At 63.8% G+C, this 47,636-nt stretch carries 50 protein-coding genes (1 of these 50 running past the window's edge); 11 read left to right on the top strand and 39 right to left on the bottom strand.

The genetic code is table 11. The features are described from left to right. Positions 1 to 414: 414 nt before the first annotated feature. Complete coding sequence (gene pnp / locus AB2N08_RS12175) at positions 415 to 2,517, bottom strand: polyribonucleotide nucleotidyltransferase (RefSeq protein ID WP_367610903.1); 2,103 nt, start codon at positions 2,515 to 2,517, stop codon at positions 415 to 417. Between the two features lie 178 nt (positions 2,518 to 2,695). Further along, entirely contained in the window at positions 2,696 to 2,965 is a 270-nt protein-coding gene (gene rpsO / locus AB2N08_RS12170) for a 30S ribosomal protein S15 (protein ID WP_183555352.1), read from the bottom strand. 153 nt (positions 2,966 to 3,118) lie between these two features. On the opposite strand from rpsO, the gene bamE reads away from it, so the two are divergent. Next, positions 3,119 to 3,613 (top strand): outer membrane protein assembly factor BamE domain-containing protein, encoded by a 495-nt coding sequence (gene bamE, locus AB2N08_RS12165; protein WP_367610902.1) that lies wholly within the window; start codon positions 3,119 to 3,121, stop codon positions 3,611 to 3,613. A gap of 4 nt (positions 3,614 to 3,617) precedes the next feature. Here the strand turns inward: bamE and AB2N08_RS12160 are convergent, their stop codons facing one another. The 10 genes from AB2N08_RS12160 to AB2N08_RS12115 all read right to left on the bottom strand — a co-directional run bounded on the left by AB2N08_RS12160 (position 3,618) and on the right by AB2N08_RS12115 (position 13,947). Continuing rightward, positions 3,618 to 4,508 (bottom strand): alpha/beta hydrolase, encoded by an 891-nt coding sequence (locus AB2N08_RS12160; protein ID WP_367610901.1) that lies wholly within the window; start codon positions 4,506 to 4,508, stop codon positions 3,618 to 3,620. A gap of 17 nt (positions 4,509 to 4,525) precedes the next feature. Next, on the bottom strand, positions 4,526 to 5,392 hold the full coding sequence (gene pssA / locus AB2N08_RS12155; RefSeq protein ID WP_367610900.1) for a CDP-diacylglycerol--serine O-phosphatidyltransferase: 867 nt from the start codon (positions 5,390 to 5,392) through the stop codon (positions 4,526 to 4,528). 140 nt (positions 5,393 to 5,532) lie between these two features. Then, entirely contained in the window at positions 5,533 to 6,300 is a 768-nt protein-coding gene (locus AB2N08_RS12150; RefSeq protein WP_367610899.1) for an SIMPL domain-containing protein, read from the bottom strand. Positions 6,301 to 6,609: 309 nt separating this feature from the next. Continuing rightward, complete coding sequence (ilvC, locus tag AB2N08_RS12145; protein ID WP_367610898.1) at positions 6,610 to 7,626, bottom strand: ketol-acid reductoisomerase; 1,017 nt, start codon at positions 7,624 to 7,626, stop codon at positions 6,610 to 6,612. Positions 7,627 to 7,706: 80 nt separating this feature from the next. Beyond that, positions 7,707 to 8,198 (bottom strand): acetolactate synthase small subunit, encoded by a 492-nt coding sequence (ilvN, locus tag AB2N08_RS12140; RefSeq protein WP_183555358.1) that lies wholly within the window; start codon positions 8,196 to 8,198, stop codon positions 7,707 to 7,709. Continuing rightward, entirely contained in the window at positions 8,198 to 9,925 is a 1,728-nt protein-coding gene (locus AB2N08_RS12135) for an acetolactate synthase 3 catalytic subunit (protein WP_367610897.1), read from the bottom strand. The genes ilvN and AB2N08_RS12135 overlap by 1 nt, the downstream gene beginning before the upstream one ends. A 419-nt stretch (positions 9,926 to 10,344) precedes the next feature. Continuing rightward, positions 10,345 to 11,217: an ABC transporter permease gene (locus tag AB2N08_RS12130; RefSeq protein WP_367610896.1), complete on the bottom strand. Its 873-nt coding sequence runs from the start codon at positions 11,215 to 11,217 to the stop codon at positions 10,345 to 10,347. Further along, on the bottom strand, positions 11,214 to 12,047 hold the full coding sequence (locus AB2N08_RS12125) for an ABC transporter ATP-binding protein (RefSeq protein WP_367610895.1): 834 nt from the start codon (positions 12,045 to 12,047) through the stop codon (positions 11,214 to 11,216). The genes AB2N08_RS12130 and AB2N08_RS12125 overlap by 4 nt, the downstream gene beginning before the upstream one ends. A gap of 1 nt (position 12,048) precedes the next feature. Next, positions 12,049 to 13,053 (bottom strand): ABC transporter substrate-binding protein, encoded by a 1,005-nt coding sequence (locus tag AB2N08_RS12120; protein ID WP_367610894.1) that lies wholly within the window; start codon positions 13,051 to 13,053, stop codon positions 12,049 to 12,051. Positions 13,054 to 13,071: 18 nt separating this feature from the next. After that, entirely contained in the window at positions 13,072 to 13,947 is an 876-nt protein-coding gene (locus AB2N08_RS12115) for a TauD/TfdA dioxygenase family protein (protein ID WP_367610893.1), read from the bottom strand. A 221-nt stretch (positions 13,948 to 14,168) separates the two neighbouring features. Here AB2N08_RS12115 and AB2N08_RS12110 point away from each other — a divergent pair, with 221 nt between their 5' ends. Genes AB2N08_RS12110 through AB2N08_RS12095 form a run of 4 tightly spaced genes read left to right on the top strand, consistent with a single transcriptional unit; the run spans position 14,169 to position 16,438 of the window. Next, positions 14,169 to 14,741: an RNA polymerase sigma factor gene (locus tag AB2N08_RS12110; protein WP_367610892.1), complete on the top strand. Its 573-nt coding sequence runs from the start codon at positions 14,169 to 14,171 to the stop codon at positions 14,739 to 14,741. Beyond that, positions 14,738 to 15,127: a DUF3619 family protein gene (locus tag AB2N08_RS12105; protein ID WP_367610891.1), complete on the top strand. Its 390-nt coding sequence runs from the start codon at positions 14,738 to 14,740 to the stop codon at positions 15,125 to 15,127. The genes AB2N08_RS12110 and AB2N08_RS12105 overlap by 4 nt, the downstream gene beginning before the upstream one ends. Next, entirely contained in the window at positions 15,124 to 15,897 is a 774-nt protein-coding gene (locus AB2N08_RS12100) for a DUF3106 domain-containing protein (protein ID WP_367610890.1), read from the top strand. The genes AB2N08_RS12105 and AB2N08_RS12100 overlap by 4 nt, the downstream gene beginning before the upstream one ends. Beyond that, positions 15,884 to 16,438 carry an RDD family protein gene (locus AB2N08_RS12095; protein WP_367610889.1) on the top strand — a complete coding sequence of 185 codons (555 nt, stop codon included), beginning with the start codon at positions 15,884 to 15,886 and terminating at the stop codon, positions 16,436 to 16,438. The genes AB2N08_RS12100 and AB2N08_RS12095 overlap by 14 nt, the downstream gene beginning before the upstream one ends. Positions 16,439 to 16,445: 7 nt before the next feature. Here the strand turns inward: AB2N08_RS12095 and AB2N08_RS12090 are convergent, their stop codons facing one another. After that, positions 16,446 to 16,742, bottom strand: a complete 297-nt coding sequence (locus tag AB2N08_RS12090; protein ID WP_367610888.1) for a hypothetical protein — start codon at positions 16,740 to 16,742, stop codon at positions 16,446 to 16,448. A gap of 184 nt (positions 16,743 to 16,926) precedes the next feature. On the opposite strand from AB2N08_RS12090, the gene AB2N08_RS12085 reads away from it, so the two are divergent. After that, positions 16,927 to 17,928 (top strand): SDR family oxidoreductase, encoded by a 1,002-nt coding sequence (locus tag AB2N08_RS12085; protein ID WP_367610887.1) that lies wholly within the window; start codon positions 16,927 to 16,929, stop codon positions 17,926 to 17,928. On the opposite strand, the gene AB2N08_RS12080 is transcribed toward AB2N08_RS12085, so the two are convergent. The 14 genes from AB2N08_RS12080 to AB2N08_RS12015 all read right to left on the bottom strand — a co-directional run bounded on the left by AB2N08_RS12080 (position 17,925) and on the right by AB2N08_RS12015 (position 30,662). Next, entirely contained in the window at positions 17,925 to 19,523 is a 1,599-nt protein-coding gene (locus AB2N08_RS12080; RefSeq protein ID WP_367610886.1) for a choice-of-anchor I family protein, read from the bottom strand. The two genes, AB2N08_RS12085 and AB2N08_RS12080, sit on opposite strands and share 4 nt — an antisense overlap. Before the next feature lie 126 nt (positions 19,524 to 19,649). After that, positions 19,650 to 20,339, bottom strand: a complete 690-nt coding sequence (locus AB2N08_RS12075) for an RNA pseudouridine synthase (RefSeq protein ID WP_367610885.1) — start codon at positions 20,337 to 20,339, stop codon at positions 19,650 to 19,652. Further along, positions 20,336 to 21,370 (bottom strand): low-specificity L-threonine aldolase, encoded by a 1,035-nt coding sequence (gene ltaE, locus AB2N08_RS12070; RefSeq protein ID WP_367610884.1) that lies wholly within the window; start codon positions 21,368 to 21,370, stop codon positions 20,336 to 20,338. Before ltaE ends, AB2N08_RS12075 begins: the two co-directional genes overlap by 4 nt. A gap of 7 nt (positions 21,371 to 21,377) precedes the next feature. Next, the gene (locus tag AB2N08_RS12065) at positions 21,378 to 22,262 is read right to left on the bottom strand and encodes a class I SAM-dependent methyltransferase (RefSeq protein ID WP_367610883.1); all 885 of its coding nucleotides are present in this window, start codon (positions 22,260 to 22,262) and stop codon (positions 21,378 to 21,380) included. A 4-nt stretch (positions 22,263 to 22,266) separates the two neighbouring features. Further along, positions 22,267 to 22,608: an ISC system 2Fe-2S type ferredoxin gene (gene fdx / locus AB2N08_RS12060; RefSeq protein ID WP_367610882.1), complete on the bottom strand. Its 342-nt coding sequence runs from the start codon at positions 22,606 to 22,608 to the stop codon at positions 22,267 to 22,269. 240 nt (positions 22,609 to 22,848) lie between these two features. Next, positions 22,849 to 24,738, bottom strand: a complete 1,890-nt coding sequence (gene hscA, locus AB2N08_RS12055; protein WP_367610881.1) for a Fe-S protein assembly chaperone HscA — start codon at positions 24,736 to 24,738, stop codon at positions 22,849 to 22,851. A gap of 116 nt (positions 24,739 to 24,854) precedes the next feature. Then, entirely contained in the window at positions 24,855 to 25,370 is a 516-nt protein-coding gene (gene hscB, locus AB2N08_RS12050; RefSeq protein ID WP_367610880.1) for a Fe-S protein assembly co-chaperone HscB, read from the bottom strand. A 20-nt stretch (positions 25,371 to 25,390) separates the two neighbouring features. Continuing rightward, positions 25,391 to 25,714 carry an iron-sulfur cluster assembly protein IscA gene (gene iscA, locus AB2N08_RS12045; RefSeq protein ID WP_367610879.1) on the bottom strand — a complete coding sequence of 108 codons (324 nt, stop codon included), beginning with the start codon at positions 25,712 to 25,714 and terminating at the stop codon, positions 25,391 to 25,393. 35 nt (positions 25,715 to 25,749) lie between these two features. Then, positions 25,750 to 26,151: a Fe-S cluster assembly scaffold IscU gene (gene iscU, locus AB2N08_RS12040; RefSeq protein WP_367610878.1), complete on the bottom strand. Its 402-nt coding sequence runs from the start codon at positions 26,149 to 26,151 to the stop codon at positions 25,750 to 25,752. A 46-nt stretch (positions 26,152 to 26,197) separates the two neighbouring features. After that, positions 26,198 to 27,454, bottom strand: coding sequence for an IscS subfamily cysteine desulfurase (locus tag AB2N08_RS12035; protein WP_367610877.1), 1,257 nt, complete (start codon positions 27,452 to 27,454; stop codon positions 26,198 to 26,200). A 19-nt stretch (positions 27,455 to 27,473) separates the two neighbouring features. Next, complete coding sequence (gene iscR, locus AB2N08_RS12030; RefSeq protein ID WP_367610876.1) at positions 27,474 to 27,950, bottom strand: Fe-S cluster assembly transcriptional regulator IscR; 477 nt, start codon at positions 27,948 to 27,950, stop codon at positions 27,474 to 27,476. Between the two features lie 208 nt (positions 27,951 to 28,158). Beyond that, on the bottom strand, positions 28,159 to 28,929 hold the full coding sequence (locus AB2N08_RS12025) for a uracil-DNA glycosylase (protein ID WP_367610875.1): 771 nt from the start codon (positions 28,927 to 28,929) through the stop codon (positions 28,159 to 28,161). Positions 28,930 to 28,995: 66 nt separating this feature from the next. Beyond that, on the bottom strand, positions 28,996 to 29,640 hold the full coding sequence (gene maiA / locus AB2N08_RS12020) for a maleylacetoacetate isomerase (RefSeq protein WP_367610874.1): 645 nt from the start codon (positions 29,638 to 29,640) through the stop codon (positions 28,996 to 28,998). Beyond that, positions 29,637 to 30,662 (bottom strand): fumarylacetoacetate hydrolase family protein, encoded by a 1,026-nt coding sequence (locus AB2N08_RS12015; RefSeq protein ID WP_367610873.1) that lies wholly within the window; start codon positions 30,660 to 30,662, stop codon positions 29,637 to 29,639. Before AB2N08_RS12015 ends, maiA begins: the two co-directional genes overlap by 4 nt. Positions 30,663 to 30,758: 96 nt before the next feature. Here AB2N08_RS12015 and AB2N08_RS12010 point away from each other — a divergent pair, with 96 nt between their 5' ends. Continuing rightward, entirely contained in the window at positions 30,759 to 31,664 is a 906-nt protein-coding gene (locus AB2N08_RS12010) for a LysR family transcriptional regulator (RefSeq protein WP_367610872.1), read from the top strand. A gap of 56 nt (positions 31,665 to 31,720) precedes the next feature. Further along, complete coding sequence (locus AB2N08_RS12005; protein ID WP_367610871.1) at positions 31,721 to 32,311, top strand: gamma-glutamylcyclotransferase; 591 nt, start codon at positions 31,721 to 31,723, stop codon at positions 32,309 to 32,311. Here AB2N08_RS12005 and AB2N08_RS12000 read toward each other — a convergent pair whose 3' ends face one another. The 11 genes from AB2N08_RS12000 to AB2N08_RS11950 all read right to left on the bottom strand — a co-directional run bounded on the left by AB2N08_RS12000 (position 32,312) and on the right by AB2N08_RS11950 (position 43,904). Next, the gene (locus tag AB2N08_RS12000; RefSeq protein WP_367610870.1) at positions 32,312 to 33,607 is read right to left on the bottom strand and encodes an MFS transporter; all 1,296 of its coding nucleotides are present in this window, start codon (positions 33,605 to 33,607) and stop codon (positions 32,312 to 32,314) included. It abuts the gene before it with no gap. A gap of 198 nt (positions 33,608 to 33,805) precedes the next feature. Beyond that, positions 33,806 to 34,378, bottom strand: coding sequence for a hypothetical protein (locus AB2N08_RS11995; RefSeq protein ID WP_367610869.1), 573 nt, complete (start codon positions 34,376 to 34,378; stop codon positions 33,806 to 33,808). Beyond that, entirely contained in the window at positions 34,359 to 34,742 is a 384-nt protein-coding gene (locus AB2N08_RS11990) for a hypothetical protein (protein ID WP_367610868.1), read from the bottom strand. The genes AB2N08_RS11995 and AB2N08_RS11990 overlap by 20 nt, the downstream gene beginning before the upstream one ends. A gap of 9 nt (positions 34,743 to 34,751) precedes the next feature. Next, on the bottom strand, positions 34,752 to 35,222 hold the full coding sequence (locus AB2N08_RS11985; protein WP_367610914.1) for an Hcp family type VI secretion system effector: 471 nt from the start codon (positions 35,220 to 35,222) through the stop codon (positions 34,752 to 34,754). A 467-nt stretch (positions 35,223 to 35,689) separates the two neighbouring features. Further along, on the bottom strand, positions 35,690 to 36,289 hold the full coding sequence (locus AB2N08_RS11980; RefSeq protein ID WP_367610867.1) for a hypothetical protein: 600 nt from the start codon (positions 36,287 to 36,289) through the stop codon (positions 35,690 to 35,692). 135 nt (positions 36,290 to 36,424) lie between these two features. Then, the gene (locus AB2N08_RS11975) at positions 36,425 to 37,822 is read right to left on the bottom strand and encodes a S41 family peptidase (RefSeq protein ID WP_367610866.1); all 1,398 of its coding nucleotides are present in this window, start codon (positions 37,820 to 37,822) and stop codon (positions 36,425 to 36,427) included. Positions 37,823 to 37,929: 107 nt separating this feature from the next. Then, entirely contained in the window at positions 37,930 to 39,111 is a 1,182-nt protein-coding gene (locus tag AB2N08_RS11970) for a PA0069 family radical SAM protein (protein ID WP_367610865.1), read from the bottom strand. A 57-nt stretch (positions 39,112 to 39,168) separates the two neighbouring features. Further along, a complete protein-coding gene (locus AB2N08_RS11965; RefSeq protein WP_367610864.1) occupies positions 39,169 to 39,786 on the bottom strand; it encodes a tRNA-uridine aminocarboxypropyltransferase in 618 nt (205 codons plus the stop codon). After that, on the bottom strand, positions 39,768 to 41,150 hold the full coding sequence (locus AB2N08_RS11960; protein WP_367610863.1) for an efflux transporter outer membrane subunit: 1,383 nt from the start codon (positions 41,148 to 41,150) through the stop codon (positions 39,768 to 39,770). Before AB2N08_RS11960 ends, AB2N08_RS11965 begins: the two co-directional genes overlap by 19 nt. Beyond that, positions 41,147 to 42,226 (bottom strand): HlyD family secretion protein, encoded by a 1,080-nt coding sequence (locus AB2N08_RS11955; protein WP_367610862.1) that lies wholly within the window; start codon positions 42,224 to 42,226, stop codon positions 41,147 to 41,149. Before AB2N08_RS11955 ends, AB2N08_RS11960 begins: the two co-directional genes overlap by 4 nt. 1 nt (position 42,227) lies before the next feature. Continuing rightward, positions 42,228 to 43,904 carry an MFS transporter gene (locus AB2N08_RS11950; protein ID WP_367610861.1) on the bottom strand — a complete coding sequence of 559 codons (1,677 nt, stop codon included), beginning with the start codon at positions 43,902 to 43,904 and terminating at the stop codon, positions 42,228 to 42,230. A gap of 198 nt (positions 43,905 to 44,102) precedes the next feature. Between AB2N08_RS11950 and AB2N08_RS11945 the strand changes: the two genes are divergently transcribed. Then, the gene (locus AB2N08_RS11945) at positions 44,103 to 45,374 is read left to right on the top strand and encodes a dienelactone hydrolase family protein (protein ID WP_367610860.1); all 1,272 of its coding nucleotides are present in this window, start codon (positions 44,103 to 44,105) and stop codon (positions 45,372 to 45,374) included. Between the two features lie 137 nt (positions 45,375 to 45,511). Beyond that, entirely contained in the window at positions 45,512 to 46,705 is a 1,194-nt protein-coding gene (locus tag AB2N08_RS11940; protein ID WP_367610859.1) for an esterase/lipase family protein, read from the top strand. Between the two features lie 2 nt (positions 46,706 to 46,707). Here AB2N08_RS11940 and AB2N08_RS11935 read toward each other — a convergent pair whose 3' ends face one another. Then, positions 46,708 to 47,259: a DUF2325 domain-containing protein gene (locus tag AB2N08_RS11935; RefSeq protein WP_367610858.1), complete on the bottom strand. Its 552-nt coding sequence runs from the start codon at positions 47,257 to 47,259 to the stop codon at positions 46,708 to 46,710. A gap of 158 nt (positions 47,260 to 47,417) precedes the next feature. Between AB2N08_RS11935 and AB2N08_RS11930 the strand changes: the two genes are divergently transcribed. Then, positions 47,418 to 47,636, top strand: partial view of an ATP-binding protein gene (locus tag AB2N08_RS11930; protein WP_367610857.1) — the 5' end (the start) only. 2,040 nt of this gene lie beyond the right edge of the window; 219 of the gene's 2,259 nt are visible here — the first part of the coding sequence; its start codon is at positions 47,418 to 47,420; its stop codon lies beyond the right edge, outside the window.

Genomic DNA, 47,636 nt, shown 5'->3' with positions numbered 1-47,636 from the left:
CTGGCGAAGACGTCGAGCTCATTTAGCCACAGTTAAAGCGTAGGGAAAAGACTGATAGCTGATCGCTTGTGTATGTCCGCTTTGGGTCGAAAGCGGACGCTAACGGAGCCTATCTAGCCTGCCTAGCTGTGACAAACCTCATTCGCGCATGCGGCATAAGCAAGACCATTCACCGCGATGTTGTGGCGAACATTATCTGGAAGAACGGTATGGCATGAGGAAATCTTGTGGCGAACCTATTATCCGTTCACACCGCCGGCCCGTGTACGCACTGCAGCTCGGTTTACGCATCGGCGCCATCCGCATACTGTGAGCTCTTCCGCCACCCACCGGCATAAAAAAACCGCCAGGCTCACGCACTGGCGGTTTTTTCAACTTGAAGCGGCGAACCGCTTCAATTGATGGCACGAGCTATTACACCGCCGCGCCTTCAACCGGATCAGCCGCCTTCATCGACAGCTTCAGACGACCGCGCTCGTCGGTCTCCAGAACCTTGACGCGCACTTGCTGGCCTTCTTTCAGGTAGTCGGCAACAGCGTTCACACGCTCGTTGGCGATCTGCGAGATGTGCAGCAGGCCATCCTTGCCTGGCATGACTTGCACGATCGCGCCGAAGTCCAGCAGCTTGAGCACGGTGCCGTCGTAGGTCTTGCCCACTTCGACCGATGCGGTCAGCTCTTCGATGCGGCGCTTGGCTTCCTGGCCGGCGGCAGCGTCGACCGACGCGATCGTGACCACGCCTTCGTCGCTGATGTCGATCTGGGTGCCGGTCTCTTCGGTCAGCGCGCGGATGACGGCGCCGCCCTTGCCGATCACGTCACGGATTTTTTCCGGATTGATGCGGATGGTGATCAGGCGCGGTGCGAAGTCCGACAGCTCGGTCTTCACGGTTGGCATGGCCTTCTGCATTTCGCCCAGGATGTGGTGACGGCCTTCTTTGGCTTGCGCCAGTGCCACCTGCATGATTTCCTTGGTGATGCCCTGGATCTTGATGTCCATCTGCAGCGCGGTGATGCCTGCTGCCGTACCGGCCACCTTGAAGTCCATGTCGCCCAGGTGATCTTCGTCGCCCAGGATGTCCGACAGCACGGCGAACTTGCCGCCTTCCTTGATCAGGCCCATGGCGATACCGGCCACGTGCGATTTCATTGGCACGCCGGCGTCCATCAGTGCCAGGCAGCCGCCGCAGACCGAAGCCATCGACGACGAGCCGTTCGACTCGGTGATTTCCGAGACCAGGCGCACCGAGTAGCTGAAGTCTTCGGCGTCAGGCAGCGCAGCGATCAGCGCGCGCTTGGCCAGGCGGCCGTGGCCGACTTCGCGGCGCTTCGGCGTACCGACGCGGCCGGTTTCGCCGGTGGCGAACGGAGGCATGTTGTAGTGCATCATGAACGAGTCGGTGTACTCGCCCATCAGCGCGTCGATCTTCTGGCTGTCGCGGGCGGTGCCCAGGGTGGCAACGACCAGCGCCTGCGTTTCACCGCGGGTGAACAGGGCCGAACCGTGGGTGCGTGGCAGGACGCTCGAACGGATCGAGATCGGACGCACGGTGCGGGTGTCGCGGCCGTCGATGCGTGGCTCGCCTTCCAGGATCTGCGAACGCACGACCTTGGCTTCCATGTCGAACAGGATGTTGCCAACGTCGCCTGCATCGGCAGTCACGCCAGCCGCGCTCAGGTCAGCCATCACTTCCGACGACAGCGATTTCAGCTTTTGCTGACGCGCCGATTTTTCGCGGGTCTGGTATGCATCGCGCACTTTCGCGCCGGCCAGTTCGCCGATACGGGCGATCAGTTCTTCGTTCTTTGGCGCCGGCGCCCATTCGACTTCCGGCTTGCCGCCTTCGGCGACCAGGTCGTGGATCGCGTCGATCACGACTTTCATCTGGTCATGACCGAACACGACGGCGCCCAGCATGATTTCTTCGGACAGTTGCTTGGCTTCCGATTCGACCATCAGGACGGCGGTTTCGGTACCGGCCACGACCAGGTCCATCTGCGAGGTCTTCAGCTCGGTGGTGGTCGGGTTCAGGATGTACTGGCCGTTGGCGTAGCCGACACGCGCGGCGCCGATCGGGCCACTGAACGGGATGCCGGCGATGCACAGGGCGGCCGAGGCGCCGATCATCGCAGGGATGTCCGGATCGATTTCAGGGTTGACCGACAGCACGTGGATGATGACCTGGACTTCGTTCAGGTAGCCTTCCGGGAACAGCGGACGGATTGGACGGTCGATCAGACGCGAGGTGAGCGTTTCTTTTTCGGAAGGACGGCCTTCGCGCTTGAAGAAACCGCCCGGGATTTTACCCGCAGCATACGTTTTCTCGAGGTAGTCGACGGTCAGCGGGAAGAAGTCCTGGCCCGGCTTGGCATCCTTGCGTGCGACCACAGTTGCCAGCACGACGGTATCTTCGACCGACACCACGACGGCGCCGCTTGCCTGGCGAGCGATTTCGCCCGTCTCCAGGGTGACAGTGTGTTGACCGTACTGGAAGGTTTTCGTAACTTTGTTAAACATGGGGTATCCCTTTCATTTTGCCGACAGATTTTCAGGTGCTGTCGTTCACCTCTCACCACGGGCCGCTCACGAGCAGAGCGGCCTTGCTGCAATAAATAACCGGCTTAAAAACGAAAAATGCCCGCGACAGTGAACTGGCGCAGGCATCTTGTGACTTAAACCGTCTGGCGCAAACGAATTACTTACGCAGGCCCAGTTTAGCGATCAGGTCGCGGTAACGGTTCAGATCCTTGTTCTTCAGGTACGACAGCAGGCTCTTGCGACGGTTGACCATCATGATCAGACCACGACGCGAGTGGTGATCTTTCTGGTGGGCCTTGAAGTGGCCGTTCAGGTCGTTGATGCGTGCGGTCAGCAGTGCAACTTGCACTTCTGGCGAACCGGTGTCTTTTTCGCCGCGTGCGTTGTCCGCGATAATCGCGGCTTTGTTCAGAGTTTCTACGGTCATGATGTTACCTTTCACATGCGGTGCAAGAGTCGGAACCCAACGCACCGTGATTTATCAAATGACTATCCGGATTCGGACAGACCGGCAAGTATAGGGCAAAACGCCCGATCGAACCAGTGTTTGCCGACTCTGCACAGCGTAAAGGCGAAAATAATGAACCAGATGATGAAAATAACAACGCTCACGGCCGCCCTGCTGCTGGCAGCCTGCGCCACGCGCCCGGCGCCGCTGCCCGGCGACGCAGCTGATGTCGTGCAAGCCAAGCTGGGCACGCCCACTGCCGTGTACACCGACGGCGCCACGCGCACGCTGGAATACGCTACCGGTCCGATGGGCCAGTACACGTGGATGGCGCACCTGGGGCAGGACGGTCGCCTGACCTCGTACGAGCAGGTGCTCACCGGCGAAAAGTTCGCCACGCTCAAGGTTGACCAGGCCACCAAGGACCAGGTGCTGCGCACGATCGGCAGGCCCGCCGAGCAGTCACGCGTGGCGATGCAGAATTATGAGGTGTGGTCGTACCGCTACAAGGAGGCCGGCGTGTGGAACTCGATGATGCACGTTCACTTCGACGGCCAGGGCATCGTGCGCCAGATGATGAACGGGCCGGATCCCATGTATGAACCAAGGGAACGCAGCCCGTTCTGAACCGTCAGCGCACGGGCGGCAGGTTGCGCCCGCCGTCGCTGCGCACGAAGTCTTCGACTGCGTCGAGCGTCGGCGCCAGGCGCTTGAGTGACGTCGACAGCGTCGCCAGTAACGTGACGTGGTTCACGCCGGTATAGCTCACCTCGCGCACTGGCACGCTGGTCACGCGCAGGCGCTCGGCCAGTGCGCCGGTATTGCGCACCGGATCGACGGTCGAATCGTTGCGCGCCACGATCAGCAATGCCGGCGGTGCATTCTCGGTCACATGGTTGATCGGCTGCGAATCGCGGGGCGTGTCCGGATACAGGAACACTGGGCGCGTGGTGGGGTTTTCAACGGGCAAAAAGTTGTACGGCCCGGCCATGCCGATCCAGCCGCGCAGAATGCTGGGGCCTGTGCCCTGCGCGCGCAGCCAGCGTGGGTCGAGCGCCAGCATCGCCGCGTTGTAGGCGCCGGCGCTGTGGCCCATCGCATAGATGCGCTTCGGGTCACCCCCGTACGCCGCGATGCGGCGCGAGGTCCAGGCCAGCGCCTGCGCGCTGTCTTCCAGAAAATCGGGATAGCGCACTTGCGGATACAGGCGGTAGTCGGGAATGACCACCACGAAACCGCGCGCCGCCAGCGCGCGGCCGACGAACGCATAATCGCCCCGTTCGCCGCTGACCCAGTTGCCGCCGTAATAGAACACGATGACGGGCGCTTTGTCGCCGCCCTTCTCCGGACGGTAGATATCGAGCACGTGGCGCGGATTGGCGCCGTAGGCGGCTGACTTGACGGTGCGCGTGTCGCCGCTGGGCGAGACGGCATTGACCAGCGACAGCGGCGAGCAGGCGCTCAACGCGCCGGCCAGCAGCAGGACAAAGGCGACGGATGCCGCGAGGTAAGGTGCTCTCATGTGCGGGCGGCCGGCGATCAGCGATGCAGGTCGTCGTCGGCGTCGTCGAGCGGGATGATGCTGACCCGCTTGCCTTTCGCACGCTGCCACACATACACGGCGTAACCCGACAGGCCGTAGATCACGAAGATCGGCCACAGCACCTTGGGCGGATCGATCGCCAGCAGCGCCAGCACCAGCGCAATCATGAACACCGCGATGAACGGCACCGACTTGCGGAAGTTGATGTCTTTAAAACTGTAGAACGGCACGTTCGACACCATCGTCAGGCCGGCGAACACGGTAATGCACCATGCGACCCAGTCGACCTTGCGCGCACTGACGCTGATGTCCGGATCGATCATCATCATGATGAAGCCGATTACGAGCGCCGCTGCGGCCGGGCTGGGCAAGCCCTGGAAGAAGCGCTTGTCGACGACTTCGATATTGGTGTTGAAGCGCGCCAGGCGCAGTGCGGCGCAGGCACAATAGATAAAGGCCGCGACCCAGCCCATCTTGCCCATGCCGCGCAGCGACCATTCATAGATCACGAGCGCCGGCGCGGCGCCGAACGAGACCATGTCGGCCAGGCTGTCGTACTGGGCGCCGAATTCGGATTGGGTATTGGTCAGGCGGGCGATGCGCCCGTCCAGGCCGTCGAGGATCATCGCGATGAACACGGCCCAGCAGGCCTGGTCGAAGCGCTGGTTCATCGCCATGACGATGGCGTAGAAGCCGCAGAACAGCGCGGCGGTGGTGAAGGCGTTCGGCAACAGGTAAATGCCGCGGCCCCGCTCACCGGCGGCGCGCGCTTGCGCACGGCGCCCGAAACGCTTTTTCAGGCGGGAGAATCGTGGGCCTTTGGGTGGGGCCCCTGGTGTTCTTCTTCGTGGAAAAGTTGGCATAAGCAATCGTATTCAAGTAAGCCGCCGAGCGACTGTTCCCAGCCATTATAGAGGCGGGACCCGTGTTAGCGAAACACTACGCTAACCCGGCTGGCAATTGCATGGCGCTTACTTGAACACAACAGTGGCCGAGCGGGGTATTACTTGAACTTGACCTTGCCCACCAGGCGCATCTGCAGTGTGGTTTCGCCTGGCTCGAAGCTTGGTTCCGCCATGCCATCGCCCGCGTCTGCTTTCATCATGGCGCGGCTACCCATGACTTCGACGCGCTGCGCTTGGGCGTAATTGCCCGAGCCTTCGAAGTCGACCGTATCGAGTACGGCGTCGCCCGGCTGGCGGCCCATGGCCTTGGCGATCGAGACGATGCGCTCGTTCAGGTTTTGATAAGTGGCGGCGATGCGCTGGTCGTCGAGGCGCTTTTCGGTGGCCGGGGTCAGGCCGAAGTTGATGTTATTGATCTGCAGGACCTTCTGCGCAGCGGCGGCGGTCTTCGGCAGCGCGGCAAGGTTCGTGGTCTTGACTTCGAGGTACTGGCCTACGCGCCAGGCGATCGGCACCGGCTTGACCGGGGCAGCAACGCGGCCCACTGGCTGTGGCGGCACTTCAGGGTACACCGGGTAGGTGTAGTAACCCTGGGTTTTCAGTTCGGCCTTTGGATCGGCGCGACGCACGATCTCGGTGCCCTCTTTCATCTTGCGATTGACGCGGTCGGCGGCGGCGTTCTTGTCCTTGTCGTGCTCTTCGACGGCGAAGGTGATCGTCGCTTCGTCGTTGGCGTGCTTGACTTCGCCGAAGGCCGGGACCACGACCATGGTGCCGGTGGTGGCTGCGGATGGGGCGGTCTGCGCATTGGCAGCGCTGAAGGCCAGCACGAGGGCGGCGGCGACGAGGGATTTTGCAAATGCCATTTGTTGTTCTCCTGTAAGTTGCGACGAATGTCTGACTTACTTATACGATACCGCGCATGGGGAAAACAGCGTGATTTTGTAATGGACAGTTGCAAATGAGTAGCTTTTGAAACGTGTTGGCAATCGTCGAGCAGCGCGCAGGGCGCAGGGCGCAGCGACCGCATTGGCCCGCGCCAGACGCACGTCGTCCCCGCGAAGGCGGGGACCCAAGTTTGCTTGAGCGGCCACTTAGATTGAAGTAAGTGGCACGCTCCGAAACTTGGGTCCCCGCCTGCGCGGGGACGACGGTTTTGAGGCTAACTTGAAAGCTTAGTTCTTCGACTGATCCACCAGCTTGTTCTTCGCGATCCAAGGCATCATCGCGCGCAGTTTCGCGCCGACTTCTTCGATCGGGTGCTCGGCGGTCAGACGACGGCGCGAGATCAGGGTCGGTGCGCCGGCCTTGTTTTCCAGGATGAAGCTCTTGGCGTATTCGCCGGTCTGGATGTCTTTCAGGCACTGGCGCATCGCGTTCTTGGTGTCTTCGGTCACGACGCGCGGGCCGGTGACGTATTCGCCGTATTCCGCGTTGTTCGAGATCGAGTAGTTCATGTTGGCGATGCCGCCTTCATAGATCAGGTCGACGATCAGCTTCAGTTCGTGCAGGCACTCGAAGTACGCCATCTCTGGCGCGTAACCGGCTTCGGTCAGCGTTTCGAAACCAGCCTTGATCAGCTCGACCGCACCACCGCACAGCACGGCCTGCTCGCCGAACAGGTCGGTCTCGGTCTCTTCGCGGAAGTTCGTTTCGATGATGCCGGCACGGCCGCCACCATTGGCCATGGCGTACGACAGCGCGATGTCGCGTGCGGCGCCCGATTTGTCCTGGTACACGGCGATCAGGTGAGGCACGCCGCCACCCTGCGTGTAGGTGCCGCGCACGGTATGGCCTGGCGCTTTCGGGGCGACCATGATCACGTCGAGGTCGGCGCGTGGCACGACCTGGCCGTAGTGGACATTGAAGCCGTGGGCGAAGGCCAGCACGGCGCCCTGCTTGGCGTTCGGCTCGATGTTCTGCTTGTAGACTTCGGCGATGTTTTCGTCCGGCAGCAGGATCATGATGACGTCGGCGTTCTTCACTGCCTCATCGACTTCAGCGACTTTCAGGCCGGCCTGCTCGACCTTGCCCCACGAGGCGCCGCCGCGGCGCAGGCCGACGGTGACATTGATGCCCGACTCGCTCAGGTTCTGTGCGTGTGCGTGGCCTTGCGAACCGTAGCCGATGATGGCGACGTTCTTGCCCTTGATGAGGGAGAGGTCGCAGTCTTTGTCGTAGAAAACTTTCATGTTGAGTCCTGTAATTAAATTAGTGTCGATAGTGGTATTCGGGCGTACGCGTCGGCGGGAGACCCGCCAACCCGACGTTTTTATACTTTTAGAATGCGTTCGCCGCGGCCGATGCCCGAGCCGCCGGTGCGCACGGTCTCGAGGATCGAGGCGCGGTCGATGGCGTCGATGAATGCATCGAGTTTCGATTTGGCGCCGGTCAGCTCGATCGTGTAGGTCTTTTCGGTAACGTCGATGACGCGGCCACGGAAGATATCGGCGGTGCGCTTCATTTCTTCGCGCTCCTTGCCGACCGCGCGCACCTTGATCAGCATGAGCTCGCGCTCGATATGCTGGCCTTCGGTCAGGTCGACCACCTTCACTACCTCGATCAGGCGGTTCAGGTGCTTCGTGATCTGCTCGATGATGTCATCGGAGCCCGACGTGACGATCGTCATGCGCGACAAGGTGGCGTCTTCGGTCGGCGCCACGGTCAGCGTTTCGATGTTGTAGCCGCGCGCCGAGAACAGGCCGACCACGCGCGAGAGCGCGCCGGCTTCGTTCTCCAGCAGGACAGAAATAATATGGCGCATTACAGGTCCTCCGAGCCGAGCAGCATTTCGTTCAGGCCACGGCCCGCCTTGACCATCGGCCACACGTTTTCGCTCTGGTCGGTGATGAAGTTCATGAACACCAGGCGGTCTTTCATCGCGAACGCTTCGCGCAGCGCGCCGTCGACGTCGCCCGGTTTTTCGATCTTCATGCCGACGTGGCCATAGGCCTCGGCCAGCTTTTCAAAGTCGGGCAGCGAATCCATGTACGACTCGGAATAGCGCGAACCGTAATCGATCTGCTGCCACTGGCGCACCATGCCCAGGAAGCGGTTGTTCAGCAGGATGATCTTCGGCGTCAGGTGGTACTGCTTGCAGGTGGCAAGCTCCTGGATGCACATCTGGATCGAGCCTTCGCCGGTGACGCAGGCAACGGTGGCATCCGGATTGGCCATCTGCACGCCCATCGCGAACGGCAGGCCGACGCCCATCGTGCCCAGGCCGCCAGAATTGATCCAGCGGCGCGGCTTGTCGAACGGGTAGTACTGCGCGGCCCACATCTGGTGCTGGCCGACGTCGGACGTGATGAACGCGTCGCCGTCGGTAACCTTGTGCAGCTGCTGGATGACCGACTGCGGCTTGATCAGTGTATCGGACGTCGGATACTTGAGGCAGTCGCGGCCACGCCATTCGGCGATCTGCTTCCACCAGCCTTGCAGCGCCGGGGCATTGGCATGGCCATTGCCGGCGTCGAGCTGCGCGAGCAGTTCGACCAGCACATCCTTGACGTTGCCGACGATCGGGATATCGACTTTTACCCGCTTGGAAATCGACGACGGGTCGATGTCGATATGGATGATCTTGCGCGGATGCGAGGCAAAGTGCTTCGGATTGCCGATCACGCGGTCGTCGAAGCGGGCGCCGATGGCGATCAGCACGTCGCAATGCTGCATCGCCATGTTCGCTTCATAGGTGCCGTGCATGCCCGGCATGCCGACGAAGTGCGGATCGGACGAGCGCGATGCGCCCAGGCCCATCAGCGTATTCGTGATCGGGAAACCGGTTTTCTCGACCATGCGGTTGAGCTCGTTCGAGGCATTGGCCAGGATCACGCCGCCGCCCGCATAGATCATCGGCCGCTCGGCGTTCTGCAGCAGCGCGACCGCCTTGCGGATCTGGCCGGCATGGCCCTTGTCGACCGGACGGTACGAGCGCATCTCGACTTCGCGCGGGTACTCGAACAGGCATTTGTTGACCGTGATGTCCTTCGGGATGTCGACCAGCACGGGACCGGGCCGGCCGGTGCGGGCGATGAAGAAGGCTTTCTTGATGGTCGAGGCCAGATCGCGCACGTCCTTGACCAGGAAGTTGTGCTTGACCACCGGGCGGGTGATGCCCACGGTATCGCATTCCTGGAAGGCATCCTGGCCGATCGCGTGGCTCGGGACCTGGCCCGAAATCACGACCATCGGAATCGAGTCCATATAGGCGGTCGACAAGCCGGTGACGGCATTGGTAACACCCGGACCGGACGTGACGAGGGCGACGCCCACCGTGTTCGAGCTGCGCGAATACGCGTCGGCAGCGTGTACGGCGGCCTGTTCGTGGCGCACCAGAACGTGCTGGAATTTATCTTGCTGGAAGATCGCGTCGTAGATATAGAGGACTGCGCCGCCCGGATAACCGAAGACGTGCTTGACGCCCTCTTCCGCGAGACAACGCACCACTATTTCAGCGCCCGTGATGGGGACTGTTGGATCGAAACTCATACATTCCTTTCAAAACCCATTGGGTTGATTGATCGGATGCTCGTTCCTGGCGATATGCGTGCTGCGCGTACAACCCTCAGGCTTGACTTCTTTCTGCGTGCACGTCGATGGTTCGGGTCGCCGTAGGGACCGTACGCATTGACGCTGGGCGCAACTCGTTAGGCTTGAGTGTTTGTAGCGGTCTTACGCATCTCTCGCGCTTGTGGCACGGGTCGGAGCAAACTGCCTACAAATGAAAGCGTGCCATGGCGGACGGGGCGTTGTGGGCGACTCCCGCATGACGTTGATGCTTTGAGGGTGCAAAGCGTGTGGAACACATTAACGCGCCGCACCATTTTGGTCAAGATGCAAAGGTGTAAATCTGCATATGTCCAATTTTGGTGCGGCCGATGTGGCGTCAATGCAGCGCATTGATGGCGTCAGCGCTGCATGCCCCAGCGCCGCACAGTGACACGCTCCAGTGTCTGGAACGCGAACCGCTCGATCGCCAGCCCAATCAGAATCACGGTCGCCAGCCCCGCGAACACTTTATCGGTGAACAGCTCGTTGCGGTTCTGGAAGATGTACCAGCCCAGGCCGCCCTGCCCCGACGTGCTGCCAAAGACCAGCTCGGCCGCGATCAGCGTGCGCCAGGCAAACGCCCAGCCGATCTTGAGGCCCGACAGGATCGAGGGCAGCGCCGCCGGGATCAATATTTGCAGCACCATGCGCAAGCCACCGAGGCCATAGTTGCGCCCGGCCATGCGCAACGTCTCGGGCACGGCGCGGAACCCCGCGCTCGCATTCAGCGTCAGCGGCCACACCACGGAATGGACCAGCACCATCAGCAGGCTGCCTTTGCCAAGCCCGAACCACAGCAGCGCCAGCGGCAACAGCGCAATCGCCGGCAGCGGGTTGAACATCGACGTCAGGGTATCGATCAGTTCGCGCCCGAAGCGATTCGACACGGCCAGCCAGGTGAGCAGGAACGAGACTGCCACGCCCAATAGAAAACCCTGCACGAGGATCGCCAGCGACACCGTCACATAACCGATCAGCTCGCCCGAGGCGACGCCATCGACAAACGCGCGCGCCGTCTGCAGCGCGCCCGGTAGCAGCAGGTCGTTGTCGAACCAGCGCGCCAGTAATTCCCACACGATGGCCAGTGCCAGCAGGATCGCGGGCTTTCTCAGCCAGCCGAGGCGCTCGATCGACCATGCGCCCGGTGCAGCAGCGACGAAGGCCGGCGACCGCAACGCACCTTGCGGCACGACGTATTCGGGCCGGATCGGTGGGTCACGGAACGCACTCATGGTTGCACCAGCGCCGGTTGATGCGCGTGGTCGGGCGCGGCGGCCTCGCCACCGAACAGCAGCCCATGAATGCGCTGCGTGGCTGCCTGGAATTCGTGACTGCCGGCGCTCGACAAGCTGAACTGGTGACTATTGAGTTCGGCGCGCACGCGGCCCGGGTGCGGCGACAGTAGCAGGATGCGGTTGCCGACCACCAGCGCCTCTTCGATCGAGTGGGTCACGAACAGCATCGTGAAGCCGATCTCGTCCCACAGCGATTGCAGTTCTTCCTGCATGCTGCGCCGGGTCAGCGCGTCGAGCGCCGCGAACGGCTCGTCCATCAACAGCACGGCCGGCTGCATCGCCAGCGCGCGGGCAATTGCCACCCGCGCCTTCATGCCGCCCGACAGCGTGTGCGGATAAGCATCGGCAAAACGCGCCAGGCCGACCTTGCCGAGCCAGTGGCGGGCACGCACCTCGGCATCGACACGCGAGACGCCGCCGGCCAGCAGCGGAAACAGCACGTTCTGCTTCACCGTCTTCCACGGTGGCAGCTGGTCGAATTCCTGAAACACGACGATGCGGTCCAGCCCCGGCCCCGTGATCGGCTTGCCGCTCAAGGCCAGACTGCCCGCGCGCGGCGCGAGAAACCCGCCGATGGCCTTGAGCAGCGTCGACTTGCCGCAGCCCGATGGTCCCAGCAGCACGAAGCGGTCGCCCCGGTACACATCGAAGCTGACGTCCTCAGTGGCGCGCACGACGCCGCGCTCGCTCGCATACTCGAGTGTGACATGCTCGGCGCGCAGCAGCGGTTCGGGCGGCACCAGGTTGAACGGGACGATGGGACTCATATCAGCTTCCGTTGGCAATGGCCGGGTGCTCGAAGAAGTAATCCTTCCAACTGGCCGGCTTGTTCTTGATCGCGCCGACCTGGTGCAAGAACTGCGCGAGGCCCAGCGTGTTCTGCGGCGCCACGCGGAATTGCGTCTTCGGATCCTTGATCACCTTGAGCAGCAGCGCCCGGTCGACGTTGCCCTTGTTCACGCGAAGGTAAGCATCCGCCGCGCCTTCCGGATTGGCCGCGATATAGGCGGCCGCTTCGGCCAGCGCATCGATGAAGGCCCGATACGTCTTGGGATTCTCTTTCACATATTTTTCAGTGGCATACAGCACCGTGGCCGACGACGGCCCGCCCAGCACCTGGTACGAATCAAGCACGACGTGCGCATTCGGATTACCGGCCAGCTCGAGCTCCTGGAACAGCGGCCCGCCGAAGTGCCCGTTCAGCTCGGTCTTGCCGGCGATGAGGGCCGCCGCTGCATCGGGATGCGGCACGGTCTGCGTGAGCGGATCGAGCTTTTTGAATTGCGCCACGCCCCACTGCCTGGCCGCCGCCATCTGCAGGATGCGCGCCTGTACCGACACCGTCACGGCCGGCAACGCGATGCGGTCCTTCGCACTGAAATCCGCAATGGTCTTGACCGCCGGGTTGGTGCTGACGAGGTAATACGGGAAGCTGCCCAGCGAGGCAATGCCGCGCACATTCTGACGGCCCCTGGTGCGATCCCAGATCGTCATCAGGGGGCCGACGCCGGCGCCTGCCACGTCGATGGAACCGGACAGCAGCGCATCGTTGATGACGGCGCCGCCGGACAGCTTGACCCAGTCCACGTCGACATCGACCCCGTGTTTCTTGCCATGCTTTTCAATGAGCTTCTGGTCTTGCGCCACATTGAGCAGCAAATACACGACGCCGAACTGCCCGGCGACACGGAGTTTGCCCTCGGCCTGGGCCAGCGAGGGCAGCGCCAGCGACAGCGCCGCGGCAAGAGCAACGAACTTCTTATCGAGCTTCATGGGTGTCCTGGTGTTGGGTCAGAAAGGCACGTCGCCTTCGATCGTGGTGCGATACAGCTTGCGGCGCAGGTGATCCGGGCAACCCGCCGCCAGATGCATCAGCGAGCGGTTGTCCCAGAACACCATGTCGTGCGGCTGCCATTGGTGCCGGTAGACATGCTCGGCGCGGGTACTGTGATCGAACAGCAGATCGAGCAGTTCGCGGCTGCGTTCTTCTGTCACACCCAGGATGCGGGTGGTGAAATGCTCGCTGACGAACAGCGCGCGGCGCCCGGTCTCGGGATGCGTGCGCACGACCGGATGGCTGACCGGCTTGACCTCGTCGATCTGCGCCTGGGTGAGTTGCGGCCGGTACGGGTTGCGCTGGCGCAGTTCTTCATAGCGCGCCAGATACCAGTGCTCGGCCTGCAGGCCCTCGACCTCGCGCTTGAGGTCGTCAGGCAAGGCGTCCCACGCGGTGTGCTGGTTGGCAAACAGCGTGTCGCCGCCTTCCGCCGGCAATTCTTGCGCATGCAGCATCGAACCCAGGCTCGGCGTCTCTTTATAAGACAGATCGGAATGCCAGAAGTGGCCGGCGTCGCCCAGGCCGATCGGCTTGCCGTCTTGCTGGATATTGGAAATGATCAGCACCTCGGGTTGCTCGGGCAATTGAAAATTGCGCAGCACGTGGATCTGCAAGTCGCCGAAGCGGCGGCTGAACTCGACCTGCTGGGCCGGCGTAATGCGCTGGTCGCGAAACACGAGCACGTGATGATCGAGGTGCGCGCGGTGCAGGCGCGCGACATCCTCAAGAGACAACGGCAGCGCCAGGTCGAGGCCCACCACTTCGGCGCCCAGTGGCGCGCCCGCAAAGGGGTGGATGGCAAATGCCTGGCGGGGAGAATCGAGTGGCATGGCGGTGTCGTGGCTGGATGATCGTGTCAATACGATATCCACGCACGCCTGAGCCAACAACGAATGATTTCAGCTATCGTCATGCGATTTTCGCAGGCCATGCGTCGGGCATGACGGGATTGGCGACTGTGCGATTCCGATGCAGGCCGGGTGGTTTTTTGCTAGGATGCGACAGTTTTCCCTAAAGCACGACCAACTCGCGCGCCTCCCCCCCAACCTGCATGGCCACAGATAAAGAACTCAACGACTTTCTCCAGAATGTCGAACGGCGCGCGTTCAAGCAGGCGGTCTATGCGGTCCGCAAGGACGAATCGGCGCTGGATATCGTGCAGGACGCGATGATCAAGCTCGCCGAAAAATACGGCGACAAGCCGGCGGCCGAGCTGCCGATGCTGTTCCAGCGCATCCTGCAGACGACGATCCTCGACTACTTCCGCCGCGAAAAGGTCCGCAATACCTGGGTCAGTCTGTTCTCGGGCTTCGGCCGGGGTGAGGGAAACGACGACGATGACTTTGATATACTTGCCACACTCGAGGCCGAGCAAGGTTCAGCGGCCGCAGAGTCGAGTGCGGATCAGGTCGAGCGCGCTCAAACCTTGCGCTTGATCGATGACGAAGTACAAAAACTCCCGACGCGTCAACGGGAAGCCTTCCTCATGCGTTACTGGCAGGATATGGACGTGGCCGAAACGGCGGCAGCAATGGGGTGCTCTGAAGGCAGCGTCAAGACGCATTGCTCCCGCGCCACCCACGCCCTCGCGGCAGCGCTCCAGGCCAAGGGAATCAGACTATGAACATCGACGACATCAATCTGGCGTACAAGATACGCCACGCGCTGGACGAACAGCTCGACCACTTGCCGGCTTCGACCGTTGACCGGCTGGCCGCCGCACGCGCCGCCGCCATGGCGCGCAAGAAGCCTGACGCCGCAAGGTTCGGCTTCGGCTGGCGCGCACTGGGTGCCTTCCTCTCGGGTCCGGCAGTGTCGCGCCTGGCCATTGCCGTGCCTCTCCTGGCGCTAGTCATCGGCATGGGCGGCGTATACCAGCACGAACAACAGCAGCAACTGGCCGCACTGGCCGATATCGACGCCGCCGTGCTGGCCGACGAACTGCCGCTGACCGCCTACCTCGACCCGGGTTTCAACGCCTATCTGGAGTCGCAGCAGCGCCAGCAATGAGCAAGAAGAACGTCTCGACATCGCGCTTCCCCGTGCTGGGGACGGTCATCGGCGTATTGGCCGCCGCTGCGATCGCCTGGGTGATCGTCGATCGCTTCGAGACGCCGGCCATCCTGCCCGCCGCGACCGAGACCATCGCCAGCGTGCGTCCGCTGCAAAAGGCGCTCGACAAACCGCTGTGGCGCGACCTGAGCAACGTGCAACAGGTGGCACTCGCGCCGCTCGAGCCCGAGTGGGACCGCATGGAAGGCCCGCGCAAGCGGCGCTGGATCGAGGTCTCGGCCCGCTTCGCCTCGATGGAGCCGGCCGAACAGCAGCGCGTGCACGAGCGCATGCGCCAGTGGATGAAACTGACGCCGCAGCAGCGTACACTGGCGCGCGAAAACTTCAACAAGACCAACAAGCTGGCGCAGGGCGACAAGGCGGCCAACTGGGAAAACTACAAGCAACTCTCGCCAGACCAGAAGCGCAAGCTGGCCAACAAGCCATCGAACACGCATAAAAACGCGCCGGTCGCATTGCCGGAAGCGCCGCAGCTGGTCGTGCCCATGCCGTGCCCGCCAAATACCACGCGCCGTGGCGCCGAATGCGTGCAGATCGGCGTGCCCGATGCGTCGGCGATTGCGGTCATGCCGGCGCCGGTTGCTCCGGCCCCCTCTGCCGTTACGCCGGCGGTTGCGCCAGTATCCCCAGCGCCCGCAAACGGCGGCGCGATCGCCACGCCAAGCGGCCAACCAAGCGCAGCCCAGGCCGCGAATGCGGGCAACTGAGCCATCGGTTGTACCGCCCGAGGCCGCGCTGCCGGTTCTCGGCACGCCGACGATCAAACGGCGGCTGGCCGTGATGGTCTATGAATTCTTCCTGCTGTTCGCGGTCGAGATGCTCGCCGTGCTCATTTATATTCTTGCCACCGGCAACCGCCAGGATGCGATCTTCCAGCATGGGCTGAAGGTGTATCTGTTCATGGTTACCGGCCTGTATTTCACCTGGTGCTGGCGCGATAGCGGGCAGACGCTGGCCATGAAGACGTGGCGTATCAAGGTGGTGCAGCCTGGCCATGCGCGCTTGCCGTGGCGGACGGCGATCGTGCGGTATCTGCTGGCGTGGGGCTGGTTTGCGCCGGCGTTGGTGGTGTGCGCCGTGTTCGGGTTGCATGCCAGGGGCGAGATCGCCATCGCGCTGGCGGTTGGCATCGTTCTCTGGGCACTGACAGCGTTCTTCGACAAAGAGCGCCAGTTCTTGCATGACCGACTGGCCGGTACGCGCCTCATCGCGCTACCCCGGCTCAAGCGCGTAGCAGCCAGGCGCTAGCACCTCGTTACGGCTTCCAGTCAGCGGAGATATTCTTGTCCGGCCACTGACTGTCGACCATCGGCGCGAACGCGCACAGGTCGCGACCCACAGAGGCCCCGGATTGCACGCCCCGGCAGCCCCACATCATGGTGCCGAGATGCTTGAATTGATCCCATGCATACGAGTAATCGACCGGCGCGGGCGGCTGGGACGCCTTTTCGGCGGCTGCGGGCGCGGCCTGGGTCGGCGCAGGCTTGTCCTGACCATGGGCGATCGTGAGGAACTGGATTGCAATGAGCAGTGCAAGCGGGGCTGATTTCACGTCGTCTTCAATGGGGATAGTCGCACCGAGTCTATCATTCGGCAGCGATCCCCGGGGCGCATACCGGTCGACTTCAAGCGAACCCCATAATCTTGTCACGCGGAATACGAAATACGCCGCCCCTTGAATACCCCAATAATTGATCAATCGACGGCCTCGTCAATCAATCAGAAAAGGGTACCTCATGAAGCAAGCACATCTTCGCGTCGTCATCATGGGCGGTTCCAGCGGCATCGGCGCCGCCACCGCTGTCGCCTTTGCCCGCCAGGGCGCGCACCTCGTGCTCGGCGCGCGCGGCAAGGAAGGCCTGGACGATATCGCCTGGCGCTGCCGTCAGGCCGGTGGCCGTGCCGATGTGCGGGTGGTCGACGCCACCGATGCCGACGCGGTCGCCGCGTTCGCGCAAGACGCACGCGACCTGCTCGGCCAGATCGACCTGTGGTTCAGCAACGTGGGCAGTGGCGTGGTGGGCAAGTTCGCCGATGTGCCGATCGCCGACCACCGCAAGGTGATCGAGACGAACCTGATCACGCACATGAACGACGCGCACGCCGTCATCCCGATCTTCATCGAACAGGATTACGGCATCTGGGTCAACATGATTTCGTCCGGCGGCTTCGTGGCCACGCCGTTCGCGGCGGCCTACGGCGCCAGCAAATATGGCCTGCGCGGCTTCAGCGAGGCGCTGCGCGCCGAACTTGGCAAGAAGCGCGACATCCACGTGTGCGACATCTACCCATCGTTCGTCGACACGCCGGGGTTCGGCCACGCGGCCAATTACACCGGCGCGAAGCTGTCGTATCCGCCTGGCGTGCTGCCCCCCGAGAAAGTGGCCGACGCCGTCGTCGCCCTGGTGCGCAAGCCGCGCCCGGTCACCGTGCTGGGTGCACCGAACGTGACCCGCAAGGTCGCGCAACTGGCGCCGGACCTGATCGCGGCCGGCATGAACCGCTTCATGGAGACGTGGGCCAGGCGCGCCGACCCTGCCGAGGATACGGTTGGGGCGCTGTACGAGCCGCAGCATGGCGCCAGTGGTGTGCACAGCGGCCAGGTGCGCCGCCCTGCCCGGCCCCGCCGTCCAGTCCACGCTGACGTCCAGTCGGATGACCGGACGCTCGCCGTGGGCGCGGTGCTGATTGCCGCCGCCGTTGGCCTGAGCCTGCTGGGCAAGCGCTCCGACGATTAATACGTCAGATTGACCTGCATGACGGCAGTCGTGCCGCTGACCTCGTTCCCGACGATCAGCAACGGCTTGCCGTTCGGCGATTTATTGGCCGGGATGAAGGTCAAGCCTTCTGGTCCCAGGTCGCCCTTGGCCCCATCGCGCGTGTTCAGGTAGGTCACGAACGACGCCGATGCCGGCCTGGTGATGTCGTAGACCATCACGCCGCCGATGCGCTCAAGGCCGACGAAGGCATATTGCTTGTCGCCGAACTTGCCGACCACGACGCCTTCCGGCTCCGGGCCTTTCGATGCGCTGCGGTCTTCCAGATCGTTGTTGTCGTTGCTGGCATTGAAGCGCGCGTTCGGCAGCGCGCTCGTGCGGCGTTCGAATTCGTCGCCCGAGTCGTACACGCGCTTGATGTCCGTGTCCCAGATCGAGAACGAACGGCCGCCGAACGTGTATAGCTCTGTGCACTGGCCGGCAGCGTTCTTGCCGGTCACGCCGCCGTTTGGCGTCGTCGTCACGCGCAGGCGGCCCAGGTTCGAATCGAACGTGGCGCTGCCGGCGTTCGGGAACACGCTTGGATCCAGGCCGGCCGTGCAATGGGCGCGGATGCGCGTCTCTTCATTGAAGCCCGGCCAGTCGGCGCGGGCGTCGCCCTCGTTGGCCGTCAACAGGTAATGCTTGCCGTCGACCGTGTAGCTGGCAATGGCGTCCGGCAGGTACATGCCCTTCACCGGCTGCGGGCCGATCTTCACGGCCGGCGAGCCACTATTCGTGTTGGTGCCGCCATCTTCGTCCGACGCGTCCATGCCGAAGCCGGCGAGATTGTGGTCCTTGAAGCCGAGCGGCTTGACCGACGTGACCCTGGCGGTGGCCACGTCGACAATGGCGATTGCATTGTTCTCTTGCAGCGTGACATACGCCGTCTTGCCGTCTTCGCTGACGGTGATGTATTCGGGCTCGAAGTCCTGCGCAGCAGTGGCGTTCGGCCCGAAGATGCGGATGCCTTGTGCGCGCAGCGCCGCTTCCTGGCCGTTAAAGCTGCGGAAATCTGCCGTTGCCACGGCTGGCGCACCGCCACGGTTGACGGTGATGATGCTGACCACGCCTTCCGGATCGCTCGTGCCGGCCACGCCGTAGCCGCTTGGCTCGCCTTCGTTTGCCACCAGCACCTTGGCGCCGTCCGGCGTAAACGTCAGCATGTCGGGCAGCGCGCCGACCTTGACGCTGTTGACGAACTTGAGGTCGGCCGCGTTGTAGAACGCCACGGTGCCGGGATCGGTCTTGACTGCGGCCTCGATCGCCAGCGCCACCAGGCCATCGTGTACGGCCACGCTGTTGACGGCCTTGCCGATGCTTGCCACGCTGATGGTGCCCAGCAGTTTCGGTGCGCTCGGCGTGGCCAGGTCGAGCACGTCGACGGTGCCGTTGGCGCCGTTGACGACGAACAGGCGCTTGCTGGCCGCGTCAAAGGCCGTGATCTCGGCCGCGCCGGCCGCGCCACCGTTGTAGCCGCCGATCTTTTCCAGCGCCAGCGTGGTTGGCGTCAGCTCGTCGTCGTCATCGCCGCCGCAGGCTGCAAGCGTGCAGGCCAGCGCGATCGTGGCAATCATCGGGAGGTAGTTCGAAGGTGGGGCGGCGCGGCGGAACATGGTTGTCGATTTTCCAGGTGTGAAAAAAAGACAGCATAAGACGAGGAGATGACAAGAGCATGACCTGACATCGCCACGCCCGCGACGTCAAAAACGTTCGACCTCACGCAGGAAACGCCAACCGCCGACCGGTAACGGCCCCATTGAAACGCGGCCGATGCGCAGGCGCCGCAGCGCGGTCACTGTCAAGCCGACGTCTCCGCACAGGCGCTCGATCTGGCCGCGCTGGATATTCTTGCCGGCGATGCGCAAGCGCTTCTCGCTTTGCCAACTGGCCTTGAACATGCGACCGAGCTTGTCGAGGCCATTGGCCGCGATCTGGCCGTCGACCTCGACGACATATTCCGCCTCGTTACGCGGTGCATCGTCGACCAGTTTGCGGATCACGCGGAAATCCTGGCTGAACACGATCAGGCCCGACGCTATCGTTTCCAGTGGCGTGGCCAACGTGGTCTTGAATACATGCCGGCGCAGGAACGGCTTGCCGCGGCCATGCTCCAGCTCCTGGTTATCCGCGTTGATGGTGGCCAGCGCCGCATCGACGTCCATGCCGGCCGGCTTGTGCATCAGGATCGTCACCGGATCCGGTTCGACCGGTGTCGCGCCGGGCAGCATCTCGACCGTTTGTTCGGGGGTGACGCGCGTGGCGGGATCTTCGGCCACGACGCCATCGACGCTGACCCAGCCGCCGGCGATATAACGTTCGGCATCGGCGCGCGAGCACCCTGCCACGTCGGCCACGCGCTTGGCCAGGCGGATTGCTTCTTCAGTTGTCATGCACGCCAGTCTGTAAAAAATGTGGTGAAGACGTCGACCGTGCGCTGTACGTCGCGCGCGGAGACATCGAGGTGCGTCACGAGACGCATCTTCGGGCCGACCGTGGCGCGGATCTGCGCGCGCGCCAGCGCATCGCGCAGCGGCGCGCAGGCGGCTGCCGGCATGTCGATCCAGAAGATATTCGTTTGCGGGGTGCTGACGGTGAGCGCCGGGATCAGGCCCAGGCCGCGCGCCAGTTCCGCCGCGTTGTCATGGTCTTGCGCCAGCAGCGCCACATTGTGTTCGAGCGCGTAATGCGCGGCGGCGGCGATCACGCCGGCCTGGCGCATGCCGCCGCCCAGCATCTTGCGCCAGCGTTTGCCCTGCTCGATAAAGGCCTTCGGGCCAAGCAGCACCGAGCCGACCGGCGCGCCCAGGCCTTTCGACAGGCACACCGAGACGGTGTCGAAACCCCTGACGGCGTCCGCCAGGCTGATGCCCTGTTTGACGGCGGCATTGCAGATGCGCGCGCCGTCGAGGTGCGTGGCCAGGCCCTTGTCGTGCGCCAGCGTGGTCGCTGCGGCCACGTAGTCCTGGCTCAGCACACGCCCGCCAATGGTGTTTTCCAGCGCCAGCAGACGGGTACGCGCGAAGTGCATGTCGTCGGGCTTGATGTACGCCGCGATGTCGGCCAGCAGGATCGAGCCGTCCGGCTGGTTGGCGATCGGCTGCGGCTGGATACTGCCCAGCACTGCGGCGCCACCGCCTTCGTACTTGTAGGTGTGCGCTTCCTGGCCGACCAGGTATTCGTCGCCGCGGCCGCAGTGCGTCATCAGGGCGATCAGGTTCGTTTGCGTGCCGCTCGGCGCGAACATGCCTGCCTCGTAACCGAACAGCTCCGCCGCGTAATCCTGCAGGCGATTGACGGTGGGGTCGTCGCCATACACATCGTCGCCCACGCCCGCTGCCACCATCGTGGCGCGCATCGCGGCGCTTGGCTGCGTGACAGTATCGCTGCGCAGGTCGATCCAGCCTTGCGTGTTGTCGCTCATGCTTTGATTACTCCGTGGTGGCGGCTTGCGGGGTATAGAAACGCTGCGTCATCTCGCTGAGACCCAATTCGCCGAGCACCTCTTGCAGGCGCTCGGCGGGCCGGCGGCGCGGCAGGTTCTTGTAGGTGGCGACGATCAATTCGTTCTTCATCGAGTGTTCCCAGCCCACCAGTTCCGTCACCGTCACCTGGTAGCCATGCGCCTCGAGCTGCAGGCAGCGCAGCACATTGGTGATCTGACTGCCGAATTCGCGGGTATGGATCGGGTGGCGCCAGATCTCGGTCAGCGCGCTGCGGCCGAGATCCTTGCCCTTGTTCTTGCGCAGGACAGTGGCGACTTCGGCCTGGCAGCACGGCACCAGCACCATGTGCTTCGCGTTCTTCTTGAGCGCGAAGTCGATGGCGTCGTCGGTGGCGGTGTTACAGGCATGCAGCGCGGTGACGATGTCGATCGATTCGGGCAGTGCGCTCGAGGTGGTCGACTCGGCCACCGACAGCGGCAGGAACGACATGCCCGTAAAGCCCAGACGCGCGGCCAGCTCGGTCGATTTGGCGACCAGCTCTTCGCGCGTCTCGATGCCGTAGATGTGGGAACCTTCGTCCTTTGCCTTGACGAACAGGTCGTACAGGATGAAGCCGAGGTAGGACTTGCCGGCGCCATGGTCGACCAGCGACACGCTGCCCTTGGCATCCTGCACGTCGCGCAGCAGCGGCTCGATGAAGTTGTACAGGTGGTAGACCTGCTTGAGCTTGCGGCGGCTGTCCTGGTTCAACTTGCCGTCGCGGGTCAGGATGTGCAGCTCTTTCAGCAGCTCGATCGACTGGCCCGGGCGGACTTCAGATGGCAACTCCGGGGCGGCCGGGGCTTTCTTGGCTTGGTCGGCGCGCTTCATGCGATCAATGATTCTTTTCGGCGGCGTGGTTGATCGTGTATTTCGGGATCTCGACGACCAGGTCTTCGTCGGCGATGATCGCCTGGCACGACAGGCGCGAGTTCGGCTCCAGGCCCCAAGCCTTGTCGAGCATGTCTTCTTCTTGCTCTTCTTGCTCGTTCAGCGAATTGAAGCCTTCGCGCACGATCACGTGGCAGGTGGTGCAGGCACACACGCGGTCGCAGGCGTGTTCGATGTCGATGTCGTTTTCCAGCAGGACGTCGCAGACCGATTTGCCGCGTGGCGCTTCAAGCACTGCGCCTTCTGGGCAGAGCACGGGATGGGGAAGGATGACGATTTGTGGCACTTGAGTTACCTCGGTTGATTGTTTTATGTGGTGCGATGCTGCGTATGCGATGCGTATTCTAAGCCGCGCCCGTCGAGCCGTCGTTCCCGCGGAGGCGGGAACCCAAGCTACTCAGCGCAGCCACTGCGTTCGATACAACCACAGTGCTGGCAAACTTGGGTTCCCGCCTCCGCGGGAACGACGTGGTTGGGAGCGGGCCGCACGTTACGTTGCGTTACCGCGTGGCCCGCCTTGCGCCCGTTAAATCTCGTCCAGCGACTTGCCCGACAATGCACGGCGCACGCTCTTGTCCATGCGCCGCGCTGCGAATTCTTCGGTGCCGTGCGCCAGCGCCTGGACCGCATCGTGCACCGCGTTCTGGCGCAGGCCCGGTTCGATCGCGGTATCGTTCGACATCGCCACCGCGTCGCGCACCAGTTGCAACTGCGCCGCGATCGCGGCCTGTTCTTCAGGCGACAGCAGATCGGTATCGCTGTCCAGCGCCGACTGCGTCGCCAGCAGGATGCGCTCGGCCTCGACCTGCTCTTCGCGCAGCGCGCGCATCTGCATGTCGCTCGAGGCCGACGTGTACGAATCCTGCAGCATGCGCGCGACCTGATCGTCGCCCAGCCCATACGACGGCTTGACCGTGATCGACGCTTCCACACCCGAGCGCATTTCACGCGCGGCCACCGACAGCAAGCCGTCGGCGTCCACCTGGTACGTCACGCGGATGCGCGCCGCACCGGCCGCCATCGGCGGGATGCCGCGCAGCTCGAAGCGCGCCAGCGAGCGGCAATCGGACACCAGCTCGCGCTCGCCCTGCACCACATGCACCGCCAGCGCCGTCTGGCCATCCTTGAAGGTCGTGAACTCTTGCGCACGCGCGACCGGGATCGTCGAGTTGCGCGGAATGATCTTCTCGACCAGGCCGCCCATCGTCTCGATCCCCAGCGACAGCGGGGTCACGTCCAGCAGCAGCCAGTCTTCGCCATCGGCGCGGTTGCCGGCCAGCAGATTGGCCTGGATCGCCGCGCCCAGCGCCACCACGCGGTCCGGATCGATGTTCGCGTGCGGGATGGTCTGGAAAAACTCGGAGACCGCCAGGCGCACATGCGGCATGCGCGTCGCGCCGCCGACCATCACCACGCCGTCGACGTCTTCGACGCTCGCATCGGCGTCGCGCATGGCCTTGCGGATCGCGTTCATCGTCTTGCCGACCAGGTGTTTGGTGATCTCGACGAATTCCTTCGCCGTGATCGTCACCTGCACCAGCTCGCCCGATTTCAGGATCGCCTCGATCGTCGTTTCTTCGTTCGTCGACAAGAGTTCCTTGGCCTGGCGCGCCTTGACCATCAGCGTCGCGGTGTCTTGATCCGACAATGGCGCCAGGCGTGCCTGCTCCATGATCCAGCAGAACAGGCGATGGTCGAAATCGTCGCCGCCCAGGGCCGAATCGCCACCGGTCGACAGCACTTCGAATACGCCCTTGGAGAGCTTCAGGATCGAGATGTCGAACGTGCCGCCCCCCAGATCGTAGACCGCATACACACCTTCCTTGCCCTGGTCGAGACCATAGGCAATCGCCGCGGCGGTGGGTTCGGACAGCAGGCGCAGCACGTTCAGGCCGGCCAGCTGGGCCGCATCCTTCGTCGCCTGGCGTTGGGCATCGTCGAAGTACGCCGGCACCGTGATCACGGCGCCCACCAGGTCATCCCCGAGCGAATCTTCGGCGCGCTGGCGCAGCGTGGCCAGGATCTGGGCCGAGATTTCGACGGGGCTTTTCACGCCGGCGACGGTGCTCAACTGGACCATGCCTTCGCCGTCGACGAAGTCGTATGGCAGGTTCTCGGCATGCGCGATATCTTTCAGGCCGCGGCCCATGAAGCGCTTGACCGAGACGATCGTGTTCTTCGGATCGGTGGTCTGATGCGCGCGCGCCTTGTGGCCAATGTGGGCATGGCCGTTGTCCAGGTAGCGCACGATCGACGGCAGCAGCGAGCGGCCCTCCTCGTCGCTGAGCACTTCGGGGCTGCCGCTACGGACGGTGGCGACGAGCGAATTGGTGGTGCCCAGGTCGATGCCCACGGCCAGGCGATGCTGGTGCGGGGCGGTGGACATGCCGGGTTCGGCGATTTGGAGGAGTGCCATAGTCGTGATACCAGTGTTATTTTTTTGCGCCGGGACGGAACAGGCGCTATTTTACGCGTCGAACCGATATGGCGTGGCGTGGACGACGACGCCGCCCACGATGCAGGGTGGGAAGGTTATGCTTCGATCGCTTCGAAGGCGTACTGCACTTCGTCGCCGAACTTGTCGAGGAACATCAGCGAGCGCACGCCCTGGGCCGCCGCGTCGTAATCGCCGGCGTCGAGCTGCTGGCCGACGGTGACCAGCATGCGCTTGCGTTCGGCCCGCACCTGCGCCTCGAGCGCGTCCAGTGCGGCGGCGTCCTTGCCTGCACGCGCGTCGCCGAGTTCTTCACGCCATTCCATCTGCTGCATCAAAAACGCGGTGGGCATCGCGGTATTCGATTCGGTCTGCAGGTCGACGCCGTTCAACTCGCACAGATACTGCGCGCGCTTTTGCGGATTGCGCAGGGTCTGGTAAGCGTCGTTGGCGCGCGTGGCCCATTGCATGGCGACGCGTTTTTCGCCGTCGCTGCTGCCGACAAACCGGTCCGGGTGCACGCGGCCCTGGATTTCGCGGTAAGCCGCGTCGAGAGCGTTCTGGTCGACCTCGAAACGGGCCGGCAATTGAAACAGTTCGAAGTGATTCTGCATGGGGTTGGCTCGACCGCCGCTTAGATGCGGAAGCTTTCGCCGCAGCCGCAGTTGTCCTTGACGTTCGGATTATTGAAGCGGAAGCCCTCGTTCAGGCCTTCGCGCGCGAAATCGAGCTCGGTACCGTCGATGTACGGCAGGCTTTTCGGGTCGACGAAGACCCGTACGCCATGCGACTCGAAGACGCTGTCTTCGTTCGCGCTTTCATCGACGTATTCGAGCTTGTAAGCCAGGCCGGAGCAGCCGGTGGTGCGCACACCGAAACGCAAGCCAATGCCCTTGCCCCGGCGTTCGAGGTAACGGTTGACGTGCTTTGCAGCTTTTTCGGTCAGGGTGATTGCCATCTTGTGCTTCTCCAGCTCTGTTCTATTACCAGGGATTACGCTGCTGCGACTGCCTTGTCGGCGTGCTTTGCCTTGTAGTCGGCCACGGCGGCCTTGATCGCGTCTTCTGCCAGGATCGAGCAGTGGATCTTGACCGGTGGCAGTGCCAGCTCTTCGGCGATCTGCGTGTTCTTGATGGCCAGCGCTTCGTCCAGGCTCTTGCCCTTGACCCACTCGGTGATGAGCGAGCTCGATGCGATGGCCGAACCGCAGCCGTACGTCTTGAACTTTGCGTCTTCGATCAGGCCCTGGTCGTTGACCTTGATCTGCAGCTTCATGACGTCGCCGCAGGCCGGCGCGCCGACCATGCCGGTGCCGATGTCATCGTCGCCCTTGTCGAATGCGCCGACGTTGCGTGGGTTTTCGTAGTGGTCCAGTACTTTGTCCGAATATGCCATGGTGATGCTCCAGTATGTGTAGAAACGCGCGCTCAGAATGAGCAGATCAGTGTGCTGCCCATTGGATCGAATTAATGTCGATCCCTTCCTTGAACATGTCCCACAACGGCGACAGTTCGCGCAGTTTGCCAACTTTGCTCTTGAGCAGGTTGACGGCGAAATCAATTTCTTCTTCGGTCGTGAAACGGCCAATGGAGAAGCGGATCGAGCTGTGCGCCAGCTCGTCGCTGCGGCCCAGGGCGCGCAGCACGTACGATGGTTCCAGGCTGGCCGAGGTGCAGGCCGAACCGGACGACACGGCCAGATCCTTGATCGCCATGATCAGGGATTCACCTTCGACATAGTTGAACGACACGTTCAGGTTATGCGGCACGCGGTGATCCATGTCGCCGTTGATATAGACTTCTTCGATCTCTTGCAGGCCACGGGCCAGGCGGTCGCGCAGCGTGCGCACGCGCGCCAGTTCGCTGTCCATCTCAACCTTGGCCAGGCGGAACGCCTCGCCCATGCCGACGATCTGGTGCGTCGGCAGCGTGCCCGAACGCATGCCGCGCTCGTGACCGCCACCGTGCATCTGCGCTTCGAGGCGCACGCGCGGCTTGCGACGCACGTACAGCGCGCCGATGCCTTTCGGGCCATACACCTTGTGCGCGGTGAAGGTCATCAGGTCGACCTTCAGCGTTTCGAGGTTGATCTCGACCTTGCCAACGGCCTGGGCCGCGTCGCAGTGGAAGATGATGCCCTTCGAGCGCAGCAGTTCGCCGATCTCGGCGATCGGCTGCACGACGCCGATTTCGTTATTGACCAGCATGACCGACACGAGGATGGTGTCAGGGCGGATCGCCGCTGCCAGCTGCTCGACGGTGATCAGGCCATTGTCTTGCGGTTCGAGGTAGGTCGCTTCGAAGCCGACGCGCTCGAGTTCGCGCACGGTATCCAGCACGGCCTTGTGCTCGGTTTTCACCGTGATGATGTGCTTGCCCTTGGTCTTGTAGAACTGGGCCGCGCCCTTGATCGCCAGGTTATTGCTTTCGGTTGCGCCCGAGGTCCAGACGATTTCACGTGGATCGGCGCCGACGATGGCGGCGACGTGGCCGCGCGCTTCTTCGACCGCCGCTTCGGCGTTCCAGCCATAGGCGTGGCTGCGCGAGGCAGGATTACCGAACTGCTCGCGCAGGAACGGGATCATCTTGTCGGCCACGCGTGGATCGACCGGCGTCGTGGCCGAGTAATCCATGTAGATCGGGAAATGGGGAGCTGGCGCGAAGCTCTGCTCGGTGGTCTTGTCCAAAGGCGCGTTCATCTGATTTACTCCGGTAACTTTAGTTTTGTCCGACTGCGGCTGGGGCGCCGCGGTGCACGTGCACGACGTTCTGTTCTTTTTGGCGCTGCTGGTCGACGAGGTCTTGCAACGAGACGGAGTCGAGGTAATCGACCATCTTTTCGTTCAGCGTGGTCCACAGTTCGTGGGTCATGCAGCGGGCGCCGTCGGTATGGGCGCCGTGGCAATTCTCTTTACCGCCGCACTGGGTTGCATCCAGGGGCTCGTCGACGGCGATGATGATGTCGGCCACCGTCACCTTGCCCGCCGCGCGCGCCAGGCTGTAGCCGCCGCCGGGGCCGCGGATCGATTCGACGATCTCGTGACGACGCAGCTTGCCGAACAGCTGCTCCAGGTAGGACAGCGAAATGGCCTGGCGCCCGCTAATGCCAGAAAGCGTGACCGGACCGTTGCCTTGACGCATGGCAAGATCGATCATTGCAGTGACAGCAAAACGGCCTTTGGTGGTCAAGCGCATTTCAACCCCGGTTAATGATAAAATATTTCTCTTGCCCAACGATCAAGTGCCAACGCTGCACTTTGCGACTGTTTCCCTCTGAGACAGGGGAAAGACCTGATTAGTTGAACGATTTAGTCAAGTATAGCAAATCGTGATGATCTTGTCTTGGATGGCCCCAAAAACGGCGGGGCGTTTTCTCTCCTGGATATTCAGGCTGCATGCCCCACTAGCGGGCGCGCAACAATGCCATCGGCCCGAACAGCGCTTGCATGCCCGCATGCCCGATAAAGCTCAGGTTGTAGGGATGCTCGGCCACGGCCTGCGGGAACGCAGTCGTCTCTGGCAGTTTTTGCAACTCTTCGGCGATTTTCCCCCACAGGACCAGCGTCGGCACCTGCGCCTGCCGGCCCAGCGCCGCCAGCACCGTTTGCAGGAACGGCAGCCAGGCGCGCGCGTCGATGGCCGGTTTGACATGCTTGCGAAACACCAGCGCGGCATTCAGCAGCAAAAAGCCGTGGTGCATGAGATTGGCCTGCAACTGCGCCAGCGTCTGGATCGAGCCGTCGGCCCGCGCGGCCTGCGCGATCGGCGCCAGGGCCGTCCCGCTTGTCGCATCCGGCTGCAACTGGCCGCTGGCCACCAGCAGCATCTTCATGAAGTTGCGCAGCGACGTGGCCCGGTTGACCGGTTTCGACAAGCCGGTCTCGCTCCACAGGTCGCCCACGGCGCCGTCCATGAAGCACACGCCGGTCGCGCTCGCAGCGCGCGGATATGGGCCCTCCCCTACCAAGACATAGCGCACCTGGTCCAGCGGCTGGGCAAAGGCGGCGAACAGGCGACTTTCGGTAGGGAGATAGTCGTCCTGGGCCAGGGCCGGCAAGTAGCCGGGGTTAGCGCGGGCAACCGCTTGCAGGCCAGCTTCGAGGATGGGGCGCCACGACGCGTCGGCCAGGCCGAGGGCGTGCAGGATGGAATCAGGAATAACGATGTCGGTCATGGCGAAGTGGCACGATAAAGAGGCGGCGATTGTAGCGCGCCGCCCCACTTCGCAGCCACTTGCGCGCTATTCCGTATCGGGCTGGCGGGACGGATGCGAGGCCTGGAACGCGGGCAACTCGATGCACAGCGAATTGATGCGGTCGACGTTCGGGTACGCCGAGACGTCGATATTGAAACGCTGCGCATTGAACACCTGCGGCACCAGATAGCAATCGGCGATCGTCGGATGGTCGCCGTGGCAGAACGGCCCGGCGCCCGGGTCGCGCGCCAGGTGCGCTTCGAGCGATTGCAGCCCCTCGATCACCCAGTGGCGGTACCACTCGGTCTTGGCCTGGTCCGGCACGCCGATTTGCCGGGCGAGGTAGTTGAGCACCCGCAGGTTGGTGATCGGGTGGATATCGCAGCCGATGATCTGGGCCAGCTCGCGCACACGCGCCCGGCCCGGCGCATCCTTGGGCAACAGCGGCACGTCCGGATACATCTCGTCGAGATACTCGATGATCGCCAGCGACTGCGACAGCGTGATGCGGTCATCCTGGAACGCCGGCACCAGGCCGCTCGGGTTGATCTGGCGGTATTCGTCCTGCAGGTGCTGGCCGCCGTCCTTGAGCAGGTGCACCGGCACCGCATCGTAGGCCAGGTCTTTCAGGTGCAGCGCAATGCGCACGCGGTAGGCGGCCGAGCTGCGAAAGTACGTATACAGTTTCATGATTGCCTCCCGTGGTAGCGGACGACTTCCTGGTCGATGGCGCCGAAGACGCTGGCGCCGCTGGCATCAAACATCTCGATGCGCACGGTGTCCCCGAACGACAGGTAGGGTGTTTTCGGGGCGCCGCCTTCGATGGTTTCGTACATGCGCACTTCGGCCAGGCAGCAGTAACCCACGCCACCATGCTCGACGCTCGAGCCGTACAAACCGCCCTGCTTGTTCGACACGGTGCCCGAACCGATGATGCTGCCCGCGCACAGCTCGCGCGTGGTCGCCGCGTGCGCGACCAGCTGCGCGAAGCTGAAGGTCATGTCTTCACCGGCGTTCGGCTTGCCGAATGCGGCGCCGTTGAGCGTGACCAGGATGGGCAAGTGCAGCTTGTTGCCCTGCCAGGCATCACCCAGTTCGTCCGGCGTGACGGCCACCGGCGAGAACGCGCTGGCCGGCTTGGACTGGTAAAAGCCGAAACCCTTGGCCAGCTCGTTCGGGATCAGGTTGCGCAGCGAGACGTCGTTGACGAGCATGACGAGGCGAATCGCACTGGCGGCCTCGGCCGCGTCGGCCCCCATCGGCACGTCGCCCGTGATCACGGCCACCTCGGCTTCGAGGTCGATGCCCCAATCTTCGGACAGCGCCGCGATCGGATCGTTCGGGCCGACGAACGAATCGCCGCCACCCTGGTACATCAGCGGGTCGGTGTAGAACGACGCCGGCACCTCGGCCCCGCGCGCCTTGCGCACCAGCTCGACGTGATTGATATAGGCCGAGCCGTCGGCCCACTGGTAGGCGCGCGGCAGCGGCGAATGGCAGGCCGCCTCGATGAACGATTCGGCGCTGTCGGCATTGCCGTCGTTGAGCTGCGCATAGACCTCGTCGAGCTGCGGCTTGCACGCATCCCAGTTGTCGAGCGCGGCCTGCAGGGTGCGCGCGATGGTGGGCACTTGCTGGCACGTGACCAGGTCGCGGCTGACGACGACCAGGGTGCCGTCGCGGCCGCCCGCTTTGAGGGTGGCGAGTTTCATGGGGCATTCCTTTGTTATTGCAGAGTAGTCGCCATTACAGGGCAAAACGCACTATCATACAAACGATATTTTCAGCTCTATATATCAGCTTATCTGATGAATCCAACGTTACGACAAATGCGCGCCTTCGTCGCCTTGGCCAAAATGGGCAATTTCACGCTGGCCGCGCAGTCGCTGCACGTGACGCAATCGGCGCTGTCGGGCCTCATCAAGGAGCTCGAGCAGACCTTGGAAGCCCGCGTGGTCGACCGCAGCACGCGCCGCATCGGCCTGACCGATATCGGTCGCGAACTACTGCCTTTATTTAGCCAGATGATCGATGACCTGGACGGTGCGCTGGCGAACGTCGCCGACCACACGCGCCTGAAAAAGGGCATCGTGCGCATCGCGGCGCCACAGTTGATGGCCTGTACGCTGCTGCCGCCGAGCATTGCCGCCTACCGCGCGCAGCATCCCGACATCGACGTGCGCCTGGCCGATACCGAGGTCGAAGGTGTGATCGCGCGGGTGCTGTCGGGCGAAGCCGATGTGGGGATCGGCCCGGAGCGCTCGCCCGCCCCGCCGTTGCAGGCGCGTGAACTGTTCGAGATGCCGTTCGCGCTGGTGTTTCCGCAACAGCATCCGCTGGCGGCACGCGAGCGCGTGACGTGGCAGGACGCGGCGGCGTATCCGTTCATTTCGTTGCAGGGCCAGTTCACGGAACTGCTGCTCGACGCCATCCCCGCAGCGGCGACCGAGGCTGCGCTCAAGCCCGCCCACGAGGTGACCTTCATGACCACGGCGCTGGCCATGGTCAGCGCCGGCCTGGGCGTGACGGTGTGCCTGCCCTACGCCGAGCCGCTTGCCACGCTGTACGGACTGGCGATGCGCCCGCTCGATGCGCCCACACTGCGGCGGCGCTTTTTTGTCTATACGCGGCCCGGGCGTTCGCTGTCGCCGGCCGCAGAGAGTTATATAGAATTCCTGTTTGCATATGTGAAACGGTCGCAAGCGCAGGGCTGATTCGGACGCAATCCCACGCTACAATCGGACCGTGTCCCTTTTTTAGTGGTTTCACGATGTCCCACAATACGATCGCGATCAATCAGCAGATGAACAAGTTCGATAGCCATGCCAGCGTCTGGCTATTTGGCTACGGCTCCCTGATCTTCAAACCCGATTTTCCGTTTCTCGCGCAGCGCGCTGCCTATATCGGCGGCTGGATGCGGCGTTTCTGGCAAGGCTCGCACGACCACCGTGGCACCGAGACGGCGCCGGGGCGCGTGGTGACGCTGGTGCCCGACCCCGATGCGGTCTGCCACGGCATGGCGTTTCTGGTCACGCCCGAAGAATTCGCGCACCTCGATCATCGCGAAAAGAACGGCTACCTGCGCCTGGCCACGCAAATGCATTTCGACGACGGCACCAGCGACGAAGGCATCGTGTATATCGCCACGCGCGACAACGCAGCCTACCTGGGCCCGGCCGACGAACATGCCATCGCACGCCAGATCGCCACGGCGCGCGGCCCGAGCGGCCCGAATAGCGATTACCTGCTGGGCCTGGCCCAGTCGCTGCGCGCACTGGGCAAGCCCGATCCGCATGTGTTCGAGATCGAACGCCATTTGGCGGCGCTGGGTGTGACGCAGCGCGAAGCCGCGCTGGCCTGATCAATCGAGTGCGCGGTTGCGCGACTCCAGGTCGACGCACAGGATCGCCACCGCGCCGATCAGCAAACAGCCGGCCAGCATCAGCAACGACAGCGTGAACTGCGTCGCCATCACCGGCGCAATGATCATCGGCGCGAACAGGCCACCGAAGCGCGCGACGGCGCCGGCCATGCCCATGCCGCTGGCGCGCAGGCTGGTCGGATAGACTTCCGGCGTAAAGGCATACAGCGCGCCCCAGGTACCCAGCAGGGCAAAGCTCATCAACAAGGTCGAGCCGACCACCAGCGCCGGCGCGCTACCGAGGCTGTAGCACAGGCAACCGACGGCGCTGAGCAGCAGGAAGCCCACCAGTGTCGGCTTGCGGCCCCACCGTTCGACGCCATACGCTGCCAACGCAAAACCGGGCAGTTGCACCAGCGCCAGCAGGATCAGGAACGCTTGCCCGCGCATGAAGCCGAAGCCTTCGGCGCCGAGCTTGACCGGCAGGTAGACGAAGACGCCGTAGTAGGCCACCGAAATCAGGCCCCAGGCAAGAAACAATGCGATGCTGCGACGGCGCAGCGGGCCTTTGAACAGCGACATGACCGAGGTCTTGGCGGGCACGTCCGGCTGCAGCGCCGGGATCGTGACGGCGCGGCCATTGGTATCGGCAACACGCTGCAGCACCGCACGGGCTTGCGCCGACTTGCCGCTGCGGTTGAGAAACATGGGAGACTCGGGCACATACCAGCGCAGCACCAGGCCGACCAGCGCCGGCAGGCCGGTCGCGAAGAAGATCACGCGCCAGGCATCGTCTCCCCAACTGACGGCGTACAGCGCCAGCACTGCCAGCAGGATAGTGCCGATGGCCCAGAACGATTCGAGCAGCACCAGCCAGCGGCCCCGCCGATCGCTCGGCAGGAATTCGGCCATCATCGTGTAGTCTACAGGCAGCGTCGCGCCGACGCCGATCCCCGTCATGAAGCGCAGTACCAGCAGCCATGTCAAGTCGGGGGCAAAGGCCGAGGCCACGCCAAAGCAGGCGTCGATGACGACAGCCATCAGCAGTACCGGCCGGCGCCCGATGCGGTCGGCGAGGCGGCCGAACACAAAGGCGCCAATGAGCATGCCGACAAAAAAGATCGTCCCTGTCTGCAATGCCTGCGGCATGGACAGTCCGAACGTTTTCGCGATCGATGGCGCCGAGAAGCCGATCGACAGCACTTGCATCGCGTCGGCCATCCACACCAGGCCGAAAATCAGGAAGATACGGTACTGGAACGTGCCGGTGCCGGCCAGCTGCAGGCCATGCTCCACGGATGTGGCATGACCGGCCTGTCCTGTCTGAGGCGGGATCGGTTTCTGCTTTGCGCTGATTGAAGTGGCCATTGGATCTTTAAGAATGCGGAGGACGGCATGCTACGCCCGGGCGAAGCGCGTTGCAGTCAATATCGCATCTTAAGATAGATTGGATTGGCCGGTTGTCATTGAGTAGGTTATAGCTGCGGTTCCTGCCTACTTCTTCGGTACAAAATACGGTTTGAACGCGTCCTGCAATTCAGGGGAAAGTCTGTCGAAGTCGATCCTTTGATTCCTGATTTCGGCGCGTAACTGATCTGGACCGCCCACAGCTTGAACAAGACGTGCGGCAAGATCGCGGGCAAGTTTTTGGAGGATCGGAAGAGGCGTTTGATTGACGTCTCTCGCCAAAAATGATTCATCTGCCGGGTCGTCCATGCAGCTGTTTCCAGTGATGGCGTATAGCCCACCGCGTACTATTGGCTCGTAAAGAGACTGTCCTGCCTCCGGGTTGCGACGCTTCGAATATCCCGAAACAACATAGTAGGTCGTCGCCGCGTCATGCGCGCGTGCGAACACGCGCTCGTAGTGGATCCAGTTCTCGTTATCTCGCGAGCAAAGGCTGCTTACTTCGTCAGGCAGAGATTCAAGTTTGATGCCGGCATCCAGTCGCAGGCCCAAGGCCGGTTCGATCACATATCGAGGAGGATGATCGCCCGCCAGTGCTGCACCATTGGCGATCGTGAACAGGAAGGAAAGAACTGCGCGTTTAGTAGCGGTAGACAGCATGTTTTGGTTTCTCCTTGCGATAGGCTGGCCCGGCCCAAAAATCATTCTGGACGAAATCGGAGATCCAGCTTTTTCCGTCATATCCTGCCACGTGGCCCGCTGTGCTTCCCTTGTACGGCTCCATGACCATCACGTCACTCTTGAGGAAAGAAAATTTATCCGGGTCTGCGGCCGAGATTTTATGGAAGCCCAACATTTCCAGGGCTGGACCATACTCCTTCCCTCTCGGAGGATACTTGCCGTTGAAATCAGCGCCGCCAGCCTGCAGAGCTTTCCTCACATATTCGCCACACCGTCCCTTCCCATATTTTGGCAGTGCATTGCTGCGTAGATGCTTTGTGAACTTATCCAAGTCAATCAGCATCGCAGGCCTCTACGCAACCTTGTTCGCGACCAAGTCCCACCCACCGGCAGTGTTGCCCCCGGCGCCGCCGCCGATTCGCTGCTGGGTGTACCGCCATTTGATCTTTGAAAACTTCATATTGACAGTCTCGGACAAATAAGAATCATCGCCGCCGAGATGTGGACTCACCATGCCAATCAGGACGTTCTCAAGATCGATTTCGAAATATTTGACGCGTGCACCATCCGCGTCAGCCCTGAAGAACTCGACTTTCGCTTTCGGGATTGTTTTTCCCATTGCACAAGTCTGGGCCAGGATTGGCGAGGACAGATCGGCTACCTTGGAAAAGGAAATATCGGAAATTTCAACCCGTTCCGCTGTATGTCCACCGCCCGTTGAGGATGTGGCACTGCGAGGCTGATGCACACCCCAGTGAATGCCGGTGATTTCTATCCAGTCCCTGTGTTTGTCGTCTTGTGATTCGCCCTTGATACCGTCGATCTACAGATATACGTCAATTGCCATTTTCATATCCTCGATTGATGTTGGATTGCGCACTTGCTGGAACTTCGCGTTGGCATACTCGGCTACCTGCTGCTGCCTGGTTTTATAAGATCGCGTTTCGGAGCAGGCTGAACGCGATCCATGGGCGGTCGCTGAAGCGGAGTGTAATCAAGCCGTACTGTCGAGCTCGCTCGTGCACGTGGTATAGACGCGAAGTTCGCGAACTCAACAAAGAATTGTCGAACTGCGCTGAGCTGGAAGTTTTGACGAGAGTCAATCTTCGGCCGCACTGGTAATAATCGGCTGGCGGCCATTGCTTCCTCAAAGGAACCCGAATGGCTCGCGAAGTTTCTTCGGTAATACGCGCGGTCCCGCATTCGTGGGTGTACTTCATCACCTGCTGCGAGCAGTCGGGAAATGCATCTGCTGCCGATCTCAAAGAGCGGATAGACTTGGGTGCCCGATCAGCCGCCGAAGTTCAACGACGCGCCGCCTGGCCCGCTCATCCCACCCATCCCGCTGACGCCCGATCCCGGGCCACGGCCATTGCCGGGGCCGCCGCGCCGGTTCTGGTCGTCACGCTGCCCGCCCGGTGCGCCGCCGCCCTGGGCGCCATCAGGCACCACGCGCATCAGCTGCTCGCCAAGAAGGCGGGCAATGTGGCGGCGCTGGCTGTCATCGAGCCCGTCGTTCACGTCGAGCCACAGGGCGCGCAGTTGCCGGTCCTCGGCGTTGGCGGTCGCGATCTCCGTTTCGGTTGCCTGGTCGAGCTTGCGCAGGTCGACATCCGGGCTGGCCAGCGACGTCTTGGCCCACTCCTGGAGCGCTGTGCGGCGCCGGGCGCGATCGCGCAGTAATGCGCGCGACGCCGCTTCGGCCTTGTTCCACAAGATTTGCTGGTTGTCGCTCAAATCGAGCGTCTTCTTGACTGCGCCGGCCATCGGCAGCAGGTCTTCGGCGCGCAGATCGGTCAGCGGCACGGCAAGTACGGGCGCGGCGCCACCTATTGCAAACGCAAGCACGCAGGCACGCACGAGGCGCGAGGGAGACAGTTGAACTGGCATAGGAACTCTTGATAAAAGTGACGTACGTGCGGGAGAACGCGGGCAAGACGCCGCCTGGCACTGGCGGCATCGAACGAACGATTGGCGAGAAATATAATGGCCCGGCGTGCGACTGTCGTGGGCCTTTACGCAAACTTAATCCGCGCCATCGAGCGACTTCAGCACGGCGACGACATGCCGCAGGCCTGGGGCCAGTTTCCCCAGCAAACCGTTGGCGCCTGTTGCCTGCGCCGAGTCCGGCGCCAGCAACGTGACTGCGGCGGCCAGCGCCTTGTCGTCGCGCGTGCCGAACATGCGCGTGCTCTCGACTTCGGCACGTTTGGTGGGCGGGGCCGCTTCTTCTTCTTCAGGCAACATGGCCTCGAGATGCTGCGCCAGGTCTTCCTCGCGCAGCACCAGCCGCGTCGCATCGTTGCGGGCGCGCTCGGGCGCCACGATCACGTCCGGCGTGATCCCGTGCGCTTGGATTTCGTTGCCGTTGGGCGTGAAGTAGCGCGCCACCGTGAGCTTGACGGCGCTGTCGGCGGCCAGCGGGAAAATGCTCTGGATCGAGCCCTTGCCGAAGGTACGCGTGCCGAGCACCGTGGCGCGCCCGTGGTCTTGTAATGCGCCCGCCAGCAGTTCGGCGGACGATGCCGACGCCCCATTGACCAGCACTGCCAGCGGCACCGTGCGTGCCCATGCAGGCAAGTCGGCGAGCACGTCCGACTCGTCAGGCCGCTGGTAGAAGCGCGGGTCGACCGTGACGGTGGCATCAGCCCCGGTGGCACGCCCGCGCGCGGAAAATAATGCCGTACCCGGCGGCAGGAACGCGCCGGCCACGCCGACCGCCGCCGATACCAGACCGCCCGGATCATTGCGCACGTCGAGTACGATGCCGCGCGGCGCCGTTGCCGTATCGAGCGCTTTCAGGGCAGCCACCAGATCGTGCGCGGTGTTGCCTTCGAACGCCGACAGTTGAATCCAGGCGACGCCGCCCGCCATGGCGCGTGTTTTGACGGTCTGCGCCAGCAGCGCGGCCCGGCGCAGCTTGAGCGTGCGGACCGCACCCGCCCCGCCCTGCCGTATGCCGATCGCCAGGGCGCTGCCCGGAACGCCGCGCATGCGCCGCGCGATCTCTGGCAGGCGCATCCCGGAGAGCGTCGCGCCATCGATCGAGGCGACCACGTCGCCCGGCTCGATGCCGGCCCGATCCGCGGGCGAGTCTGCGGTGACCGCCGTGACGATCATGTCGGGGGCGTCGAGTTCGACGCTGATGCCGATCCCGGTGTACTCACCGGCATCGTCTTTCCGGACTTCATCGAGCTCGTCCTTGTCCAGGAAACTCGAGTGCGGATCGAGCGAGGCGAGCATGCCGGCGATTGCCCCGTCCAGCAGTTTCTTGTCGTCCGCGGCCTCGACATACCGGCTTTTTACCAGCGCATAGGCCGACAGCAGCGCCTCGAATTCGGCAGTGGGGACAACAACCGGCTCGCTGGCGCGGCAGCCAAATGCAAGCAGACAGAGCGCCAGGGCGGCATTGAATCGTTTCATGAATCGGTATCCTTTATGTTCATCCGATTCTCTGCTGCCCAGAGGTTGTGTGCGGTTAAGCGGTTGTAAGCAGGTGTAAGCGACTGGCTTGCGCGCCAGCGGCGCTGTCAGAACAGGGCCAACTGCGCTGCCGCCTGCGGGCTGCCGCGCCTGGCCGACGCCGGCACCGGCGCCGGCACCACCAGGGGGCGCCTGAATTGCGACGCATCGAGCCGGCCGAACCGGCCGCGCAATTCGGTCATGCCCAGGCGCGCGGCGGCTTTCTCGAAACGCTGCCGGATCAGGTCGGCCCACACGCCATCCCCATGCATGCGCCGTGCAAAATCACTGTCGTAATCTTTGCCGCCTCGCATGTCGCGGATGCGGTTCATCACCCGCTGCGCACGATCGGGAAAGTGCGCCTGCAGCCACTCTTGAAACAGTGGATTGACTTCGTGTGGCAGGCGCAGCACCGTGTAGTGCGCGCCGACGGCGCCAGCGTCGCGCGCGGCCTCGAGAATGCGTTCGATCTCGGGTTCGGTCACGAACGGGATGATCGGCGCCACGCTCACGCTGACCGGGATGCCGGCGTCGGTCAGGGTGCGGATCGTGCGCAGGCGCCGCATCGGCGCGGCAGCGCGCGGCTCCAATGTGCGCGAAATCTGCGCGTCGAGCGTCGTGATGGTCACGGCCGCGCACGCCAGGTTGTGCGCGGCCATCGGTGCGAGCAGGTCGATGTCGCGCTCGATCAGCGACGACTTGGTGATCAGGCCGGTCGGGTGGCGGCATTCTGCCAGCACCTCGAGCACCTGCCGGGTGATCTGGCGCTCGCGCTCGCACGGTTGGTAGGCGTCGGTGTTCACGCCAATGGCGATGTGCTCGGGCACATAGCCGGGCTTGGCGAGTTCGCGCCGCAGCAGGTCGGGCGCGTTGACCTTGGCGAACAGCCGGCTCTCGAAATCGAGCCCCGGCGACAGGCCGAGATAACTGTGCGAGGGCCGCGCGAAGCAGTAGATGCAGCCGTGCTCGCAACCGCGATACGGATTGAGCGAGACGCTGAACGGGATATCGGGCGAGGTATTGCGCGACAAGATGCTTTTGGCGAACTCGTCGGTGACGACCGTCTTGAACGCGGCCGGTTCGTCATGATCGTCGGGCCAGCCATCGTCGAAGCGTTCGCGGCCGTTGGGCTCATAGCGGCCCTGCAGGTTCGACACGGCACCCCGCCCCTTGCGCGCAATTGGCGGCGGCGCCAGCACCACGTGTTCATCCACCCGCTCGCGGCGAGTCAGCTCATCGGTGTCGATCATGGCCGGCGCTCCATACTGTATGTTTGTACAGTATATTACGCCGCTGTCCCGGCAAATTCAAGCGCGCACGTACGAAGCCTGTTGCGTGACAAACCCGTCGAAGGCAGCCAGCAGCGGCTGGAGGGCCCCGGTCGAACCTTCCAGCTGCCCCAGCGCCTGCGCCGCCGCCTCCAGGCTCGACAACTGATGCGGCGCGTGCGCCTTGCGGATGCGGTAGTTCGACGGCTCCACCTCTCGCAGCGCCAGTCGTGGCAAACGTTGCAGCGCCGGGTTCAGGTACAGCATCTTGCGGCTCTTGCGCCAGGTGGCGTCGAGCAGCACCAGCCGCAACGATGTTGCCGGCAGCGCCGGCATCGCAGGCGGCGCGGGCAGCAGCTGATCGCCGGTCGTGTCCGGATACAGCAACACCGGCGTGCGGCCATCCGCGTGCAGCAAGCCATCGAGTTCAGCGCCATCGAACGCCTCGCCCACCACCATCGCGCTGCCACGCACGCACAGGTGCAGCAGCCGCGCGCTGTTCTTGGCATTACCTACTTCCAGCGGATGCTGCAGGATCAGCAACTCCGCCTGCGCCTGAACCGGCCTGATCCAGCCACAGATACAGGCCGACTGCGCGCGCAGGCAGGTCGCACACACGGCGCGCTTCACGGCCAGCTTCACGGCGCCGGCGTCCATCCGCCACCCAGCGCCCGGTACAGGTCGACATGCGCCGCGAGCAAGCCGGCGCGCAGTTGCAGCGCCGCCAGATCGGCCGTGAACGCCGTGCGCTGCGCGTCGAGCTCTTCCAGATACGATGCGTAGCCATTCGTATAGCGGTTGTGCGCCACCCGCAGCACTTCGCCGGCCGCCGCGCGCCGCGCTTCGGCTTCGACCAGTTGTCGATGCAGCCCGTCAATCGACGCCAGCGCATTCTCGGTCTCGGCAAACGCCGTTCGCACGACGGTTTCATACCCATAGATGGCGCGGTCGCGCACCGTGCCGGCAATCTCGGCCTGGGCGCGCAGCCGTCCCGCATCGAACAACGGCGCCAGCACACTGCCGCCGATGCTCCACAGCTCCACAGGCGAGCGCAGCAGTTGCGCAACGCTGCGCCCCTCGGCGCCAAGCGAGGCCGTCAACCGGATCGACGGCAACAGCGCATCGCGCGCCACCGCCAGGCTGGCGTCGGCCGCCGCAACGGCTTGCTCGGCCTGGGCGATATCGGGCCGGCGCCGCAGCAGCTCGGACGGCAACCCGGCGGCTGGCGTCGGCTCGCGCAGCGCCAGCAAATCGGCCCCACGCGCCACCGCACCCGGACTCGCGCCCAGCAGCAGATTGAGTGCCTGCTCTTGCTGCGCCACCTGCCGTTCCAGCTGCGGCACCGTGCCCGCCGTCGCATGCAGTTCAGCCTCGGCCTGCGACATTTCAAGTCGCGAGCTGTAGCCCACTTCGAACTGGTGCCGCGCCAGGTTGTACGAGCGCTCGCGCGAGGCCAGCGTCGCCTTGGCCAGCGCCAGCTGGGCGTCCAGGCCCAGCAGGTTCAGGTAGCCCGACGCGGTATTGGCCGCCACCGCCAGCGCCGCCGCTTCCAGCGCCGCCTCTTGCGACAGCGCTTCGAACCGCGCCGCCTCGACACTGCCCGCCACGCGTCCGAACAGGTCGAGCTCGTAACTTGCCTGCACCGCACCCACCAGCGACGTCGATTCGACCGGCGTGCCGAACGGCCCGATCGAACGCGCCCGGGTCGGCGCCAGCGACACGTTCAACGCCGGCAGCCGCGCGCTATCGGCCACACGGATGCGTGCCTGGTATTCCTGCAGCCGCGCGCGGGCGATTTTCAGGTCGCCATTATTCGCCTGCGCCTGGCGCACCAGCGCATCCAGCGCCGGATCGCCAAACGCGCGCCACCACGCGCGCTCGACGCGCGCATCGGCGCCAGGCAAGGTGGTGCGCCACGCCACCGGCACGGTCACGGACGACGGCGGCGCCGGCTGCGGCGCCATCGCGCAGGCCGACAATAGCAATGGCAGCGTTGCCAGGCAGACCAGCCGCCGATTCACCGCTGCCCCGCTGTCGTGGCCGTATCGATCGTCGTCACCACCGACATCCCGGGGCGCAGGCGCTGGGCCAGCGGCTGATCCGGATCGATGCTGATGCGCACCGGAATGCGCTGGGCGATCTTGACGTAGTTGCCAGTGGCGTTGTCCGGCGCAATGACGGAAAACTCCGAGCCCGTCGCCGGCGCAATACGCTCGACGCGCCCGCGCAGCTTCGCGCCCCCCAGCGCATCGACGCTGAAGTTCACCGGCTGGCCGACCGCAACACGCGCCATCTGCGTCTCTTTCAGGTTGGCGATGATCCACATCTGGTTCGGCACCAGCGCCGTCAACTGGGCGCCGGCATTCACGTACGCGCCCTGGCGCACGGTCACTTGCCCCAGCTGGCCGTCGCGCGGCGCGGTGATATTGGTATTGGCCAGGTCGATCTCGGCCAGCTTCACGGCCGCCTCGGCGCTGGCCACCGCCGCTTCGAGCGCCGCGCGATTGACGCCGACCGAGGCCAGGTTCTGGCGGGCGATCTCGACGGCGGCGCGCGCCTGGTCGCGGCTGGCGCTGGATTGGGCGCGGGTGGCGCGGGCGGCGTCGAGCTCGCGCGCCGACAGCGAACCGTCGGCCGCCAGCTCTTCCACCCGGCGCAGGTCGGCGCTGCTGCGCTGCGCCTGCGCTTCGTTCGAGGCCAGCAACGCCTGGTTCTGGGCGATGGTGGCGCGGGCACTGGCATTGGTCTGTGCAAAATTGGCGAGCGCCGCCTGGCGATTGGCGAGCTCGGCCCGCGCCTGCGCCAGGCGCTGGATGGGAATCCGGTCGTCGATGCGCAGCAACAGCGCACCCTTCTTGACGGTCTGGAAATCCTGTACCCGCACCTCGGTGACATAACCGCTCAGTTGCGGGCTGATGATCGTCACCTGCCCGCGCACCAGCGCGTTCTCGGTCGCCTGCAGCGTGCTGCGAAACGGCGGCAGGTTCCAGGCATACAGCACGACGAGAACGCCGGCCAGCGCAATGGCAGCGAAGCCGAGCGCACTGAGAAGAATCTTGCGCGTTGGCCGCGCTGGGGTGAGGGCTGGTTCTGACATATCAATCGGTGATCGCAACAGGTGTGGGGGTGGCGGTGACGGGCATGGGCGAGGCTGGCGCCGGGGCAGCTGGCGCCGGGTGGTAATGCAGCCAGACGGCGTGCAGGAAAATCCAGGCTGCACTTGCGCTGGCGATCACGACGATCACCAGGAACACGTCGTTATAGGCCAGGATATTCGCTTCGCGCGTGGCGCTGGCGGACAGCGACGCCAGGCCCTGGCGGGTGCGCAGCGCAGGGTCGGCCAGCACCTGTCCGGCCGCTGCCGCGCCGGACTGGATGCGGCTGGCGACCAGCGGGTCGAGCGAACTGAGCTGCTCAACAATATTCGATGAGTGAAATTTCTCGCGCCAGACCTGGAAGGTGCCGACCAGCGCCGAGCCAAGCAGGCCGCCCAGGTTCTGCGTCAGGCCGAACAGCACCGAGAAGCTGATCAGCGCGCCGGGATTGCCGACCACGGTAAAGATCATCGAGATCAGCGATGGCCCGATGAACAGCGTGCCGCCAAACGCGAGCAGGCTCTGGCTCAGGTACATCTGCTCGGCACGGGTCTGGTTGCTGGCATGCGCGTCGAGCCAGGCGCCCAGCGCCATGAGCAGCAGCGCGATCACTTGCGGCGCGACCAGGTGAGCGACATCGACGGTCAGCGCCGACACCACGATGCCGGCGATGGTGGCCGCGAGCACGCAGGCGAACAGGGTCTGCATCTGGTCGTTGTCCAGCCCCACGGCGCGCAGGAAGCCGACCGCGCCGACGCTCTGCTCGGACAGCACGATGCGCACCAGCAGCAGCGACAACGCCACGCGCACGATATTGGCATTGGTCAGCCAGCGAATGTTCAACAACGGATTGGTGCGGTTGTGCTCGACGCACAGGGCGGCAGCGATCAATACAATCGAGACGGCCAGCGCAACGCCGATCCAGGGTGCTTCTTGCCACCAGTACAGGCGGCCGAATGTCAGCACCATGCACAGCAGCGCCATGCCGGGTGCGAACAGGGCGAACGTGATGAAATCGGCCGGGCGAAACGCCTGGAAACGGTCGCCCGGCGGCAGTTTCAGCAGCAGCACCGCGCCCAGCGAGACCAGTGTGAGCCCCAGTTCGAACAGGTACAGCCCGCGCCATTCGGCGATCTGCAACAGGTCGCCCGAGAAGATATATGCCAGCGGCAGCGCCAGCTGGGCCACGCCGAGCGAGGCCGCCATGCCTTTCAGGCGCCAGACCTTCTTGAAGGCCTGCAGCGTGTAGTACAGGCCAAGCGTCGACAGCGCCGCGCCGACCATGCCGTGGGCGGCGCGCACCGCGATGGCCGAGCCCAGGTCATTGACGAACAAATGGGCGAACGTCACCAGCGCGTACAGCACCAGGAAGAATTCGGTGAACAGGCGCAGCCCGAACTGTTGCCTGAATTTCACCAGGAGCAGGTTCATCGACACATTGGCCATCACATAGGCGGCCGGCAGCCAGGCGGTTTCGGTCTGGTAGGCGCCTAGCACGCCCTGCAGATGGATCAGGTTGACAGTGACCAGCGCGTTGCCCAGGCCACCGGTGATGGTGAGGAGAATGCCGACCGCCAGATAGGCGAATCGTAGCGGCGTCGGATGGGCCGGCGTCGACGGCGAGCCGGGCAGCATCGGCTTTTCGTCGGGGGTCCACTCGCGCGGCGCGTACTTGCTCATCCTCTGAAGTCCCTGAGATTGTCAGGCTCGCAATCATACTCCTTCGCCTGAAAACACGTCGGATGACACTTTCGCCACACACGAAAATTTAACTCGAAATTTGGTCAACCGGATATTGCTCTACAGATTTAGTGGCTCTAGACTGGATTTTATTCCATGCGGAAATTGTTCCGTAAGGCAGTATTACCAGAGTCATCCATGTCGAGAATCCAGTCCATCCGCACCCTGATCTCCGCTTCGATTGCCGCGCTGGCCCTGCTGCCGGCGTTCGCCCACTCGCAAGCACTGCCCGCTGCCGCGCCTGCGGCAAGCACGCTCGACTACCGCATGAACGAGCACGTCATCCAGGTGCCGGCCGGCCCGGACGACGTCACGCTCGAGACCACCGTGTTCCAGCCAAACGGCGCCGGCCCCTTCCCGCTGATCGTCATCAATCACGGCAAGGGCCCGGGCCGCCCCAACCTGCAGCCGCGCGACCGCTTCTATCACATGGCGTCCGTGTTCGTGAAACGCGGCTACGCGGTGATGGTGCCGATGCGCCAGGGCTTTTCGAAGTCAGGTGGGCGCTACCGCGATCGCGGCTGCGACATGACCGCCAATGGCTACACCCAGGCCGAAGACATCCGCGCCACCCTTGATTACGCCCGCCAGCAACCGTGGATCGATGGCGCGCGCATGATCGTGGCCGGCCAGTCTTACGGCGGCCTGGCGGCCATTGCACTGGGCACCGAAGCGTTGCCGGGCGTGCGCGGCCTGATCAATTTCGCGGGCGGCCTGCGCGACGACAGCGACCGCTGCGCGTGGCGCTCGCAACTGGTGTCGGCCTTTGCCGACTATGGCGCCAAGGCGAAAGTGCCGAGCTTGTGGATGTACGGACAGAACGATTCACTGTTCGGGCCGGAACTGGCCGGGCGCATGCACGCTGCCTATATCGGGGCCGGCGGCCGTGGGCGGCTGGTCGAGTTTCCGGCCTTTAAACGCGATGCGCACGGCATGCTGGCCAGCCGCGACGGCGAAAAAGTCTGGCTGCAAGATACAGAACAGTTCCTGCGCGAGATCGGTATGCCGACCGAGGTGGTGGTCGACGTGCCTGCCCCGCCCACACCGGCGCGGACCGATTATGCGCAGGTGGACGATATCGATGCGGTGCCGTTCCTGTCCGAGCATGGCCGGCGCGCCTACCGCGACTATCTGACCAAGATGACGCCGCGCGCGTTTGCCGTGTCGGCCAGCGGTGGCTGGACCTGGGCCGAGGAAGGCGAAGATCCGGATGGGCGCGCCCTGGCGACCTGCTCGGCCAAGAGCCGCGAACCCTGCCGGCTGTACTCGGTTGACGACTATGTGGTCTGGCATGACGAGCGGATCGACCAGGCCGAAAAGGCTGCGGCAACCGCGTCGGTCACGCCGGCGCCGACGCCAACCGCGGAATCCGATCCGACGACGTCGGTGGGCAGCACCACCGCGCGTTGATTGCACAGGCCTGTCAAGCGGCCTGCGCAGTTTTTGCTTCGTAAATTCGATTTGCTGCGCTCCAGGTCGATCCAGCGCAAACCCCGGGCGTGTTCAACCTCCGACAATGTGCCTGTTGCACTGACTGGAGAACACCGATGGTTCGTATCGTCCACGCCTGCGCCGCCGCGCTCACTGCCCTTGGCCTGCTGGCCGCCCCGGCCGCCTCTGCCGCGAATAACCATCCCGTCGTGCTCGTGCATGGCTTTCTCGGCTTCGGGCCGGAAGAATTCCAGCACAGCGGTTTTAATTACTGGGGCGGCTACGGCGACATCGCCTCGCACATGCAGGTCTATCGCGGGCCGCGCGCGGTGTTTGCCGCCGCGGTCGGCCCGGTGTCGTCGAACTGGGACCGCGCGGCCGACCTGTATGCCCAGATCAAGGGCGGCTGCGTCGACTATGGCAAGGCGCACGTCGCCACCCAGGGCCTGCCCGGCCAGGTGCAAAAGCCGCCCGGTAAATGCTGGGCCGCCAATCCAGGCGACAATCCACAAGCCTGGCCGCTGGCGCTGTATCCGCAGTGGGACCAGGCCCATCCGATCCACATGATCGGCCACAGCCAGGGCGGCACGACGATCCGGGCACTGATCCGGTTGCTGGAAAAAGGGGCCGGTTCGGACGAAGGCGATGGCGAACTGTTCAAGGGCGGCAAGACTGGCTGGATCCGCAGCGTGACGACGATTTCAGCGCCCCACAACGGCACCACGCTGACCGATGCCGTGTTTAACATTCTGCCCAATCTGCGCATTCCGCTGCGCGACGTGCTGGGGCACCGGGCGGCGGGCTGGGAGCTGGCGCCGGACGGCGCGCGCGAATTCAATCTGTGGGCGCTGACTTTCCCGCACATCTATTATTTTTCGGTGGGCACCGTGGCCACCGAAGGCGGCAGCTGGTGCTGCAACGGCACCGACCGCGCCATCGCGCCGATCCAGACGACGCTGTTCCAGTACCCGCGCGCCGACATGATGCCCTACTTCAAACCGTTTGCGGGCGAGTGGATCGTGCCGTCGGCCGGGCAGCGCGGCATGGGCAGCTACACCGTGAATCTGCCGAAGCGGGTGCGCATCGACAGCGACTGGTTCCCGAACGATGGCGTGGTCAACACGATCAGCATGCGCGCACCTGGCGGGCATCCGGTACGCGACTACGACGGCAAGCCAGTGCGGGGCACCTGGAACTTTCTTGGCAATTACAAGGGCTATGACCACTTCGATATCCTGAACTGGCCAAACCAGGGCCCGTCGGCCAATCCGCTGTACGAGCAGATCAGCGACATCATCTTTGCCCTGTAACGCTAGGGCGCAAGCACCTCGCCGGGCCGGTGGATGCGCACGATCTGCAAGCCATCCGGCTGGTCCACCAGCATGCACAGCTTGCCGGTGCGCTTGCAGTGGTCCTGCACCCGCCAGTAGTCGCCGTGGCTCATGCAGCCGGTCTGGCAGATGACCAGGTCGGCCGCTGCCACACTGGCTTCCCAGGCGGCGGGCAGTGGCTCATCGAGAGTTGGCGCACGCGTGGCCTGCCCCGCCAGATCGCGCCCGTGCAGCGTGTGCGTGAGGTCGTGCACGCGCGCCTGCAGCACTGCGATCTGCCGGCCCAGTGCAACGCGCCGCCCCAGCCCAGGCAGCGCCGCTTCGAGCGCCGCGCGGTCTTCGCGTTCCCACGCCAGCGCCGTTGCCGCGCGCACTGTCGCGGCCCGCGCGACGATCAGCTGCGCTTCCATGGCGGCGATGCGCGCGGCCTGCGCCACCAGCAGCGCGCTGCAACGCGCCTGCACTTCTGCATGCACCCGCAGCAACGTCACGTGCTCGCCAGCCAAACGATCGGCTTCCTGATTTGCGGCCATCGGCGCCTCCTGTTCCAGAAACAGCATGCATCTTAGATGAGAACGATTCTCATTTCAAGAGCGCGTCGAACGGGGGACAAATCGCCTCACGGCGATTGGAGGGCAAACTTTCACGTTACAATATGGTCCTGTTCACCTGTGCGTTAACCCGAAGGCCCATGACCCAGGCATCCCCCGACCAACTCGACATTTCCAGCTGCGCCAGCGAGCCGATCCGCACGCCTGGAAATATCCAGCCACACGGCTTCATGCTGACGTTGTCGCCCACGCTCGCCGTGTTGCAGGCCAGCGCCAACCTGCTCCCGCTGGCCGGCCTGGCGGCGGAAGCGGCAATTGGCCTGCCACTGGCGGCCGTCATCGGCGACGCATGCGGTGCG

Source organism: Massilia aurea, from assembly GCF_040790145.1.
GTDB classification, from domain to species: Bacteria; Pseudomonadota; Gammaproteobacteria; order Burkholderiales; family Burkholderiaceae_D; genus Telluria; species Telluria aurea_C.
This window is presented reverse-complemented; position numbering and strand designations above follow the sequence as displayed.

What these genes read in the sequence shown, in the direction of transcription:
- AB2N08_RS12035 (WP_367610877.1), bottom strand. Translation starts at nt 27,454, where the DNA reads ATGAACGCGCCTTTGGACAAGACCACCGAGCAGAGCTTCGCGCCAGCT.
- AB2N08_RS11975 (WP_367610866.1), bottom strand. Translation starts at nt 37,822, where the DNA reads ATGAAACGATTCAATGCCGCCCTGGCGCTCTGTCTGCTTGCATTTGGC.
- AB2N08_RS11950 (WP_367610861.1), bottom strand. Translation starts at nt 43,904, where the DNA reads ATGAGCAAGTACGCGCCGCGCGAGTGGACCCCCGACGAAAAGCCGATG.
- AB2N08_RS11970 (WP_367610865.1), bottom strand. Translation starts at nt 39,111, where the DNA reads ATGATCGACACCGATGAGCTGACTCGCCGCGAGCGGGTGGATGAACAC.
- hscB (WP_367610880.1), bottom strand. Translation starts at nt 25,370, where the DNA reads ATGCAGAATCACTTCGAACTGTTTCAATTGCCGGCCCGTTTCGAGGTC.
- ilvN (WP_183555358.1), bottom strand. Translation starts at nt 8,198, where the DNA reads ATGCGCCATATTATTTCTGTCCTGCTGGAGAACGAAGCCGGCGCGCTC.
- AB2N08_RS12160 (WP_367610901.1), bottom strand. Translation starts at nt 4,508, where the DNA reads ATGAGAGCACCTTACCTCGCGGCATCCGTCGCCTTTGTCCTGCTGCTG.
- AB2N08_RS11980 (WP_367610867.1), bottom strand. Translation starts at nt 36,289, where the DNA reads ATGCCAGTTCAACTGTCTCCCTCGCGCCTCGTGCGTGCCTGCGTGCTT.
- AB2N08_RS12120 (WP_367610894.1), bottom strand. Translation starts at nt 13,053, where the DNA reads ATGAAGCTCGATAAGAAGTTCGTTGCTCTTGCCGCGGCGCTGTCGCTG.
- hscA (WP_367610881.1), bottom strand. Translation starts at nt 24,738, where the DNA reads ATGGCACTCCTCCAAATCGCCGAACCCGGCATGTCCACCGCCCCGCAC.
- AB2N08_RS12025 (WP_367610875.1), bottom strand. Translation starts at nt 28,929, where the DNA reads ATGACCGACATCGTTATTCCTGATTCCATCCTGCACGCCCTCGGCCTG.
- iscR (WP_367610876.1), bottom strand. Translation starts at nt 27,950, where the DNA reads ATGCGCTTGACCACCAAAGGCCGTTTTGCTGTCACTGCAATGATCGAT.
- AB2N08_RS11935 (WP_367610858.1), bottom strand. Translation starts at nt 47,259, where the DNA reads ATGGCCGCAAATCAGGAAGCCGATCGTTTGGCTGGCGAGCACGTGACG.
- rpsO (WP_183555352.1), bottom strand. Translation starts at nt 2,965, where the DNA reads ATGACCGTAGAAACTCTGAACAAAGCCGCGATTATCGCGGACAACGCA.
- AB2N08_RS12135 (WP_367610897.1), bottom strand. Translation starts at nt 9,925, where the DNA reads ATGAGTTTCGATCCAACAGTCCCCATCACGGGCGCTGAAATAGTGGTG.
- iscA (WP_367610879.1), bottom strand. Translation starts at nt 25,714, where the DNA reads ATGGCAATCACCCTGACCGAAAAAGCTGCAAAGCACGTCAACCGTTAC.
- AB2N08_RS12080 (WP_367610886.1), bottom strand. Translation starts at nt 19,523, where the DNA reads ATGATTGCCACGATCGCGCTGGCCTGCACGCTTGCAGCCTGCGGCGGC.
- AB2N08_RS12105 (WP_367610891.1), top strand. Translation starts at nt 14,738, where the DNA reads ATGAACATCGACGACATCAATCTGGCGTACAAGATACGCCACGCGCTG.
- AB2N08_RS12005 (WP_367610871.1), top strand. Translation starts at nt 31,721, where the DNA reads ATGTCCCACAATACGATCGCGATCAATCAGCAGATGAACAAGTTCGAT.
- ilvC (WP_367610898.1), bottom strand. Translation starts at nt 7,626, where the DNA reads ATGAAAGTTTTCTACGACAAAGACTGCGACCTCTCCCTCATCAAGGGC.
- AB2N08_RS12010 (WP_367610872.1), top strand. Translation starts at nt 30,759, where the DNA reads ATGAATCCAACGTTACGACAAATGCGCGCCTTCGTCGCCTTGGCCAAA.
- pssA (WP_367610900.1), bottom strand. Translation starts at nt 5,392, where the DNA reads ATGCCAACTTTTCCACGAAGAAGAACACCAGGGGCCCCACCCAAAGGC.
- AB2N08_RS11945 (WP_367610860.1), top strand. Translation starts at nt 44,103, where the DNA reads ATGTCGAGAATCCAGTCCATCCGCACCCTGATCTCCGCTTCGATTGCC.
- AB2N08_RS12110 (WP_367610892.1), top strand. Translation starts at nt 14,169, where the DNA reads ATGGCCACAGATAAAGAACTCAACGACTTTCTCCAGAATGTCGAACGG.
- AB2N08_RS11955 (WP_367610862.1), bottom strand. Translation starts at nt 42,226, where the DNA reads ATGTCAGAACCAGCCCTCACCCCAGCGCGGCCAACGCGCAAGATTCTT.
- AB2N08_RS12095 (WP_367610889.1), top strand. Translation starts at nt 15,884, where the DNA reads ATGCGGGCAACTGAGCCATCGGTTGTACCGCCCGAGGCCGCGCTGCCG.
- AB2N08_RS12115 (WP_367610893.1), bottom strand. Translation starts at nt 13,947, where the DNA reads ATGCCACTCGATTCTCCCCGCCAGGCATTTGCCATCCACCCCTTTGCG.
- AB2N08_RS11995 (WP_367610869.1), bottom strand. Translation starts at nt 34,378, where the DNA reads ATGCTGTCTACCGCTACTAAACGCGCAGTTCTTTCCTTCCTGTTCACG.
- AB2N08_RS12085 (WP_367610887.1), top strand. Translation starts at nt 16,927, where the DNA reads ATGAAGCAAGCACATCTTCGCGTCGTCATCATGGGCGGTTCCAGCGGC.
- AB2N08_RS12130 (WP_367610896.1), bottom strand. Translation starts at nt 11,217, where the DNA reads ATGAGTGCGTTCCGTGACCCACCGATCCGGCCCGAATACGTCGTGCCG.
- AB2N08_RS12150 (WP_367610899.1), bottom strand. Translation starts at nt 6,300, where the DNA reads ATGGCATTTGCAAAATCCCTCGTCGCCGCCGCCCTCGTGCTGGCCTTC.
- maiA (WP_367610874.1), bottom strand. Translation starts at nt 29,640, where the DNA reads ATGAAACTGTATACGTACTTTCGCAGCTCGGCCGCCTACCGCGTGCGC.
- AB2N08_RS11990 (WP_367610868.1), bottom strand. Translation starts at nt 34,742, where the DNA reads ATGCTGATTGACTTGGATAAGTTCACAAAGCATCTACGCAGCAATGCA.
- pnp (WP_367610903.1), bottom strand. Translation starts at nt 2,517, where the DNA reads ATGTTTAACAAAGTTACGAAAACCTTCCAGTACGGTCAACACACTGTC.
- AB2N08_RS12065 (WP_367610883.1), bottom strand. Translation starts at nt 22,262, where the DNA reads ATGAAGCGCGCCGACCAAGCCAAGAAAGCCCCGGCCGCCCCGGAGTTG.
- AB2N08_RS11965 (WP_367610864.1), bottom strand. Translation starts at nt 39,786, where the DNA reads ATGGACGCCGGCGCCGTGAAGCTGGCCGTGAAGCGCGCCGTGTGTGCG.
- bamE (WP_367610902.1), top strand. Translation starts at nt 3,119, where the DNA reads ATGAACCAGATGATGAAAATAACAACGCTCACGGCCGCCCTGCTGCTG.
- AB2N08_RS12075 (WP_367610885.1), bottom strand. Translation starts at nt 20,339, where the DNA reads ATGACAACTGAAGAAGCAATCCGCCTGGCCAAGCGCGTGGCCGACGTG.
- iscU (WP_367610878.1), bottom strand. Translation starts at nt 26,151, where the DNA reads ATGGCATATTCGGACAAAGTACTGGACCACTACGAAAACCCACGCAAC.
- AB2N08_RS11940 (WP_367610859.1), top strand. Translation starts at nt 45,512, where the DNA reads ATGGTTCGTATCGTCCACGCCTGCGCCGCCGCGCTCACTGCCCTTGGC.
- AB2N08_RS12100 (WP_367610890.1), top strand. Translation starts at nt 15,124, where the DNA reads ATGAGCAAGAAGAACGTCTCGACATCGCGCTTCCCCGTGCTGGGGACG.
- ltaE (WP_367610884.1), bottom strand. Translation starts at nt 21,370, where the DNA reads ATGAGCGACAACACGCAAGGCTGGATCGACCTGCGCAGCGATACTGTC.
- AB2N08_RS12125 (WP_367610895.1), bottom strand. Translation starts at nt 12,047, where the DNA reads ATGAGTCCCATCGTCCCGTTCAACCTGGTGCCGCCCGAACCGCTGCTG.
- AB2N08_RS12015 (WP_367610873.1), bottom strand. Translation starts at nt 30,662, where the DNA reads ATGAAACTCGCCACCCTCAAAGCGGGCGGCCGCGACGGCACCCTGGTC.